This is a genomic window from Streptomyces sp. A1277 (assembly GCF_004795015.1).
Classification (GTDB): Bacteria; Actinomycetota; Actinomycetes; order Streptomycetales; family Streptomycetaceae; genus Streptomyces.
In genome coordinates, this window is record NZ_SSBI01000019.1 from 56,221 (window position 1) to 113,891 (window position 57,671).

The 57,671-nt window shown below is 70.9% G+C and carries 43 protein-coding genes and 3 pseudogenes (2 of these 46 only partly in view); 34 read left to right on the plus strand and 12 right to left on the minus strand.

The window, feature by feature from the left end:
• A protein-coding gene (locus E6R18_RS15215; protein WP_206308293.1) for an AAA family ATPase crosses the window boundary here: on the plus strand, nt 1-804 show its final stretch. The gene continues 2,337 nt to the left of window position 1, outside the view; the window shows 804 of its 3,141 coding nt (coding positions 2,338-3,141); its start codon lies off the left edge, out of view; it ends in the stop codon at nt 802-804.
• Between the two features lie 18 nt (nt 805-822).
• On the opposite strand, the gene E6R18_RS15220 is transcribed toward E6R18_RS15215, so the two are convergent.
• Together E6R18_RS15220 and E6R18_RS15225 are read right to left on the minus strand one after the other, a co-directional pair.
• Nucleotides 823-2,013, minus strand: coding sequence for a PQQ-dependent sugar dehydrogenase (locus E6R18_RS15220; protein WP_136317471.1), 1,191 nt, complete (start codon nt 2,011-2,013; stop codon nt 823-825).
• A gap of 183 nt (nt 2,014-2,196) precedes the next feature.
• Nucleotides 2,197-3,189 (minus strand): aldo/keto reductase, encoded by a 993-nt coding sequence (locus E6R18_RS15225; RefSeq protein WP_136317432.1) that lies wholly within the window; start codon nt 3,187-3,189, stop codon nt 2,197-2,199.
• 83 nt (nt 3,190-3,272) lie between these two features.
• Between E6R18_RS15225 and E6R18_RS15230 the strand changes: the two genes are divergently transcribed.
• The 7 genes from E6R18_RS15230 to E6R18_RS15260 all read left to right on the plus strand — a co-directional run bounded on the left by E6R18_RS15230 (nt 3,273) and on the right by E6R18_RS15260 (nt 13,659).
• A complete protein-coding gene (locus E6R18_RS15230) occupies nt 3,273-4,235 on the plus strand; it encodes a 2-hydroxyacid dehydrogenase (protein WP_136317433.1) in 963 nt (320 codons plus the stop codon).
• Nucleotides 4,236-4,513: 278 nt separating this feature from the next.
• Complete coding sequence (locus tag E6R18_RS15235; protein WP_136317472.1) at nt 4,514-7,354, plus strand: EAL domain-containing protein; 2,841 nt, start codon at nt 4,514-4,516, stop codon at nt 7,352-7,354.
• 215 nt (nt 7,355-7,569) lie between these two features.
• Nucleotides 7,570-9,426, plus strand: coding sequence for an acetolactate synthase large subunit (locus E6R18_RS15240; RefSeq protein WP_136317434.1), 1,857 nt, complete (start codon nt 7,570-7,572; stop codon nt 9,424-9,426).
• Between the two features lie 23 nt (nt 9,427-9,449).
• Nucleotides 9,450-9,977 (plus strand): acetolactate synthase small subunit, encoded by a 528-nt coding sequence (gene ilvN, locus E6R18_RS15245; RefSeq protein WP_018553223.1) that lies wholly within the window; start codon nt 9,450-9,452, stop codon nt 9,975-9,977.
• Nucleotides 9,978-10,094: 117 nt separating this feature from the next.
• The gene (ilvC, locus tag E6R18_RS15250) at nt 10,095-11,096 is read left to right on the plus strand and encodes a ketol-acid reductoisomerase (protein ID WP_018553224.1); all 1,002 of its coding nucleotides are present in this window, start codon (nt 10,095-10,097) and stop codon (nt 11,094-11,096) included.
• Between the two features lie 260 nt (nt 11,097-11,356).
• Nucleotides 11,357-12,949 carry a phosphoglycerate dehydrogenase gene (gene serA, locus E6R18_RS15255; RefSeq protein WP_136317435.1) on the plus strand — a complete coding sequence of 531 codons (1,593 nt, stop codon included), beginning with the start codon at nt 11,357-11,359 and terminating at the stop codon, nt 12,947-12,949.
• A gap of 98 nt (nt 12,950-13,047) precedes the next feature.
• The gene (locus tag E6R18_RS15260) at nt 13,048-13,659 is read left to right on the plus strand and encodes a TetR/AcrR family transcriptional regulator (protein ID WP_136317436.1); all 612 of its coding nucleotides are present in this window, start codon (nt 13,048-13,050) and stop codon (nt 13,657-13,659) included.
• 134 nt (nt 13,660-13,793) lie between these two features.
• Here E6R18_RS15260 and E6R18_RS15265 read toward each other — a convergent pair whose 3' ends face one another.
• Nucleotides 13,794-14,936 carry a helix-turn-helix domain-containing protein gene (locus E6R18_RS15265; protein WP_136317437.1) on the minus strand — a complete coding sequence of 381 codons (1,143 nt, stop codon included), beginning with the start codon at nt 14,934-14,936 and terminating at the stop codon, nt 13,794-13,796.
• Nucleotides 14,937-15,124: 188 nt separating this feature from the next.
• Between E6R18_RS15265 and E6R18_RS15270 the strand changes: the two genes are divergently transcribed.
• On the plus strand, nt 15,125-16,051 hold the full coding sequence (locus tag E6R18_RS15270; RefSeq protein ID WP_136317438.1) for a proline dehydrogenase family protein: 927 nt from the start codon (nt 15,125-15,127) through the stop codon (nt 16,049-16,051).
• 39 nt (nt 16,052-16,090) lie between these two features.
• Nucleotides 16,091-17,722, plus strand: a complete 1,632-nt coding sequence (pruA, locus tag E6R18_RS15275) for an L-glutamate gamma-semialdehyde dehydrogenase (protein WP_136317439.1) — start codon at nt 16,091-16,093, stop codon at nt 17,720-17,722.
• Between the two features lie 94 nt (nt 17,723-17,816).
• Here pruA and E6R18_RS15280 read toward each other — a convergent pair.
• Nucleotides 17,817-18,257: pseudogene (locus E6R18_RS15280) on the minus strand (NADP-dependent oxidoreductase); the annotation flags it as partial.
• Between E6R18_RS15280 and E6R18_RS15285 the strand changes: the two are divergent.
• Nucleotides 18,255-18,643, plus strand: a pseudogene (locus E6R18_RS15285) (LysR substrate-binding domain-containing protein); the annotation flags it as partial. The pseudogenes E6R18_RS15280 and E6R18_RS15285 sit on opposite strands and share 3 nt — an antisense overlap.
• A gap of 258 nt (nt 18,644-18,901) precedes the next feature.
• Nucleotides 18,902-19,033, plus strand: coding sequence for a hypothetical protein (locus tag E6R18_RS35260; protein ID WP_136203896.1), 132 nt, complete (start codon nt 18,902-18,904; stop codon nt 19,031-19,033).
• 75 nt (nt 19,034-19,108) lie between these two features.
• On the opposite strand, the pseudogene E6R18_RS15295 reads toward E6R18_RS35260, so the two are convergent.
• Nucleotides 19,109-19,518 (minus strand): annotated as a pseudogene (locus tag E6R18_RS15295) (fibronectin type III domain-containing protein); the annotation flags it as partial.
• A 130-nt stretch (nt 19,519-19,648) separates the two neighbouring features.
• Here E6R18_RS15295 and E6R18_RS15300 point away from each other — a divergent pair.
• The 13 genes from E6R18_RS15300 (at nt 19,649) to E6R18_RS15360 (ending at nt 39,313) form a co-directional block, all read left to right on the plus strand.
• Nucleotides 19,649-20,689, plus strand: coding sequence for a 3-isopropylmalate dehydrogenase (locus tag E6R18_RS15300; protein ID WP_136317440.1), 1,041 nt, complete (start codon nt 19,649-19,651; stop codon nt 20,687-20,689).
• A 241-nt stretch (nt 20,690-20,930) separates the two neighbouring features.
• The gene (locus tag E6R18_RS15305; RefSeq protein ID WP_136317441.1) at nt 20,931-22,019 is read left to right on the plus strand and encodes a branched-chain amino acid aminotransferase; all 1,089 of its coding nucleotides are present in this window, start codon (nt 20,931-20,933) and stop codon (nt 22,017-22,019) included.
• A gap of 423 nt (nt 22,020-22,442) precedes the next feature.
• Nucleotides 22,443-24,050, plus strand: coding sequence for a citramalate synthase (gene cimA / locus E6R18_RS15310; RefSeq protein ID WP_136317442.1), 1,608 nt, complete (start codon nt 22,443-22,445; stop codon nt 24,048-24,050).
• 355 nt (nt 24,051-24,405) lie between these two features.
• Nucleotides 24,406-25,380, plus strand: coding sequence for a LacI family DNA-binding transcriptional regulator (locus E6R18_RS15315; protein WP_136317443.1), 975 nt, complete (start codon nt 24,406-24,408; stop codon nt 25,378-25,380).
• A 115-nt stretch (nt 25,381-25,495) separates the two neighbouring features.
• Nucleotides 25,496-27,172, plus strand: a complete 1,677-nt coding sequence (locus E6R18_RS15320; protein ID WP_136317444.1) for an ABC transporter substrate-binding protein — start codon at nt 25,496-25,498, stop codon at nt 27,170-27,172.
• Between the two features lie 24 nt (nt 27,173-27,196).
• Entirely contained in the window at nt 27,197-28,258 is a 1,062-nt protein-coding gene (locus tag E6R18_RS15325; protein WP_136317445.1) for an ABC transporter ATP-binding protein, read from the plus strand.
• On the plus strand, nt 28,255-29,235 hold the full coding sequence (locus tag E6R18_RS15330; protein WP_136317446.1) for an ABC transporter permease: 981 nt from the start codon (nt 28,255-28,257) through the stop codon (nt 29,233-29,235). Before E6R18_RS15325 ends, E6R18_RS15330 begins: the two co-directional genes overlap by 4 nt.
• Before the next feature lie 4 nt (nt 29,236-29,239).
• The gene (locus tag E6R18_RS15335; RefSeq protein ID WP_136317447.1) at nt 29,240-30,220 is read left to right on the plus strand and encodes an ABC transporter permease; all 981 of its coding nucleotides are present in this window, start codon (nt 29,240-29,242) and stop codon (nt 30,218-30,220) included.
• Nucleotides 30,217-31,227, plus strand: coding sequence for an ABC transporter ATP-binding protein (locus E6R18_RS15340; protein ID WP_136317448.1), 1,011 nt, complete (start codon nt 30,217-30,219; stop codon nt 31,225-31,227). The genes E6R18_RS15335 and E6R18_RS15340 overlap by 4 nt, the downstream gene beginning before the upstream one ends.
• A 30-nt stretch (nt 31,228-31,257) precedes the next feature.
• Nucleotides 31,258-32,676 carry a GH1 family beta-glucosidase gene (locus tag E6R18_RS15345; protein WP_136317449.1) on the plus strand — a complete coding sequence of 473 codons (1,419 nt, stop codon included), beginning with the start codon at nt 31,258-31,260 and terminating at the stop codon, nt 32,674-32,676.
• Between the two features lie 55 nt (nt 32,677-32,731).
• Nucleotides 32,732-34,606 carry a discoidin domain-containing protein gene (locus E6R18_RS15350; protein WP_136317450.1) on the plus strand — a complete coding sequence of 625 codons (1,875 nt, stop codon included), beginning with the start codon at nt 32,732-32,734 and terminating at the stop codon, nt 34,604-34,606.
• Nucleotides 34,607-34,717: 111 nt separating this feature from the next.
• Nucleotides 34,718-37,795 (plus strand): glycoside hydrolase family 3 N-terminal domain-containing protein, encoded by a 3,078-nt coding sequence (locus tag E6R18_RS15355; RefSeq protein ID WP_136317451.1) that lies wholly within the window; start codon nt 34,718-34,720, stop codon nt 37,793-37,795.
• 93 nt (nt 37,796-37,888) lie between these two features.
• On the plus strand, nt 37,889-39,313 hold the full coding sequence (locus E6R18_RS15360; RefSeq protein ID WP_136317452.1) for a hypothetical protein: 1,425 nt from the start codon (nt 37,889-37,891) through the stop codon (nt 39,311-39,313).
• Between the two features lie 78 nt (nt 39,314-39,391).
• Here the strand turns inward: E6R18_RS15360 and E6R18_RS15365 are convergent, their stop codons facing one another.
• Nucleotides 39,392-40,990, minus strand: coding sequence for an adenosine deaminase (locus E6R18_RS15365; protein WP_206308291.1), 1,599 nt, complete (start codon nt 40,988-40,990; stop codon nt 39,392-39,394).
• Nucleotides 40,991-41,275: 285 nt separating this feature from the next.
• On the opposite strand from E6R18_RS15365, the gene E6R18_RS15370 reads away from it, so the two are divergent.
• Nucleotides 41,276-42,157: a GH25 family lysozyme gene (locus E6R18_RS15370; protein WP_206308292.1), complete on the plus strand. Its 882-nt coding sequence runs from the start codon at nt 41,276-41,278 to the stop codon at nt 42,155-42,157.
• A 153-nt stretch (nt 42,158-42,310) separates the two neighbouring features.
• On the plus strand, nt 42,311-43,438 hold the full coding sequence (locus tag E6R18_RS15375) for a glycoside hydrolase family 3 N-terminal domain-containing protein (RefSeq protein WP_136317454.1): 1,128 nt from the start codon (nt 42,311-42,313) through the stop codon (nt 43,436-43,438).
• Here the strand turns inward: E6R18_RS15375 and E6R18_RS15380 are convergent, their stop codons facing one another.
• Both E6R18_RS15380 and E6R18_RS15385 read right to left on the minus strand, forming a co-directional pair.
• Entirely contained in the window at nt 43,439-43,690 is a 252-nt protein-coding gene (locus tag E6R18_RS15380; protein ID WP_136317455.1) for a DUF397 domain-containing protein, read from the minus strand.
• Nucleotides 43,687-44,505, minus strand: a complete 819-nt coding sequence (locus E6R18_RS15385; RefSeq protein ID WP_136317456.1) for a helix-turn-helix transcriptional regulator — start codon at nt 44,503-44,505, stop codon at nt 43,687-43,689. Before E6R18_RS15385 ends, E6R18_RS15380 begins: the two co-directional genes overlap by 4 nt.
• A 111-nt stretch (nt 44,506-44,616) precedes the next feature.
• Between E6R18_RS15385 and E6R18_RS15390 the strand changes: the two genes are divergently transcribed.
• The 3 genes from E6R18_RS15390 to E6R18_RS15400 all read left to right on the plus strand — a co-directional run bounded on the left by E6R18_RS15390 (nt 44,617) and on the right by E6R18_RS15400 (nt 47,317).
• Complete coding sequence (locus E6R18_RS15390; RefSeq protein ID WP_136317457.1) at nt 44,617-45,084, plus strand: ATP-binding protein; 468 nt, start codon at nt 44,617-44,619, stop codon at nt 45,082-45,084.
• A 14-nt stretch (nt 45,085-45,098) separates the two neighbouring features.
• Nucleotides 45,099-46,673 (plus strand): FAD-dependent oxidoreductase, encoded by a 1,575-nt coding sequence (locus E6R18_RS15395; protein WP_136317458.1) that lies wholly within the window; start codon nt 45,099-45,101, stop codon nt 46,671-46,673.
• A gap of 86 nt (nt 46,674-46,759) precedes the next feature.
• Nucleotides 46,760-47,317 carry a DinB family protein gene (locus E6R18_RS15400; RefSeq protein ID WP_136317459.1) on the plus strand — a complete coding sequence of 186 codons (558 nt, stop codon included), beginning with the start codon at nt 46,760-46,762 and terminating at the stop codon, nt 47,315-47,317.
• Between the two features lie 101 nt (nt 47,318-47,418).
• On the opposite strand, the gene E6R18_RS15405 is transcribed toward E6R18_RS15400, so the two are convergent.
• Nucleotides 47,419-48,030 carry a YceI family protein gene (locus E6R18_RS15405; RefSeq protein ID WP_136317460.1) on the minus strand — a complete coding sequence of 204 codons (612 nt, stop codon included), beginning with the start codon at nt 48,028-48,030 and terminating at the stop codon, nt 47,419-47,421.
• A gap of 225 nt (nt 48,031-48,255) precedes the next feature.
• On the opposite strand from E6R18_RS15405, the gene E6R18_RS15410 reads away from it, so the two are divergent.
• Nucleotides 48,256-48,795 (plus strand): hypothetical protein, encoded by a 540-nt coding sequence (locus E6R18_RS15410; RefSeq protein ID WP_136317461.1) that lies wholly within the window; start codon nt 48,256-48,258, stop codon nt 48,793-48,795.
• 153 nt (nt 48,796-48,948) lie between these two features.
• Here E6R18_RS15410 and E6R18_RS15415 read toward each other — a convergent pair whose 3' ends face one another.
• Nucleotides 48,949-50,178: a glycoside hydrolase family 64 protein gene (locus E6R18_RS15415; protein WP_136317462.1), complete on the minus strand. Its 1,230-nt coding sequence runs from the start codon at nt 50,176-50,178 to the stop codon at nt 48,949-48,951.
• Between the two features lie 360 nt (nt 50,179-50,538).
• Between E6R18_RS15415 and E6R18_RS15420 the strand changes: the two genes are divergently transcribed.
• The 3 genes from E6R18_RS15420 (at nt 50,539) to E6R18_RS15430 (ending at nt 56,520) form a co-directional block, all read left to right on the plus strand.
• The gene (locus tag E6R18_RS15420; protein ID WP_136317463.1) at nt 50,539-54,411 is read left to right on the plus strand and encodes an endo-alpha-N-acetylgalactosaminidase family protein; all 3,873 of its coding nucleotides are present in this window, start codon (nt 50,539-50,541) and stop codon (nt 54,409-54,411) included.
• 251 nt (nt 54,412-54,662) lie between these two features.
• Complete coding sequence (locus E6R18_RS15425) at nt 54,663-56,246, plus strand: acyl-CoA carboxylase subunit beta (RefSeq protein WP_136317464.1); 1,584 nt, start codon at nt 54,663-54,665, stop codon at nt 56,244-56,246.
• Nucleotides 56,247-56,313: 67 nt separating this feature from the next.
• Entirely contained in the window at nt 56,314-56,520 is a 207-nt protein-coding gene (locus tag E6R18_RS15430) for an acyl-CoA carboxylase subunit epsilon (protein WP_136317465.1), read from the plus strand.
• Nucleotides 56,521-56,644: 124 nt separating this feature from the next.
• Here the strand turns inward: E6R18_RS15430 and E6R18_RS15435 are convergent, their stop codons facing one another.
• Both E6R18_RS15435 and E6R18_RS15440 read right to left on the minus strand, forming a co-directional pair.
• Entirely contained in the window at nt 56,645-57,226 is a 582-nt protein-coding gene (locus E6R18_RS15435) for an ATP/GTP-binding protein (RefSeq protein ID WP_014048542.1), read from the minus strand.
• On the minus strand, nt 57,207-57,671 hold the 3' portion of the coding sequence (locus E6R18_RS15440) for a DUF742 domain-containing protein (RefSeq protein WP_136317466.1). Its footprint extends 165 nt past the window's final position; only the last 465 of its 630 coding nucleotides appear in the window; its start codon lies beyond the right edge, outside the window; the stop codon is at nt 57,207-57,209. The genes E6R18_RS15435 and E6R18_RS15440 overlap by 20 nt, the downstream gene beginning before the upstream one ends.

Consider the following 57,671-nt stretch of genomic DNA (forward strand, 5'->3'; position numbering starts at 1 on the left):
GCCGCCGAGGGCTTTCCCACCGGGACCCAGCGGTACGCCTTCCCGATGCTGCACGTCGTCGCGGCGGCGGAGGCCGACGCCCGGGGGCTGCCCGCCACCGAACCGGACCGGCCCGCCATCCTCGACCTGGTCCGCACCCACCTCAAGGGGCTGCCGGCCCTCGTCCCGGTGTGGGCCGCCCACGTGCTCCTGATCGAGGCGGAGCTGGCCAGGGCCGAGGGGACCGACACCCCCGACCACTGGGCCGGCGCCGCCCGGGCCTTCACCCCGCTGCACCGCCCGTACGAGCTGGCGCAGATCCGCCACCGCTGGGCGGAGGCCCTGCTCGTCGCCTCAGGCGGCCGGGCCGCGGCCACCGGCCTGCTGCGCGAGGCCCACGGCACCGCCGTACGCCTCGGGGCCCGCCCGCTCACCGAGACCATCGAACTGCTGGCCGGCCGCGCCCGCATCACCCTCGCCGGCACCGGGGACGCGGCAGCCGAGGAGGTGCCCGCGGCGGTCGTCGTCCCGGACGAGGCCGGCGCCGGCGAGCCGTCCCCGGTCCGGGACCCCTCCGAGGAGCAGCTGCGGGCCGCGGCCGCCGCCGTGGAGTCCTTCGGCCTGACCCGGCGCGAGCAGGACGTGCACCGGCTGGTCGCGGCGGGCCTCACCAACCGCCGCATCGCCGAGGAGCTGTACATCTCGCCGAAGACCGCGAGCGTCCACGTCTCCAACATCCTGGCCAAGCTGGGCGTGACCGGCCGCGGCGAGGCGGCCGCCCTGGCCCACCGGCTGCGCCTGTACCCCGTGCCGGAGAATCCGTGAGACGGCCGCGGTGGGGCCTCACTCCACCTTGAGCAGCAGGATCTTGTCGTCGCCGGACTTCGGGGTGCCCCGGCCGTCCGTCTCGCTCGTGACGAGCCAGAGCTTGTCGCCGCCCGCCGCGAGAACCGTGCGCAGCCGCCCGTACTCGCCCTTCAGGAACGCCTGCGGGTCCGCCATGGGCTCCTTGGCCGCCCCGTCCTCACGGGACAGCGGAATCCGCCACAGCCGCTCGCCGCGCAGCCCGGCCATCCAGATCGAGCCCTTGGCGTAGGCGATGCCGCTCGGTGACGCCTCGGAGGTCTTCCACTGCGCGACCGGGTCGTGGAAGCCCTTCTTGTGCGCGGTGCCCTCGACGTCGGGCCAGCCGTAGTTGCCGCCCGGCTCGATCAGGTTCAGCTCGTCCCAGGTGTCCTGGCCGAACTCCGAGGCCCACAGCCGCTTGTCCGCGTCCCAGGCGAGGCCCTGCACGTTGCGGTGCCCGTACGAATACACCACGGAGTCCGCCTCCGGATTGCCGTGCAGCGGCTCGCCGTCGGGCGTCATCCGCAGGATCTTGCCGGCCAGGGACTTCTCGTCCTGGGCGCGCCCGTCGTCGCCCGTCTCGCCCGTGCCCGCGTACAGCATGTGGTCGGGACCGAACGCGATCCGGCCGCCGTTGTGGATCATGCCCTTGGGGATGCCGCGCAGGATGGTGTCCGGGGCGCCGAGCCGCTGGCCGGGCGTGGAGCCGTTCTCGTCGTAGAGCATGCGGGCGATGCGGTTGTCCGACGCGGTGGTGAAGTACGCGTACACCAGGTGGTCGGTGCCGAAGTCCGGCGAGACGGCGATGCCCAGCAGCCCGCCCTCGCCGGCCGGGGCCACGCCGGGGACGGTGCCGAGCAGGGTCTTCTTGCCGCTCTTCGCGTCGATCCGGGTGATCGTCCCCTTGTCCCGGGAACCCACCAGGAGGTCCCCGCCGGGCAGCTCCGCGAGGCCCCACGGAGACTTCAGCCCCTCGGTGAGCGTCGAGACCACCGACACCGAGCCCTTGGCGGGCGGCAGATCGACCGGGGGACGCGAGGCGGACGGCGACGGCGAGGCGGACTTCCCGGGCGAGGCCGAGGACGAGCCGGCCGGTGAACTCGCGCCCTGGCCCGCCGAACTCTCCACGCCCTCCTGCGAGGTGCACCCCGCCGCGAGCAGCAGGGCGCCGGCCGCCAGCACGGCCACCGCGCCCCGCCGCGCCCCGCGACCGCTCCCGCCGGGCCCCGTAGGCCCCACCGGGTCCTGCACTGATCCGAACACCGCACCGATCCCTTCGACGGCCGCTTGTACCTCGTTCTTACACTGCGGCCGCGCCCCAGGTTCCCAAGCCGGCGGACTTTCCCGCTCGGCGATCAGGGGTTCGCGCACTCAGTCCCAGGACTCGCGCGCCGCCGGCAGCCGGTCGATCTCCGCCAGGTCACGCGCCGTCAGCGACAGCCCGGCCGCCCCCGCGTTCTCCACGGCCCAGTGCGCCTGCTTGGTGCCCGGCACCGGGACCACCTGGGGCCCCTGGTGCAGCACCCAGGCCAGGGCCACCTGGGCGGGCGTCGCCCCGTGCCGCTCGGCTATCCGGCGCAGCCCCACCACCACCGGCTGGTTCGCGGCCATCATCTCGGCCGTGAAGCGGGGATGCCTGGCCCGCAGGTCCTCCGGCTCGAAACCCTGCCCCGGCGTCAGCGTCCCCGTCAGGTAGCCGTTGCCCAGGGGCATCGCGGCCAGGAAGCCCACACCCCGGGCGGCGCACCACGGCAGCAGCGACTCCAGCGCCTGCGGCGACCACACCGAGAGCTCCGCCTGCACCGCGCTCACCGGGAAGACCTGCTGCACCCGCTCCAGCTGCCGGATCGTTCCGTCATGCATCCGGGCACCCGGCCGCCGCGATGCCCGCGCCCCGACCGCGCACAGCCCCAGCGCCCTGACCTTGCCCGCGCCCACCAGCTCCGCCATCGCGCCCCAGGTCTCCTCGACGGGCACCTCGGGGTCGGCCCGGTGCAGCTGGTACAGGTCGATCACATCGGTCTGCAGCCGCCTGAGCGAGGCGTCGCAGGCCCGCCGCACATAGCCGGGCCTGCCGTTGGCCACGATGTGCTGGTCTCCCACGAGCAGCCCGCACTTGGTGGAGACGAACGCCTGCGCCCGGCGCCCCTTCAACGCCCGCCCCACCAGCAGCTCGTTGGTGAACGGGCCGTACATGTCGGCGGTGTCGAGCAGGTCGACGCCCGCGTCGAGCGCCGCGTGCACCGCCCGCAGCGCACGGTCGCCCCGCTGCCGCGAGGCGCTGTACGCCCAGCTCATCGGCATGCAGCCGAGACCGACCGCACCCACGGCGAGCGCCGCCGCACCCAGACTCCTGCGCTCCAACTCCCCGAACCCTCCCACCGCCTCGCACCGCACCCCCAAAACTAACCTCTGCGCCCCGCCGGGCTTCGCATAGCCTCCTGACCATGACTTCCACCACGCATTCCGCCCCCGCCCCCGCCGTCTGGATGCCGTTCGCGGCCGATGAGATCGAGGGGCTTCCCGAGGGGCTGACGTACCACTTCTGGGACGGCTCGCAGGAGTTCCCCGCCGACCCCGCCGACTGCGCCTACTACGTCGTCCCCTACATGAAGGGCCTGGAGGTCGCGGTCCGGCCGCTCGCGCGGATGAGCGGGGTGCAGGTCGTGCAGACCCTGTCGGCGGGCATCGACCACGTCGAGCCGGGTCTCGCCGGACTGCCCGCCGGGGTACGGCTGTGCAACGCCAAGGGCGTCCACGAGGCGTCCACCGCCGAGCTGACCCTCGCGCTGATCCTGGCCTCGCTGCGCGGCTTCCCCGGCTTCGTGCACGGCCAGGACGAGGAGGAGTGGCGGTCCGGCTTCTACCCGGCGCTCGCCGACAAGTCCGTGCTGATCGTGGGCTACGGATCGATCGGCTCGGCCATCGAGGACCGGCTCGCGCCGTTCGAGTGCGCGCGGGTCGCACGCGTCGCGCGCTCCGCACGGACAACCGCACGCGGACCCGTACACACGCTCGACGACCTGCCCGCACTGCTGCCCGAGGCCGACATCGTCGTTCTGTCCACCCCGCTGAACCCCTCCACGCAGGGGCTGGTGGACGCGAAGTTCCTCGCCGCGATGCGGGACGGGGCGCTCCTGGTCAACGTCGCCCGGGGCCCGGTCGTCAACACCGAGGCCCTGCTGTCCGAACTCGAGTCCGGCCGGCTGCACGCCGCCCTCGACGTCACCGACCCGGAACCGCTGCCGTCCGGCCACCCCCTCTGGCATGCTCCCCACGTCCTCATCACCCCGCACGTCGGCGGCAGCACCTCCGCGTTCCTGCCGCGCGCCAAGCGGCTGATCGCCGGACAGCTCACCCGGTTCGCCGCGGGCGAGCCGCTGGACAACGTCGTACGCACCACCGGCTGAGCACGCACCGAGCACGTCCGGCTCCGCTCCGTGGCCACAACACCGCAGGTCGTCACGGAGAGTAGAGGAACTATGTCGCTGAGTGACGAGTCTGGTGTATCGTCCCGAAAGGGGGGCCGCGCCGGGCAGGGGCGGCGCCGAGGAGCCAGCCACACGCGAGGGGGGCGACGGGCGATGGACGGCCGATGGGCGAACGATCCGACACGGCGGGGCCGGCGGCCGGCCGAGGGGCCGGTGTACCGGCGCCGCAGCCGGCCGGGCACCTCGGGGGCACCGCGGTGAGCGCCCCGGCGAGCACCCGCGGAGCGCTCCTCGCCGGGCAGTCCGGGGTGGCCCGCACATCCGCGCTGCTCCCGCAGCTCGTCCTCGGCCTGGTCTGCGGCGGATACGCGGTGGGCGCGGCCACCGGCTGGGGCTCGGCCCAGGTCGCCCTGTTCATGGGCGACTTCGGCCTCAGCGCCGCCGCCCTGACCGCCGCCGTCTCCTGCTTCCTGTTCGCCCGCGCCGCGGACAACCGGTTCCGGCCCGCCTGGCTGCTGTTCTCGCTCTCCTCGCTGATGGCCTCGGGCGGCAACGCCGTATGGGGCTGGTACGAGTTCGTGCGCGGGGCGCCGGTGCCCAGCCCCTCGCTCGCCGACCTCTTCTACCTCTGCTTCGCGCCGCCCGCCATCGTCGGCCTCCTCGTCCTCGCCAAGCGGCCCGTCACCAGGGCCGGCTGGGTCTGCCTGGCCCTCGACTCCTGGCTGATCGGCGGCTCGCTCCTCACGCTGTCCTGGAGCCTCGCCCTCGCCCACACCGCGCACGTCGCGGACGTGGAGGGCGACAGCGTGGCCCGCGCCGCCCTCTCGCTGGCCTACCCGCTCCTGGACATCGTGCTGGTCTCCATGGTGCTCGCGTTGCACTTCCGGCGCTCCAGCGTCAACCGCGCCGCGGTCAACACCGCCATCGCCGCGCTCGCCCTGACCGTCCTGTGCGACGCCCTGTTCACCTCGCCGCTGCTGCGCCAGACCTACCACTCCGGCCAGTTGCTCGACGCGGGCTGGTTCGCCGGCTCGCTGCTCCTGGCCTACGCCCCCTGGGGCGCCGCGCGCGAGGCGGGCAACGCTGTCCAGGACCAGGATGCCGGCGCGCGCCCCACCAGCCGTCCCATCGCCGGCTCGCTGGCCGCGCTGACCCCGTATCTCGCCGCCGCCGTCTGCACGCTGGGCATCCTGTACAACGTCATCGAGGGCCGCCGGGTCGACCGCGTCGTGGTCTTCACCGGGTGCACGGTGGTGCTCGCCCTCGTCGTCCGGCAGGGCATCATGCTCGTCGACAACATCGCCCTCACCCAGGAACTGGCCCAGAAGGAGAACCACTTCCGCTCCCTGGTCCAGGGCTCCAGCGACGTCATCATGATCGCCGACCCCAGCGGCATCCTGCGCTACGTCAGCCCCGCGGCGGCCGGCGTCTACGGGCGCGACGCCGACGAGCTGGTCGGCACCGAGCTCTCCTCGATCATCCACCCCGACGACCTGGGCCGGGTGGTCCACGAGGTGCGGCGGTTCCTGGCCGCCCCGCCGGCCGAGGAGCCCACCACCCGCATCGAGTGCCGCTTCCGCTCCGGCTCCGGCGACTGGCTGAACGTCGAGTCCACCGTCAACCGCCACCAGGGCGGCCTGATCCTCAACAGCCGGGACGTCACCGAACGGGTCCGCCTCCAGGCCCAGTTGCAGCACAACGCCGAGCACGACCCGCTCACCGACCTGCCCAACCGGGCGCTGTTCACCAGCCGGGTCCGCCAGGCGCTCGGCGGGCGCCGGGCCGGGGACGCGGGCACCGCCGTGCTCTTCATCGACCTGGACGGCTTCAAGGCGGCCAACGACCGGCTCGGCCACCAGGCGGGCGACGAACTCCTCATCCAGGCCGCCCGCCGCCTCCAGGACGCCGTCCGCGCCGGGGACACCGCGGCCCGCCTCGGCGGCGACGAGTTCGCCGCGCTCATCGTCGGCGACGGCAGCCGCGAACAGGACGCCCGCGAGTTCCAGGTCCACGAGATCGCCGACCGGCTGCGCCTCACGCTCTCCGAGCCCTACCGCATCGGGGCCGGCGAGGTCCGGGTCACCGCCTCCATCGGCGTCGCCTTCGCCGAGCCCGGCATCACCCCCAACGACCTCATGCGCAACGCGGACCTCGCCATGTACCGCGCCAAGGCGGGCGGCAAGAACCGCGTCGAGCTGTACGCCCCGCAGATGCAGGCCGACGTCGTACGCCGCTCCGAGCTTGCGACCCGGCTGCGCGGCGCCCTGCGCGACGGCGAGTTCGCGCTGCTCCACCAGCCCGTGGTGCACCTGGCCAGCGGCACCGTCGCCGCCGTCGCCGCCCAGGCCCGCTGGCGCTCCGCCCAGGGCATCCTGTTCACCCCCGCCGAGTTCCTGCGGATCGCCGAGGACAGCGACCGCACCGCCGAGCTGAGCCGCTGGATCCTCGAAGAGGCCGTCGAGCAGGCCGCCGACCGGGCCGGGGCCGGCCACCAGGTCTCCGTCGCCGTCCGCCTCCCGGCCCGCAGACTGCTCGACCGGGCGCTGCCCGCCGCCTCCGTCGAGGCGCTGCTCACGCGGTACGGCCTGCCGTCCGGGGCGCTCATGATCGAGGTCGCGGACAGCGACCCACGGGTCTCCTTCGAGGACCTGGAACAGCGCCTCGCCGCCCTGCGCCGCCTCGGCGTGCGGATCGCGCTCGACGGCTTCGGCAGCGGCTACGCCGCGATAAACGCCCTGCGCCGGCTCCCCATCGACGTGCTCAAACTGGACCGCGGCCTGGTCGAGGGCGTGGTCGAGTCCGCCCGGCTGCACAAGATCACCAGCGGGCTGCTGCGGATCGCCTGCGACCTCGGCATGCAGTCCGTGGCCGACGGCGTGGACGTGCCCGAACAGGTCCTCGCGCTGCGCGCCATGGGCTGTACGCACGGCCAGGGCATGGCCTTCTCCGGGCCGCTCGACGAATACCGGCTGCGCCGCACCCTGGCCCGCGGTACGTTCCCGGTCCCCGGCGGCGTGCCCGCGCAGCCTGCTCTGGCGGGCGGTTCGGTCCCGTCGCTCACCGGCTCACATGGTGAGACACCCGTCCCACCCACTTGACACTCCGCGTGCGTCGGAGAGAGGGTCAATGCCATGCGCACCCGAATTCTCGTACTTGGAAAGCGCGTCGGCTGAAGCAGAGTCCCTCCATGACACTCTGCAGACCGCACCGGCGCGCTCCCCTCGCTTGCCTCACGGCACGAGGGGTTTTTTGTTGCACCGAACCTCGCAAAACGCCGTAAAACACTCGCAGAAACCTCAGCTTCGAGAAGAGAATGCCGATGACCGAGCAGGCCACCGGGGCCCACCATCCCCAGCCGCGGGCCCGTAACGGCGGATCGCCCGCCGCCTCCGCCCCGCACCTCACGGGCGCGCAGTCCCTCATCCGTTCTCTTGAGGAAGTCGGGGCCGACACGGTATTCGGCCTCCCCGGCGGCTGCATCCTCCCGGCGTACGACCCGCTGATGGACTCCACCCGGGTCCGCCACATCCTGGTCCGCCACGAGCAGGGTGCGGGCCACGCGGCCACCGGCTACGCGCAGGCCACCGGCAAGGTCGGCGTCTGCATGGTCACCTCGGGTCCCGGCGCCACCAACCTCGTCACGCCGATCGCCGACGCGGCCATGGACTCCGTGCCCATGGTCGCGATCACCGGCCAGGTGGCCTCCGGTGCCATCGGTACGGACGCCTTCCAGGAAGCCGACATCTGCGGCATCACCATGCCGATCACGAAGCACAACTTCCTGGTCACCCGCGCCGAGGACATCGCGCACACGATCGCCGAGGCGTTCCACATCGCCTCCACCGGCCGCCCCGGCCCCGTCCTCGTCGACATCGCCAAGGACGCGCTGCAGTCGAAGACCGCCTTCAGCTGGCCGCCGGTCATGGACCTGCCCGGCTACCGCCCGGTCACCAAGCCGCACGCCAAGCAGATCCGCGAGGCCGCCAAGCTCATCACCCAGGCCAAGCGCCCGGTGCTGTACGTCGGCGGCGGCGTCATGAAGGCCGGGGCCACCGCCGAACTCAAGGTGCTGGCCGAGCTGACCGGAGCGCCCGTCACCACCACGCTGATGGCGCTCGGCTCCTTCCCCGACAGCCACCCGCAGCACGTGGGAATGCCCGGCATGCACGGTTCGGTCACCGCCGTCACCGCGCTGCAGAAGTCCGACCTGATCGTCGCGCTCGGCGCCCGGTTCGACGACCGCGTCACCGGCAAGCTGGACAGCTTCGCCCCGTACGCCAAGATCGTCCACGCGGACATCGACCCGGCGGAGATCGGCAAGAACCGCGCGGCCGACGTCCCGATCGTCGGTGACGCCCGCGAGGTCATCGCCGACCTCGTCCAGGCCGTCCAGGCCGAGCACACCGAGGGCAACACCGGCGACTACACCGCCTGGTGGAAGGACCTCAACCGCTGGCGCGAGACCTACCCGCTCGGCTACGACCTCCCCGAGGACGGCAGCCTCTCCCCGCAGCAGGTCATCCAGCGCATCGGCGAACTCGCCCCGCCGGACACCATCTTCGCCGCGGGCGTCGGCCAGCACCAGATGTGGGCCTCGCACTTCATCCAGTACGAGCAGCCCGCCACCTGGCTGAACTCCGGCGGCGCCGGCACGATGGGCTACGCGGTCCCCGCGGCGATGGGCGCCAAGGCCGGCATGCCCGACCGCACGGTCTGGGCGATCGACGGCGACGGCTGCTTCCAGATGACCAATCAGGAGCTCACCACCTGCGCCCTGAACAACATCCCGGTCAAGGTCGCCATCATCAACAACGGCGCGCTCGGGATGGTCCGCCAGTGGCAGACCCTCTTCTACAACCAGCGGTACTCCAACACCGTGCTGCACTCCGGCACCGACACGGACGGCAACGCGGCGAAGGGCACCCGGGTGCCGGACTTCGTCAAGCTCTCCGAGGCCATGGGCTGCTATGCGATCCGCTGCGAGGACCCGGCCGACCTGGACAAGGTCATCGCCGAGGCCAACGCGGTCAACGACCGCCCGGTCGTCGTCGACTTCATCGTCCACGAGGACGCCATGGTGTGGCCGATGGTCGCCGCCGGCACCTCCAACGACGAGGTCATGGCCGCCCGCGGCGTCCGCCCCGACTTCGGCGACAACGAAGACGACTGAGAGACAGAGAGAGACCGACTTCCATGTCCACCAAGCACACGCTCTCCGTCCTGGTCGAGAACAAGCCCGGTGTCCTGGCCCGGATCACCGCCCTGTTCTCCCGCCGCGGCTTCAACATCGACTCGCTCGCGGTCGGCACCACCGAACACCCCGACATCTCCCGCATCACCATCGTCGTGAATGTCGAGGACCTGCCCCTGGAGCAGGTGACCAAGCAGCTCAACAAGCTGGTCAACGTCCTGAAGATCGTCGAACTCGAGCCGTCCGCTGCGATCCAGCGCGAGCTCGTCCTGGTGAAGGTCCGCGCCGACAACGAGACCCGCTCCCAGATCGTCGAGATCGTCCAGCTGTTCCGCGCCAAGACCGTCGACGTCTCGCCCGAGGCCGTCACGATCGAGGCGACCGGCGGCGCCGACAAGCTGGAGGCGATGCTCAAGATGCTGGAGCAGTACGGCATCAAGGAGCTCGTCCAGTCCGGCACCATCGCCATAGGACGTGGCGCGCGCTCGATCACCGACCGGTCCCTGCGCGCCCTGGACCGCACGGCGTAAGCACGGCGCAACCATCAAGGGCCCGCCGCGCCGCTCGTATGGCGAGACCCGAAAACGTATCTGACGCACCCCGCCGTACGGTGGGACGCAACACCTGCACACCAAGGAGAAGACCCAGTGGCCGAGCTGTTCTACGACGACGATGCCGACCTGTCCATCATCCAGGGCCGCAAGGTCGCGGTCATCGGCTACGGCAGCCAGGGCCACGCCCACGCGCTGTCGCTGCGTGACTCGGGTGTCGACGTCCGTGTCGGTCTGCACGAGGGCTCCAAGTCCAAGGCCAAGGCCGAGGAGCAGGGCCTGCGCGTGGTGACCCCGTCCGAGGCCGCCGCCGAGGCCGACGTCATCATGATCCTCGTCCCGGACCCGATCCAGGCCCAGGTCTACGAGGAGTCCATCAAGGACAACCTCAAGGACGGCGACGCGCTGTTCTTCGGCCACGGCCTGAACATCCGCTTCGACTTCATCAAGCCGCCGGCGGGTGTCGACGTCTGCATGGTCGCCCCCAAGGGCCCGGGCCACCTGGTCCGCCGTCAGTACGAGGAGGGCCGCGGCGTCCCGTGCATCGTGGCCGTCGAGCAGGACGCATCGGGCAACGGCCTGGCGCTCGCCCTGTCGTACGCCAAGGGCATCGGCGGCACCCGCGCCGGGGTCATCAAGACGACCTTCACCGAGGAGACCGAGACCGACCTCTTCGGCGAGCAGGCCGTTCTCTGCGGTGGCACCGCCGCCCTGGTCAAGGCCGGTTTCGAGACCCTGACCGAGGCCGGTTACCAGCCGGAGATCGCGTACTTCGAGTGCCTGCACGAGCTGAAGCTCATCGTGGACCTCATGTACGAGGGCGGCCTGGAGAAGATGCGCTGGTCCATCTCGGAGACCGCCGAGTGGGGCGACTACGTCACCGGCCCGCGCATCATCACGGACGCCACCAAGGCCGAGATGAAGAAGGTGCTCGCCGAGATCCAGGACGGCACCTTCGCCAAGAACTGGATGGCCGAGTACCACAACGGCCTGCCCAAGTACAACGAGTACAAGAAGGCCGACGGCGACCACCTGCTGGAGACCACCGGCCGCGAGCTGCGCAAGCTCATGAGCTGGGTCAACGACGAGGACGCGTAACACCGGCGCTCCGGGGGCGGGTCCCGGCCCGCCCCCGGGGTCACTTCACCGCTGGAAGAGGCGGCGTCGTACGTGTGTACAAGTCGGCCGGCCTCGTGTGGGTGATCCTTTCCAAGGGCGCCGAAAGCGTCCCCGGGCATGACTACACTTCTCCACATACACGCGTCAGGCCCACAGTGTCGTGCGTCTTCCACGCGGCAAGCCCCTCCACGCCTGCGGCCGTCGGGACGGCCGTCCGCACTGGATCTGTGAGGACTCACGTGAGCTCGAAACCTGTCGTACTCATCGCTGAAGAGCTGTCGCCCGCCACGGTGGACGCCCTGGGCCCGGACTTCGAGATCCGGCACTGCAACGGCGCGGACCGCGCCGAGCTCCTCCCCGCGATCGCCGATGTCGACGCCATCCTGGTGCGCTCCGCCACCAAGGTCGACGCCGAGGCCATCGCCGCCGCGAAGAAGCTGAAGGTCGTCGCCCGTGCCGGCGTCGGCCTGGACAACGTCGACGTCTCCTCGGCCACCAAGGCCGGCGTGATGGTCGTGAACGCGCCGACCTCCAACATCGTCACCGCCGCCGAGCTGGCCTGCGGTCTGCTCGTGGCCACCGCGCGCCACATCCCGCAGGCCAACACCGCCCTGAAGAACGGCGAGTGGAAGCGCTCGAAGTACACCGGCGTCGAGCTGAGCGAGAAGACCCTCGGCGTCGTCGGCCTCGGCCGCATCGGCGTCCTGGTCGCCCAGCGCATGTCGGCCTTCGGCATGAAGATCGTCGCCTACGACCCCTACGTGCAGCCCGCGCGCGCCGCGCAGATGGGCGTCAAGCTCCTCTCGCTGGACGAACTGCTCGAGGTCTCCGACTTCATCACCGTGCACCTGCCCAAGACCCCGGAGACGCTCGGCCTGATCGGCGACGAGGCCCTGCACAAGGTGAAGCCCACCGTGCGCATCGTCAACGCCGCGCGCGGCGGCATCGTGGACGAGGAGGCGCTGGCCTCCGCGCTCAAGGAGGGCCGCGTCGCCGGCGCCGGTCTCGACGTGTACGCGAAGGAGCCCTGCACGGACTCCCCGCTGTTCCAGTTCGACCAGGTCGTCTGCACCCCGCACCTCGGCGCCTCCACCGACGAGGCCCAGGAGAAGGCGGGCATCGCGGTCGCCAAGTCCGTGCGCCTCGCGCTCGCCGGTGAGCTCGTGCCGGACGCGGTCAACGTCCAGGGCGGTGTCATCGCCGAGGACGTGCGCCCCGGGCTGCCGCTCGCCGAGAAGCTCGGCCGGATCTTCACGGCGCTCGCCGGTGAGGTCGCGGCCCGCCTCGACGTCGAGGTCTACGGCGAGATCACCCAGCACGACGTCAAGGTGCTCGAACTCTCCGCGCTCAAGGGCGTCTTCGAGGACGTCGTGGACGAGACCGTGTCCTACGTCAACGCCCCGCTGTTCGCGCAGGAGCGCGGCGTCGAGGTCCGCCTGACGACCAGCTCCGAGTCGCCCGACCACCGCAACGTGGTCACCGTCCGCGGCACGCTGGCCGACGGCCAGGAGGTCGCGGTCTCCGGCACGCTGGCCGGCCCCAAGCACCTCCAGAAGATCGTCGCCATCGGTGAGCACGACGTGGACCTGGCGCTCGCCGACCACATGGTCGTGCTGCGCTACGAGGACCGCCCCGGCGTCGTCGGCGCGGTCGGCAAGATCCTCGGCGAGGCCGGGCTGAACATCGCGGGCATGCAGGTCTCCCGCGCCGACGTGGGCGGCGAGGCGCTGGTCGTCCTCACCGTTGACGACGACGTCCCGCCGTCGGTGCTGGCCGAGATCTCCTCGGAGATCGGTGCGGCCTCGGCCCGCTCGGTGAACCTCACCGACTGAGACATCCCGCCGCCGGCTCCCGTGTCCGGCAGGTGACCGTGCCCGGCATTTAGACGCGCGTCTTACACAAACGTCTGCATGCCGGGTACGCTGCTGTCATGGGACATCGTGAGGATCTGCTCGAAGGCGCGAAGCGCTGCCTGCTGGAGAAGGGGTACTCGCGCACGACGGCGCGCGACATCGTGGCCGCGTCGGGGACGAACCTCGCCTCCATCGGCTACCACTACGGCTCCAAGGAGGCCCTGCTGAACCTCGCCTTCGTCAAGGTGACGGAGGAGTGGGGCGAGATGCTGACCAAGGGCGGCGAGGAGGACGCGGCCGAGGCGGAGCCCGAGGTGCCGGCCGCGCCGCTCGACCAGTTCCGCGAGACCTGGGAGCGGGTCATCGGGAGCTACGAGCAGACCCGCGCCGTCTGGCAGCTCCAGATGGAGGTCATCTCCCGCATCGACTCCGACCCCGAACTGCAGAAGGCCCTCGCCGTTCCGCAGCGCGCGGGCCGTGACGGGCTCGCCGAGAACATGCTCGGCATCGACCCCGAGGCCGAGCCCGAGAAGGCCCGGGTGGCCGGCCTCTTCTGTCAGGCGCTGCTCGCCGGTGTCATGGTCCAGTGGCTGATGGACACCGATTCGGCGCCCTCCGCGCAGGACCTGACGGACGGGCTGAAGGCGGTCCTGGAAGGGCGGACGCCCGGGCACGAGGGCTCGCGCTGACTGCCGGGCGGACGCCCGGGCACGAGGGCTCGCGCTGACCACCGGGGCGGACGCCCGCGCGCGAGGGCTCGCGCTGACTGCCGGGCGGACGCCCGCGCGCGAGGGCTCACGCTGACTGCCGGGGCGCCGGCGGCTCAGAGCCGGGCCGCCTTCAGGGCCATGTGGAGCAGCAGCCGGTCCTCGCCGTCGTTCAGGTCGAGGCCGGTGAGCTGCTGGACGCGGGAGAGGCGGTAGTACAGCGTCTGGCGGTGGATGCCCAGCTCGGCGGCGGTCCGCGACGCCTGGCCCGCGCAGTCCAGGAACATCTCGGCGGTGCGGGCGAGGTCCCGGTGCGGCGGGGTGAGCAGCGGGCGCGCCACGTGGTCCGGCGGTGTGTCCGGGGCGAGCGCGGTCAGCGTCCGGTACGGGCCGATGGCCGACCACTCGGAGACCGGGCCGTACCGGCTCTCCGCCGCCGCGGCGCGGGCCGCCGCCGACGCCTCGTGCCAGGCGTCGGCCAGCTCCGCGAGACCGCGGCGCGGGACGGCGATCCCGGCGGTGGCGGCCGTCCCCGCGTCGGCGCGCAGCCGGTCGGCGGCGGTGAGCGCCGGGTCCAGCACGTCGGGGGAGCGCAGCCGGATCAGGGCGGCCAGTGCGGGAGGCCCGGACCGGCCCGGGGGCGGGGCGCCGGTCAGCGCCGCCGCCGAGGGGACCGTGCGCACCGCGGGCGCCCCGTCCGGCCACGGGGTCACGCACACCACGGTGTGCAACCCCTCCGCGTCCGGGCCGAGCGCCTCGCCCAGCGCGGCCACCGCCATGTCCCGCTGCCAGCCGCGCCCGGCGCCGAGGACCGCGCCGAACTCGCGGGACAGATCGGTGCCCGCCCGCTCCTCGTCGGCGAGCAGCGCGCCGATCCGGGCCGCCACCTCCATGGCCGCGTCGAGCTGCCGGTCGGTCGGCCCGGGGTCGGCGTCCAGCAGCCATACGTAACCGAGCACGACGCCCCGATGGCGTACCGGCAGGCAGATGCGGTCCCGGTTGACGCCGGCCTCGGGGGCGGCGGGGATGCGGACGGGGCCGGTGGCGCGGGTGATGCCGTAGTTCTCGAACCAGGCGCGGACCGCCGGGGTGGAGCGGCGGGTCAGGATCGACCGGGTGCGGACCGGGTCCATGGCCGTGGTGTCGTCGCTGTCGTGGGCCCCGAAGGCGACCAGGCCGAAGTCCCGGTTCTCCAGCGTCGCCGGGACGCCGAGCAGCGCCGAGATCTCGTCCACCAGCTCCTGGTAATCGCCCTTCACCCGCCCATTCTCGCACCCCTTCAGACATATGTCTGAGATCCAGTCCACGGATGCGTGACAGCTGTCGATGGCCGAGGATCGGAGCAATCCTTAGATTTCACGGTGGTTCTCCGTGCTGTACCGCTTGTGCCCCGTACCGGGCATATGTGGTGGTGCGGTCTTGTTCGTACTTTCCGTGGAGGTGCCCCGTGCTGGGTCCCGTGATTCTCGCCGCGTCCCGCAGCGACAAGATGCGCCGGTTCGTCTCGGCCGCGCCCGGCACCAAGCAGGTCGTGGACCGCTTCATCGCCGGTGAGACGGTCGACCAGGTCGTCACGGTGATCCAGGACGCCGCAGGCAAGGGCCTGGAGCTCACCCTCGACGTCGTCGGCGAGGACATCACCACCCCCGAGCAGGCCGCCGCCGCGCGCGACGCCTACCTGGAGCTGACCGGCCGGCTGAAGGACCTCGGTCTGGGGGCCCGGGCGGAGATGTCCGTCAAGCTCTCGATGTTCGGCCTGTCGCTGGAGGACGGCCACGAGCTGGCCCTCGCCAACGTGCGCCCGGTGGTCGAGGCCGCCGCCGCGATCGGCACCACGGTCACGCTGGACGCCGAGGACCACACCACCCTGGACTCGATGTTCGCCATCCACGAGGAGCTGCGGAAGGACCACCCGGAGACCGGGTGCGTCATCCAGGCGTACCTGTTCCGCACCGAGGAGGACGCCCGCCGCCTCGCCGCCGCCGGCAGCCGCGTGCGGATCGTGAAGGGCGCCTACAAGGAGCCCGCCTCCGTCGCGTACCAGGACAAGGCCGAGATCGACAAGGCGTACGTCCGCATCCTGCGGACCCTGATGGAGGGCGAGGGCTACCCGATGATCGGGTCCCACGACCCCCGCCTGATCGCCATCGCCCAGGAACTGGGCCGCAAGGCCGGCCGCAAGCTGGACGAGTACGAGTTCCAGATGCTGTACGGCATCCGCAGCGACGAGCAGATCCGGCTCGCGGCCGAGGGCCACCGCATGCGTGTCTACACCGCGTACGGCACCGACTGGTACGGCTACTTCATGCGCCGCCTCGCGGAGAAGCCGGCCAACCTGCTGTTCTTCGGCCGCTCCATCCTCACCCAGGGCTGAGCCCCTTCCATCCCGCTACCTGAAGGAGCAAAGGAACCCATGGACGCTGTGACCCAGGTCCCCGCGCCGGTCAACGAGCCGGTCCACTCCTACGCCCCGGGCTCCCCGGAGCGCGCCCGGCTGGAGGCGAAGCTCAAGGAGCTCAGCCAGAACCCGGTCGACCTTCCGATGACCATCGGCGGCGAGAAGCGGATGGGTGGCGGGGAGCGCGTCGACGTCGTGCAGCCCCACAACCACAAGGCCGTCATCGGCACCTTCGCCGGCGCCACCGAGCAGGACGCCCGGGACGCGATCGACGCCGCCCTGGCCGCCGCCCCGGCCTGGCGCGCGATGTCCTTCGACGACCGCGCCGCCATCATCCTGCGCGCCGCCGAGCTGCTGTCCGGCCCCTGGCGCGAGACGCTGGCCGCGTCCACGATGCTCGGCCAGGGCAAGACCGCCCAGCAGGCCGAGATCGACTGCCCCTGCGAGCTCGTCGACTTCTGGCGCTTCAACGTGCACTACGCGCGCCAGATCCTCGCCGAGCAGCCCCCGGCGAACTCCCCGGGCGTGTGGAACCGCATGGACCACCGCCCGCTGGAAGGCTTCGTCTACGCGATCACCCCGTTCAACTTCTCGGCCATCGCGGCCAACCTGCCGACCGCGCCCGCCCTCATGGGCAACGTCGTGGTGTGGAAGCCGTCCCCGACACAGACGCACGCCGCCGTGCTGCTGATGCGGCTCCTGGAGGAGGCCGGCCTGCCCAAGGGCGTCATCAACCTGGTGACGGGCGACGGCATCGCCGTCTCCGAGGTGGCCCTCAACCACCGCGACCTGGCCGGCATCCACTTCACCGGCTCGACCCCGACCTTCCAGCACCTGTGGAAGACGGTCGGCAACAACATCGCCAACTACCGCACCTACCCGCGGCTCGTCGGCGAGACCGGCGGCAAGGACTTCGTCGTCGCCCACCCCTCGGCCGACCACGCGATCCTGAAGACCGCGCTGACCCGCGGCTCCTTCGAGTACCAGGGCCAGAAGTGCTCGGCGACCTCGCGCGCCTACATCCCGGCCTCCATCTGGAACTCCGGCTTCAAGGAGGCGTTCGCGGCCGAGGTCGACTCCATCACCATGGGCGACGTCACCGACCTGTCGCACTTCATGGGCGCCGTCATCGACGACCGCTCGTTCGCGAAGAACAAGGCCGCCATCGACCGCGCCGCCGCCGACCCGGCGTGCACGATCATCGCGGGCGGCACCTACGACGACTCGGTGGGCTACTTCGTCCGCCCGACCGTCATCGAGTGCACCGACCCCGAGAACGAGGTCTTCACGACCGAGTACTTCGGCCCGATCCTCGCCGTCCACGTCTACGAGGACGAGAAGTACGACGCGATGCTGGAGCAGATGGAGTCGGTCTCCGACTACGCCCTGACCGGTTCCGTCATCGCGAACGACCGCGCGGCGGCCGCGTACACGATGGAGAAGCTGCGGTACGCCGCGGGCAACTTCTACATCAACGACAAGTCGACCGGTGCCGTGGTCGGCCAGCAGCCCTTCGGCGGCGGCCGCGCCTCCGGTACGAACGACAAGGCGGGCGCCCCGCAGAACCTCCAGCGCTGGACCCTCACCCGGGCCATCAAGGAGACCCTGGTCCCGCCGACCGAGTACACCTACCCCCACCAGGGCTGACGCCCTTCGGGGCGCCGCAACCCCGGCGCCCCGCCCCGATTCCCGCCCCCGTCCGGTTCCCCTGCCGGACGGGGGCGGTTTCCATGGGCGTCCCTCAGCCCCAGCCGTGCACGGCCACGGCCCGGGTCCACCCGGCCGCACGGATCAGCATCTTGCCGGTGTTCTCGCCGCGCAGCATGCCCAGGAAGCCGTCCACGGTCCGTTCGAAGCCGTCCACGACCGTGACGTCCGGCGTGATCCGGCCGGTGCGCAGCTGCGGTACGAGCAGCTCCTCCAACCCGCCCTGCGCGTCCTGGTGGTTGCGCACCAGGACGCCTTCGAGGCGCAGGCTCTTGCCCACCACGTCGAACAGGTCGCGCGGGGCCGGCGGCGGGCGGTGCGCCGCGTGGTACTGGGCGATGGCGCCGACCCAGGCGATCCGGCCGAACTCGCGCATCGCCGCGATCGTGCCCTCCAGGTGGTCCCCGCCGACGTTGTCCACGACGGCGTCGATCCCGTCCGGTGCCGCCTTCGCCAGCAGCTCGCCGACCGGCCCGACGAGCTGGTCGGGGGAGTGCTGCGGGAGGAGGAGTACGCCCTCGTGCACCCGGCCGGCCATCCGGCGCCCCGGACGCTCCCGCTGCTGGACTGGGCGGAGAACTGCACCTCGTACACCCGCGACTGGTGGGCGGCGCAGGACTGGATCCCCCGGGCGACCGTGGAGGCCGAGGACGACGGAGCGGTGCTCTCGATGGTGTCCGCCGGTCTCGGTATGGCGATCATGCCCGGACTGTCCCTCCATGGAGCACCGGCCTCGGTCGAGATCACCGCACTCGGACCGGAGCGCCCGACCCGCTCCGTGGGCTACGTCACCACCCTGAGCTGGCACGATCCCCCGCCGTGCGGGCCCTCATCCGGGAGCTGAGAGTGAGCGGCGGGTGAACGGACGTAAACCTCCGTCTCAGATAGTAGGAAGTCCGAGTAATTGTGGAGACAGACCGGCCCGGCTGTTCTAGCTTTGTAGAAGCCGAACGTCTCGCTAGATCAAGCGACTGGCGGTCGTGAGCGCGCGCCCTTGAGCAGGCAACCCCTGCGGCGCCTGCTCCCCGCCCCTTCCGGCGCCTCGAAATCACTGATCTCGACATCACCTTCACGCTGTTCGATCTCGAAATCCGCGCGATCTCAAGGAGTCGATCCACCATGGCCGAGACCACTGTCCGCCGCCGTGTCCGTCACGCCCACCGCCCGGCCGAGTCGGAGCGGAAGGCTGCCGCCGCCGCCCTTCAGCGCGCCCTCGACCGCAGGGACAACGGCGGCTCCACCGGTCACTGAACCGGCCCCCGCCGGCCGCACCCAGCCGCCCGCACTCAGCCGGCCCCGTTCAGCCTCCCGCACCCAGCCGGCCCCGTTCAGCCGCGGCGTCGTCAGGTGGCGCACCTCGGCGTCGATCTTCCGGCTCAGCGCCCACGGCTTGAGCCCGATGCGGTGTAGGGGCGGCGCACCGCGAAGGGGACCTGCCAGGAGACCGCCATCTGCGTCTTCGGGTAATCGGCGCCGTACGCCAGGTGCCGGCCGAACGGGGCGACCAGCGAGCCGTCGACCGGGGTGGTGCTGGGCGAGGTGAGCACGGTGGGCGCCGCGTACGCGGAGGAGGAGGCGAGCGAGGTGCCGGTCCCGGTCCCGACGACGGCCGCGGTCGCCGCACCGGTGCGCAGCACCCCGCGGCGGGTCAGCCGGGTGCGCAGGTAGTCGTGCTGCTCGGCCATGCTCATGCGTTCGGCGAGCTTCTCGGGGATACCGAAACGGGGGATGTCCATGGGCGACAACCTCCACCGGCCGGCTGTCGCGATCCCGTCGAATAGGTGAACGGTGCACGTACAACTGCCCATGTGTCCGTATGGTGGACGTGACGTGTCATGGGGTGGGACGGGCAGTAAGGTGCCGGACATGTCTCGCAGCATCAATCTCGCAGTGATCCCCGGTGACGGTATCGGCCAGGAGGTCGTGGCCCAGGGCCTCAAGGTCCTCAACGCTGTTCTCCCGCAGGATGTGAAGCTGGAGACCAAGGAGTACGACCTCGGCGCCCGGCGCTGGCACCGTACCGGTGAAACCCTCCCCGACGCGGAGCTCGACGCCCTCAAGGGCCACGACGCCATCCTGCTCGGCGCGATCGGTGATCCGTCCGTGCCCTCCGGCGTCCTGGAGCGCGGGCTGCTGCTGAAGCTGCGCTTCGCCTTCGACCACTTCATCAACCTGCGGCCGTCGAAGCTCTTCCCGAACACCGGGACCCCGCTGGCCGGCCGTCCGGACATCGACTTCGTCGTCGTCCGCGAGGGCACCGAGGGCCCGTACACCGGCAACGGCGGCTCGCTGCGCACCGGCACGGAGCACGAGGTCGCCACCGAGGTCAGCCTGAACACCGCCTTCGGGGTCGAGCGCGTCGTCCGCGACGCCTTCGAGCGCGCCGCCGCCCGCCCGCGCAAGAAGCTGACGCTGGTCCACAAGAACAACGTCCTCGTGTACGCGGGCCACCTGTGGAAGAACACCTTCGACAAGGTGGCGGCCGAGTACCCGCAGGTCACCACCGACTACCTGCACGTCGACGCCGCGACGATCTTCTTCGTCACGCAGCCGGAGCGCTTCGACGTCATCGTCACCGACAACCTCTTCGGCGACATCCTCACCGACCTCGCCGCGGCCGTCTCCGGCGGCATCGGCCTGGCCGCCTCCGGCAACATCAATCCGACGGGTGCCTTCCCGTCGATGTTCGAGCCGGTCCACGGCTCCGCCCCCGACATCGCGGGGCAGGGCAAGGCCGACCCGACCGCCACGATCCTCTCCGTCGCCCTCCTGCTGCGCCACCTCGGCTACGAGGCCGAGGCCGTGCGCATCGAGGACGCCGTCTCCGCAGACCTCGCGGAGCGCGACGGGTCCGCTCGCAGCACCGACGAGATCGGCGACGCGCTCGCGGTACGCGTAGCGGGCTGATCCGACGACTCCACCACGAAGCCGCCGGGTCGCAGACGCACCCGGCGGCTTCTCCTGCGCGGCCCCGGGGGCGACCATCGAACCCCCGGACCGCATTCGCGCCATTTCCTGCAAGGGCCCCGTCGGGCGATAATCGAACGGGACCGTGGCCCGCAGTGAAGCTCGGACGTCCTAGCACCTGTCTGGCACAGGGGGCGCGGACGCGGTCCTCCACACACGAAACGGTGAAGGACACGCACTCATGACGACGCCCACGATCGAGCTCAAGCCCTCCTCGAACCCGCTGTCCGACGCGGAGCGCGAGGCGTACATGGCCAACCCCGGATTCGGCCGGTACTTCACCGACCACATGGTGACGATCAAGTGGACCGAGGGCCGCGGCTGGCACGACGCCCAGCTCACCCCCTACGCGCCGCTGTCGCTCGACCCCGCCAACATGACGCTGCACTACGGCCAGGAGATCTTCGAGGGCCTCAAGGCGTACCGCCGGCCCGACGGCTCGGTCGCCACCTTCCGCCCCGAGGCCAACGCCGAGCGCTTCCGGTCCTCCGCGCGCCGGGTCGCCATGCCCGAGCTGCCCGTCGAGACCTTCGTCGCGGCCTGCGACGCGCTGGTCCGCCAGGACGAGGCATGGGTCCCGCCGCACGGCGGCGAGGAGTCCCTCTACCTGCGCCCCTTCATGATCGCGACCGAGGTCGGCCTCGGGGTGCGCCCGGCCAACGAGTACCTCTTCGTCGTCATCGCCTCGCCCGCCGGCGCCTACTTCCCCGGCGGCGTGAAGCCGGTCTCCATCTGGCTGTCCGAGGACCGGGTGCGCGCCGTCCCCGGCGGCATGGGCGACGCCAAGACCGGCGGCAACTACGCCGCGTCCCTCCTCGCCCAGGCCGAGGCCGCCGCCAAGGGCTGCGACCAGGTCGCCTACCTCGACGCCGTCGAGCACAAGTGGGTCGAGGAGCTGGGCGGGATGAACCTCTACTTCGTCTACGGCGACAAGATCGTCACCCCGGCCCTGACCGGCTCGCTGCTCGCGGGCATCACCCGTGACTCGCTCCTCAAGGTCGCCGCCGACCTCGGCTACGAGCCCGAGGAGAGCCGCGTCTCCATCGACCAGTGGCGCGAGGACACGGCCGCCGGCACCCTCACCGAGGTCTTCGCCTGCGGTACCGCCGCCGTCATCACCCCCGTCGGCACCGTGAAGAGCGCGGGCGCCGAGTGGACCCAGGGCGACGGCACCCCCGGCCCGGTCACCCTCAAGCTGCGCGAGCGGCTGCTCGACATCCAGCGCGGCGTCGTCGAGGACACCCACGGCTGGATGCACCCGCTCGCGTAAGCGCCGTTCGTACGCCGCCCGGAGGCGCGCGAAGGCCGTTCGGGGACGCCCACCAGGGGGTCAAGGCTGACGACGCCGCCCGGAGGTGCGCGAAGGCCGTGCCCGGTGTCTCGCCGGGCACGGCCTTCGCGCCCGCATCCTGAGACGGGGCGGGGCACGGAGGCGGTCCTGTGCCAGACTGCTCCCGTGTCCTCGTTCGTCATGATTATTGGCAACAGGCGCGCCGGTCCGCAGTGACCGTCCCGTACCACCACGTACGGCACGGCCACCGTGCCCCAGACCCGCGCGCAGACCTCTCGCACCCGCGAGGGGTTTTTTGTTTTCCGGCCCTCACCTCGGCCGGGACGCGAGGCGCGCGGGATGATGGGGGCAAGTGGAGCCAGACCGTCCGGATCCACTCACCCGACAGGAGTCAGACCAGCAATGACCACCGAGGCCAAGGCCACCGACGACAGCTTCCATGTCTTCGACACCACGCTGCGCGACGGTTCACAGCGTGAAGGCATCAACCTGACGGTCGCCGACAAACTGACCATCGCCCGCCACCTGGACGACTTCGGCGTCGGCTTCATCGAGGGCGGCTGGCCGGGCGCCAACCCCCGCGACACCGAGTTCTTCGCCCGCGCGCGCCAGGAGATCGAGTTCAAGAACGCCGAGCTGGTCGCCTTCGGCGCCACCCGCAGGGCGGGCGGCTCGGCGGCCCAGGACCCCCAGGTCAAGGCGCTCCTGGAGTCGGGTGCCCCGGTGATCACGCTGGTCGCCAAGTCCCACGACCGCCATGTGGAGCTGGCCCTGCGCACCACCCTGGAGGAGAACCTGGAGATGGTCCGCGACACCGTCTCCCACCTCCGCGAGCAGGGCCGCCGGGTCTTCGTGGACTGCGAGCACTTCTTCGACGGCTACCGCGCCAACCCCGAGTACGCCAAGGCCGTCGTCAAGGCCGCCGCCGAGGCCGGCGCGGACGTCGTCATCCTCTGCGACACCAACGGCGGGATGCTCCCGGCCCAGGTCCAGGCCGTCGTCGCCACCGTCCTCGCCGACACCGGCGCCCGGCTCGGCATCCACGCCCAGGACGACACCGGCTGCGCCGTCGCCAACACCCTGGCCGCCGTGGACGCGGGCGCCACCCACGTCCAGTGCACCGCCAACGGCTACGGCGAGCGGGTCGGCAACGCCAACCTCTTCCCCGTCGTCGCCGCACTGGAACTCAAGTACGGCAAGAGAGTGCTGCCCGAGGGCGCGCTCGCCGACATGACCCGCGTCTCGCACGCCATCGCCGAGGTCGTCAACCTCACCCCCTCCACCCACCAGCCCTACGTCGGTGTCTCCGCCTTCGCGCACAAGGCCGGGCTGCACGCCTCCGCGATCAAGGTGGACCCGGACCTCTACCAGCACATCGACCCCGCCCTGGTCGGCAACACCATGCGGATGCTGGTCTCCGACATGGCCGGACGGGCCTCCATCGAGCTCAAGAGCGACGAGCTGGGCATCGACCTCGGCGGCGACCGCGAGCTGGTCGGCCGGGTCGTGGAGCGGGTCAAGGAGCGCGAACTCAAGGGCTACACCTACGAGGCGGCCGACGCCTCCTTCGAACTCCTGCTGCGCGCCGAGGCCGAGGGCCGGGTGCGGCGCTACTTCCGTACCGAGTCCTGGCGCGCCATCGTCGAGGACCGCCCCGACGGCATCCACGCCAACGAGGCGACCGTGAAGCTCTGGGCCAAGGGCGAGCGCATCGTCGCCACCGCCGAGGGCAACGGCCCGGTCAACGCGCTTGACCGGTCGCTGCGGGTGGCCCTGGAGCGGATCTACCCGCAGCTCGCCAAGCTGGAGCTGGTGGACTACAAGGTCCGCATCCTGGAGGGCCGCACCGGCACCGACTCCACCACCCGCGTCCTGATCACCACCGGTGACGGCACCGCCGAGTGGTCGACCGTCGGGGTCGGGGAGAACATCATCGCCGCGTCCTGGCAGGCGCTGGAGGACGCGTACACCTACGGCCTGCTGCGCGCCGGCGTCGAGCCCACCGACTGACACGGCGGCACGGCACAACCACCCGACGCACCGCCCCCGTTCGCCCGCCGGTCCCCGGTGGAGCGAGCGGGGGCGCGCGCGTTTCGAGACCCCGTACGGGGTGAGAGTGAACTGCCTTCGCAGGCTCACGTCAAGAGCCTGTGCGTTCAGGAGTTGAACGAAAAGCTCTTCCCGTCCCCGTTATCAGATGGGTACGGACCAATGTCGACGTGAAGTATTGACGGTCGTGTTCCAGCGGGGTTAACTCACGCCACCAACGCCGGTACCGGTTCCGGAACCGGTTGCGGTACCGGTTCCGTCACCGGCCGTTCTCTGTCCCGTTGTGCGCTCTGTCCCGTTGTGTCCTGGAGGCTCGATGCGTGTCACCATCGCTGATGTCGCCCGCGAGGCCGGCGTCAGCAAGACGACCGTGTCCCGGGTGATCAACACCAAGGGCGAGGTGGACGGTTCGACGGCCGCCCGTGTTCGTGAAGTGATCGCACAGCTCGGTTACGTGCCCAGCTCGGGCGCCGTCGGCCTGGCCCGCGGCAGCAGCCGTACGGTCGGCATGCTGGTGCCCTCGCTGACCTGGCCCTGGATGGGCGAGGTGCTGCAAGGCGTCGTCGACACCGTCGAGGCCGCCGACTACGGGCTGCTGCTGTTCACCTGCAACCGCGGGGCCGAGTCCGTCCAGCGCTTCACCAGCCAGGTGTCGGCGCGGGCCTTCGACGGACTGGTCGTGGTGGAACCCGAGAACACCCTCGGCCACCTCACCGAACTGCACCGCGACGGCCTCCCGATCGTGCTGATCGACGATCGCGGCCACCACCCCGAATTCCCCTCCGTCGTGACCACCAATCACGAAGGAGGCGCGTCGGCCGCCCGTCATCTGCGGGACGCCGGCCGCACCAGGCCCGTCGTGATCACGGGCCCCGAGGACTTCGGCTGCGTACGCGACCGGCTGGCGGGATTCCTCTCGGTCCTGCCCACCGGCCTCGTCGTCCGCGGGGACTTCACCGAACGCAGCGGCCGACTGGCCGTGGAGGAACTCCTCGCATCCGGCACGGAGTTCGACTCGGTCTTCGCGCACAACGACATCACCGCGGCAGGCGTGCTGCGGGCGCTGCGCGCCGCGGGACGGACCGTGCCCGGTGACATCGCGGTGGTCGGCTTCGACGACATCCCGATGGCCGAGCACACCGAACCGCCCCTGACCACCGTGCGCCAGCCCACCCGGCAGATGGGTGAGACGGCCGCACGGATGCTGCTCTCCCACCTCGGCGGCACGCCCGTACCCGACGCCCCGGTCGTGCTGCCCACCGAACTGGTCGTGCGCCACTCGGCGCCCTAGCGGACAGGGCACCCCCAGGCCCGCACCGCACCGCACCCGTTACGCCCGCACTCGGCGCGCCGAGCGCTGCCCGTTTCCGGATCTCCCAGACCCGCCAGTCCCTCCTGGAGTCGTTATGTCCGCACGCCGTCACACGCTCAGAGCCGCCGCGCTCGCCACCGCGGTGGTCGCACTCGCCGCAGGCTGTTCCTCGGCCAACTCGAACCACAACAAGAACGGCGGCAGCGCCGCGTCGGGCGTCCTGACCCTGGGCAAGCCGGACGGACCGCAGACGAACAACAGCAACCCCTTCCTCAGCACCTCGGCCGGCGCCACCCTCGGCTACCGCTACATGATCTACGAGCCGCTGGCGATGACGAGCCAGATCCGGCCGGCCGACAAGGCCGACCCGTGGCTGGCGACCGAGTGGAAGTGGGACCTCAACTACACCAAGGTCACCTTCACCCTCGACGACCGGGCCAAGTGGGCCGACGGCAAGCCGCTGACCGCCGAGGACGTGGCGTTCACCTTCGACCTGCTGAAGAAGCACCCGGCGCTCAACGGCAACGGCATCGCCTTCAGCGGGATCAAGGTCAAGGACAAGAAGGTCATCCTGACCTTCGACGAGTCGCAGTACGTCAACCAGAACAAGATCATCCAGCAGTTCATCGTGCCCAAGCACATCTGGGAGGGCGTCAAGGACCCGGAGACCTGGCCCAACCGCACCCCCGTCGGCTCGGGCCCGTACAAGCTGAAGACCTTCACCCCGCAGACCACCACGCTGACCGCCACGCCCACCTACTGGAAGGGCGCGACGAAGGTCAAGGAGCTGCGCTACAGCACGTACAACGACAACAGCGCCGCCACCACCGCGCTGGCCAGCGGCAAGCTGGAGTGGTCGTTCGTCTTCATGCCGGACTACAAGAAGCTGTTCATCGCCAAGGACCCGGACAACCACAAGCTGTGGTTCCCCTCCGGGCTCGGCATCCACGGCCTGTGGTTCAACACCGCCCGCAAGCCGTTCGACAACCCGGCGCTGCGCAAGGCCATGGCGATGGTCGTGGACCGCAACGCGATCTACACCCAGGCCGAGGCGACGCTCTACCCGGAGATCACCAACCCCACCGGCATCCCGCTGCCCGCCGGTGAGTCGTTCATCGCCCCCGAGTACAAGAAGGCCACCACCAAGCCGGACGTCGAGGGTGCCAAGGAGGTCCTGGAGAAGGCCGGCTTCACGCTCAGCGGCGGTGTGCTCAAGGACCCGAGCGGCAAGCCGGTGAAGCTGACGTTCACCGACCCGGCCGGCTGGAACGACTACATCACCGGCCTCGCGATCATCAAGGACAACATCAAGAAGATCGGCATCGAGGCCAAGGTCAAGACGCAGACCGCCGAGGCATGGGGCACGGACGTCGCCAACGGCAACTTCGACGCCACCCTGCACTGGACCAACAGCGGCGCCACCCCGTACGACATGTACCAGAACATCATGGACGGCGCGCTGCTCCAGCCCATCGGCAAGGCATCCCAGCTCGGCAACTTCGGCCGCTTCAAGAACACCGAGGCGACCGAGGCGCTGAAGGACTTCGCCCAGGCCACCACGGACACCGCCCGCACCTCGGCGATGAACACCCTCCAGAAGATCATGGTCGAGGAGGCGCCGATGATCCCGACCGCGGCCGCGCCCATCGGGGCGGAGTACTCCACCAAGAACTGGGTGGGCTGGCCCACCGAGGACGACCCGTACGCCGACCCGCAGCACACCCAGCCCTCGTCGCTGGAAGTCGTGCTGAAGCTCAAGCCCTCCAAGTAGGACCAGGGATTCCAGGTACCGGCCATGTCTGAACAGCCAGAGAACAACCACGTCGTGCTCGAAGCACGCGGAGTCACCAAGCACTTCGCCGTGCGGCGCACCGGCCGCGATCTCCTCGCGGGCAAGCGCCGTACCGTCCACGCCGTCGACGACGTCTCGCTGCAACTGCGGCGCGGCACCGTCACGGCACTGGTGGGGGAGTCGGGCTCCGGGAAGTCCACCGTCGCCAGACTGCTCGCCCAGCTGTATCCGCTCACCTCGGGCGAGATCCACCTGGGCGGGCAGCCGGTGAAGGCCGGACGTGGCCGGTCCTTCCGCAGTTACGTACGCCGGGTCCAGCTCATCTTCCAGGACCCGTTCGCCTCGCTGAACCCGGTGCACACCGTGCGCTACCACCTGACCCGGTCGCTCAAGATCCACGGCCGGGCGGGCAGCGGCGAGGCGGAACTGGAAAAGAACCTGACCGCTCTGCTGAACCGCGTCCAGCTGACTCCTCCTCATCAGTATCTGGACAAGTTCCCGCACGAGCTGTCGGGAGGTCAGCGCCAGCGCGTGGCCATCGCCCGCGCGCTCGGCGCCGACCCCCAGGTCCTCCTGGCCGACGAGCCGGTCTCGATGCTGGACGTCTCCATCCGGCTCGGGGTGCTCAACCTGCTCAAGGACCTCAAGGACCGCCTCCGCCTCGCGATCCTCTACATCACCCACGACATCGCCTCCGCCCGCTACTTCGCGGACACCACGCTGGTGATGTACGCGGGCCGGATCGTCGAGGGCGGTGACAGCGAGACCGTCACCCAGCGCCCCGCACACCCCTACACCCAGCTGCTCATCGCCTCGGCGCCCGACCCGGACCGGGTGGTCGCCGAGGAGCAGCAGGAGGAGACCGGCAGCGGCGAGCCCCCCTCGCTCATCGAGCCGCCGGCCGGCTGCCGCTTCCACCCCCGCTGCCCCAAGGCGATGGAGCGCTGCCGCACCGAGCTGCCGCCGCGCTTCGACCTCGCCGACGGCCAGTGGGCCGCCTGCTGGCTGTACGAGGGCACCGGCACCGCCCGCACCGACGACCACGAGAAGGAGGCTGCGAAGTGAAGTACCTGCTCCAACGGCTCGCCTTCTACCTGGTCACCGCCTGGGCCGCCATCACGATCAACTTCCTCATCCCGCGGCTGATGCCCGGCGACCCCGTCCAGTCCCTCATCGCCCGCTACCAGGGCCAGCTGGACACGAGCGCCATCGCCTCGCTGAAGGCCCTGTTCGGCCTCGACAAGAAGCAGTCGATCTGGGAGCAGTACACCGACTACTGGTCGCACCTGCTCCACGGCGACCTCGGCATGTCGTTCACCTTCTTCCCGACCCCGGTCAGCGAGGTCATCAGCCAGGCGCTGCCCTGGACGCTCGCGCTCGTCGGCATCACCACCCTGATCAGCTTCTTCCTCGGCACCGGCATCGGGGTCTTCACCGGCTGGCGGCGCGGCTCCTGGATGGACGGCCTGCTGCCCGTCACCACGTTCATCTCCGCCATCCCGTACTTCTGGCTCGGGCTCATCGCGATCTCGCTGTTCGCCGTGAAGTGGCCGCTCTTCCCCTTCGAGGGCGGGTACGACAACTCCCTGGTCCCGGCCTTCGACTGGCCGTTCATCTCCAGCGCGCTCTACCACGGCGTGCTGCCGGGCGTGACGATCGTCCTCAGCGCGGTGGCCGGCTGGATCCTCGGCATGCGCAACATGATGGTGACCGTCTCCAGCGAGGACTACGTCATGGTCGCCCAGGCCAAGGGCCTCTCCGAGCGCCGGGTGATGTTCGGATACGCGGCACGCAACGCGATCCTGCCCAACGTCTCCGGCTTCGCCCTCTCGCTCGGCCTCATCGTCGGCGGCACGCTCCTGGTGGAGATGGTCTTCAACTACCCGGGCATCGGCTTCCAGCTCCTCCAGGGCGTGGGCGCCAAGGACTACCCCCTCATGCAGGGCATCTTCCTGATCATCACGCTCTCCGTCCTCGTGGCGAACCTCCTCGCCGACGTCCTCTACATGGTCCTCGACCCCCGTACCCGAAGGGAGGCGTAGGGCTATGGCCGTCACCGCCACCGAGGTCGCCGTACTCGACGCCGCCGAAACCCCGGCAGCGAACAAACGCAGGTTCCGCTTCCTGCGCGGCCGCAAGACCGTCGTCGGACTGTGCATCCTGTTCTTCTTCGTACTGCTCGCGGTCATCGGTCCGTGGATCGCCCCGTACGACCCCGACGCGATGAGCCAGGAGCTGCTTCAGCCGCCCTCCGGTTCGCACTGGTTCGGCACCACGCAGACCGGTCAGGACGTGCTCTCGCAGATCCTCGTCGGCACCCGGGGCGTCCTGGTCGTCGGCTTCATCGCGGGCATCCTCGCCACCGCCCTGTCCGTGCTGATCGGGGTCACCGCCGGCTTCCTCGGCGGCGTGGCCGACGAGGCGCTGTCGCTGCTGTCGAACGTCTTCCTGGTCATCCCCGGACTCCCGCTGATCATCATCATCGCCAGCTTCGTCTCCGACACCGGCGACCTGCTGATCGCGTTCGTCATCGCCCTCACCTCCTGGGCCTGGGGCGCCCGCGTCCTGCGCGCCCAGACGCTGTCGCTGCGCCGCCGCGACTACGTGGAGGCGGCCCGCGCCACCGGCGAGCCGACCTGGCGCATCATCATCTTCGAGGTGATGCCCAACCTGACCGCGGTCATCGCCTCCGGCTTCGTCGGCACGGTCATCTTCGCGATCCTCTCCGAGATCACCCTCGCCTTCATCGGCGTCGCCGACATCTCCAACTGGAACTGGGGGACCGTCCTGTTCTGGGCGCAGTCCAACCAGGCACTCGCCCAGGGCGCCTGGTGGTGGTTCGTCCCGGCCGGGCTCTGCATCGCCCTGCTCGGCATGTCCCTCGCGCTCATCAACTTCGGCATCGACGAGTTCGTCAACCCGCGGCTGCGCACCGAGACCGGCGGCTCCCGCAAGATCCGGATGCGCGTCGGCTTCACCCCGGTGGCCCGGACCGGCACCACCCCGCATAAGGAGACCCGCTCATGAGCGAGCCCGTCCTCACCATCAGCGGCCTCAACGTCGACTACGGGACCGGCACCGACGCCGTGCACGCCCTGCGCGACGTCGACCTCACCCTGCACCGCGGCGAGGTCCTCGGCCTCGCCGGCGAGTCGGGCTCCGGCAAGTCCACCCTGGCCTACGCGGTCACCCGGCTGCTCTCCCCGCCCGGGGTGATCACCGGCGGCGACGTCCACTACCACCAGCGCGACGGCTCCGCCCTGGACCTGCTGGCCCTGTCGGCGGCCGAGCTGCGCGCCTTCCGCTGGCAGGAGCTGTCGATCGTCTTCCAGGGCGCGATGAACTCCCTCAACCCGGTGCACACGGTCCACAGCCAGCTCACCGACGTCCTCCAGGCCCACCGCCCGGACATGAGGAAGAACAAGCGCACCGACCGGGCCAAGGAACTGCTGAACCTGGTCGGGATATCCGCCGACCGGCTCGGCGCCTACCCGCACCAGCTCTCCGGCGGCATGCGCCAGCGCGTGATGATCGCGATGGCGCTCGCCCTGGAACCCGAGATCGTCATCATGGACGAACCCACCACCGCGCTCGACGTCGTCATGCAGCGCCAGATCCTGCGCCAGCTGGTCAGGCTCCGCGAGGAACTGGGCTTCTCGGTCGTCTTCATCACCCACGACATCTCGCTGCTGATCGAGTTCTCCGACCGGATCGCGATCATGTACGGCGGCCGGATCGTGGAGCAGGCCGGCGCCTCCGAGATCTACCGCGACCCCCGCCACCCCTACAGCGCCGGGCTGCTGCACTCCTTCCCCGCCCTGCACGGCCCCCGCCGCGAACTCAGCGGCATCCCCGGCTCGCCCCCGCACCTGTCGGCGATGCCGGCCGGCTGCGCCTTCCACCCCCGCTGCGCCAAGAAGGTCGATGGCTGCGACACCCATGTCCCGGTGCTCGCGACGCCGGACGCGGACGGCTCCCGCTCGGTGGCCTGCTGGCTCCACCACGAGGCCCCGGCGGCCGCCGCCCGTTCGTAGCGTTTCTGAGCCACACACCACAGGAGAACCATGAACCTCGTCACCCCCCAGGCATACGCCCGCGAGATCGCCGCCCAGGCCGTATCCGGCCTGCCCGCCGACTTCCGCTGGGGCGTCGCCACAGCCGCGTACCAGATCGAGGGAGCGGCGGCCGAGGACGGCAGGACGCCGTCCATCTGGGACACGTACTGCAGGGTGCCGGGCATGGTCGTCCGCGGCGAGAACGGTGACGTGGCCTGCGACCACTACCACCGGATGCCCGAGGACGTGCGGCTCATCGCGGACCTCGGCGTCGACACGTACCGCTTCTCGCTGGCCTGGCCGCGCATCCAGCCGGGCGGCCGGGGCCCCGCCAATCCGAAGGGCCTGGACTTCTACAAGCGTCTGGTGGACGAGCTGGAGGCCAAGGGCATCACCCCCTGGGTCACGCTCTACCACTGGGACCTGCCGCAGGAGCTGGAGGACGCGGGCGGCTGGCCGGTCCGCGACACCGCCTACCGCTTCGCCGAGTACGCCGCCCTTGCCTACGAAGCGCTGGGCGACCGGGTCAAGCACTGGACGACGCTGAACGAGCCCTGGTGCTCGGCGATGCTCGGCTACGCCTACGGCAACCAGGCGCCCGGCCGGCAGAACTTCGGCGAGGCGATCCACGCCGTCCACCACCTGCTCCTCGGCCACGGCCTCGCCTCGCAGCACCTGCGCGAGCAGGCCGCCGCGCGCGGCAACGAGCTGGAGCTCGGCCTCACCCTCAACCTGGGCACCGCCACCCCCGAGACCGACAGCCACGAGGACGCCGAGGCATGCCGCCGCGCCGACGGACTCGGCGCCCGGATCTACCTGGATCCGGTCGCCAAGGGTGCCTACCCCGAGGACATCGTCACCGACCTCGCCGCCCAGGGCATCGAACTCCCCGTCCAGGACGGCGACCTGGCCGTCATCTCCACCCCGCTGGACGTCCTCGGCGTCAACTTCTACCGGGGCACGCTCTTCTCCGGCGTGACCGAGGAGGGCGCGACCACGGACGCCGAGGGACTGCCCGTCACCCGGGCCGTGGAGCGCGACCTGCCGCGCACCGCCATGGACTGGGAGATCACCCCCACCGCCCTCACCGACCTGCTCGTCCGTCTGGAGAACGACTACGGCCTCCCGACGGTCATCACCGAGAACGGTGCCGCCTTCGACGACACCGTCTCCGAGGACGGCGAGATCCACGATGCCGACCGCACCACCTATCTCGCCGACCACATCGCCGCCGTCGCCGCCGCCCGCACCCGGGGCGCCGACGTCCGGGGGTACTTCGCCTGGTCGCTGATGGACAACTTCGAGTGGTCCTACGGCTACGACAAGCGATTCGGCATCGTCCGCGTCGACTACGACACGCAGGTGCGGACGCTCAAGGACAGCGCCAAGTGGTACCGCGACACCATCCGCCTCACCCGCAACGCGTAGCCGCGCCCGCGCGCGTGGCCGCGCCACCCTCACGGATACGAACGGGAGCCCCACCGTGCCCTCTCGTACGACTCTGGCAGCCACCACCGCCGCTCTGATCGCCCTCGCCGCCCCCATGGCCTTCGCCGCCCCGGCCCCCCGGCCGGCGGCGGCCCAGGCCGCGGCCTGGGACACCGACCGGGCGGCCGCCGCCCACACCGCCGACCCCGGATCGGTCACCGCGTCCGGCAGCGAGAACGACGCCACCGGGCCGGGGGCCGCCGCTGACGGCGACGGAGCCACCCGCTGGTCCAGCGACTTCGCCGACGACGCCTGGATACGGGTCGACCTCGGCTCCGTCATCCGGATCAGCCGGGTCACCCTGGACTGGGAAGCCGCCTACGGCAAGAAGTACGTCCTGGAGGTGTCCAGGAACGGCACCGACTGGACCACCTTCTACACCGAGGACGACGGCACCGGCGGCAGCGTCACCGCGCACACCTACCCGCAGGAGGTCACCGGCCGCTACGTCCGGATGCGCGGCATCCAGCGCGCCACCCCCTGGGGCTACTCCCTGTACTCCTTCAAGGTGTACGGCGGTGAGCAGGCCCCCGCCTCCACGACCCGCACCAACCTCGCCCTGAACCACCCCGCGTACGGCGACCTCTACCAGCACGCCGGCAACTCACCGGCCTTCGTGACCGACGGCGGCTGGCCGGCCGACCTGAAGGCCGACCAGTCGCGCTGGTCCAGCGACTGGAACGCCAACCGCTGGGTCGGCGTCGACCTCGGAGCCACCTCCACGATCGACACCGTCGACCTGTACTGGGAGGCCGCCTACGCGGTCGACTACCGCATCCAGGTCTCCGACGACAACCGCACCTGGCGCACCGTCTACCAGCCCTCGGCCGCCGAAGCCGCCGCCCGCCGCGCCGACGTGAAGGCCCCCGGCGACGCGGTCGGCCGCCACGACACCGTCACCCTGCCCACCCCGGCGACCGGCCGCTACGTCCGGATGCTCGGCGTCGAGCGCCGCTCGTTCTACAACCCGGCGCCCTCGACCGCCCAGTTCGGCTACTCCCTCTACGAGTTCCAGGTCTGGGGCACCGGAGGCAGCGCGAACGCCGCCTACCCGGCCCTGCCCAAGGACCCCGGCGGCGCGTACAGCACCACGTTCTTCGACGACTTCAACGGCTCGGGCCTGGACCGCTCCAAGTGGCGGGTCGTGCGCACCGGCACGGAGATGGGCCCGGTCAACGGCGAGTCGCAGGCATACGTCGACTCGCCGGAGAACATCCGCACCGAGAACGGCGCCCTCGTCCTTCAGTCGAAGTACTGCAAGGGCTGCACCCCGACGCCCAACGGCACCTTCGACTTCACCTCCGGCCGCATCGACACCAACACCAAGTTCGACTTCACCTACGGCAAGGTCAGCGCCCGTATGAAGCTGCCGGTCGGCGACGGCTTCTGGCCCGCCTTCTGGCTGCTCGGCAGCAACGTGGACGACCCGGACGTCTCCTGGCCCGGCTCGGGCGAGACGGACATCATGGAGAACATCGGCTACGGCGACTGGACCAGCTCCGCCCTGCACGGCCCCGGCTACTCGGCCGACGGCAACATCGGCGCGCAGCAGACCTATCCGAACGGCGGCCGCGCCGACGAGTGGCACACCTACGGCGTCGAGTGGACGCCCGAAGGCATGACGTTCACCGTCGACGACCGGGTCGTGCAGACGACCTCCCGCCAGAAGACGGAGTCCACCCGCGGCCAGTGGGTCTTCGACCACAACCAGTACGTGATCCTCAACCTGGCCCTCGGCGGCGCCTACCCCGGCGGATGGAACCAGGTCAGTCAGCCCTACTGGGGTCTCCCGCAGTCCAGCGTCGACCGCATCGCGCAGGGCGGTATCAAGGCGGAGATCGACTGGGTGCGGGTCGAGCAGAAGAAGTAGCCGCACCGACCCCTCGCGTCACGCCACCCCCCGGCCCAACCGAACCCCCGCGCGCGGCACGGCACCCGCACCCGCTGTGCCGCGCGCGGCCACCGTACGAAGGAGCCGCACATGCCACCCCGCACCCGTCACCGGGCGAGACCCACGACCGCCGCACTGGCCGCCGCCGCCGTCCTGGCCGGCCTGCTCGCCGGCGCCGTCCCCAGCGCGGCCGCCCCGGCCGCCGACGAACCGGCGCCCGTCGCCGTCGACCGGTTCGAGGGCGAGGTGCCCTTCGCCCAGCAGCCGGCCGAGGGCATCTTCACCTGGGGCGGCGACGCCGACGACCCGCCCGCCCTGGCGCTGAAGGACCGGACGGACGCCCCCGAGGGCGCCAAGGTCCTCGAAGGCAGCTACGACATCAGCGGCTACGGCGGCTTCAGCCACGACTACGCCGCCGACCAGCCCGCCCACGACTGGTCCGCCCACAAGGGCATCCGCTTCTGGTGGTACGGCCAGAACACCGCCCCCCTGCCGCCCGGTTCGGGCAAGCGGATCGCCTTCGAGATCAAGGACGGCGGCGCCAACGGCGAGGCGTCCGAGCTGTGGACGACCTCCTTCACCGACGACTGGGAGGGCTGGCACCAGGTCGAGATCCCGTTCGCCGACTTCACCTACCGGGGTGACTACCAGCCAGTCGGCGGCATCGACCAGGTCCTCGGCCTCGACGAGATGTGGGGCTACGCCCTCACCCTGCCGACCGGCGCCCCCGGCAAGTTCGCCATGGACGGCGTGGAGCTGTACGGCAAGGCCGACGCGGCCCTGAAGGCGAGCGTCGTCACCGACGCGGCGGTGCTCCCGGTCAAGCAGGGCGCGACCGCCACCCTCGGCCTCACGGTCGCCACGACCGGCTCCGCCCCGCTGGAGGAGCCCGTCACCGTCGCCTACGAGACCACGGGCGGCACCGCGAAGGCGGGTACCGACTTCACCCCGGTCAGCGGTACCTACACCTTCCCCGCGGGCACCGCATCCGGCACCACGCACAAGGTCTCCGTCGCCACGAAGAAGGTGGCCGGCGCCGCCTCCGCGAAGACGGTCCCGCTCCAGCTGACCGTCACCGGCGCCAAGGCGCCCAAGGAGAACCCGCAGGTCGTCATCGACGCCCACGGGCTGCCCTACCAGAACGCGAAGCTGCCGGTGAAGCAGCGGGTCGCCGACCTGCTCGCCCGGATGTCGCCCGCCGAGAAGGCCGGCCAGATGACCCAGGCCGAGCGCAACGCGCTCGCCTCGCAGGGCGACATCGCCACCTACGACCTCGGCTCGCTGCTCTCCGGCGGCGGCTCGGTCCCCACGCCCAACACCCCCGAGGCGTGGGCGAAGATGGTCGACGGCTACCAGCTGCGCGCCCAGGCCACCCGCTTCCAGATCCCGCTGATCTACGGCGTGGACGCGGTGCACGGCCACAACAACCTGGTCGGCGCCACGATCATGCCGCACAACATCGGCCTCGGCGCCACGCGCGACCCGAAGACCGCCGAGAAGACCGGCGCCGTCACCGCGAGCGAGGTGCGCGCCACCGGCGTCCCGTGGGACTTCGCGCCCTGCCTCTGCGTCTCGCGCGACGAGCGCTGGGGCCGTACCTACGAGTCCTACGGTGAGGACCCGGCCCTCGTGGAGTCCCTGGAGACCGTCATCCAGGGCATGCAGGGCGCCGCGTCCGGCAAGGACCTCGCCCGCAACGACAAGGTGCTGGCCACCGCCAAGCACTTCGTCGGCGACGGCGGCACGGAGTACGGCTCATCGACCACCGGTTCGTACCCGATCGACCAGGGCGTCACCAAGGTCACCCGGCAGGAGCTGGAGGCCGTCCACCTGGCGCCCTTCACGGAGTCGGTGAAGCGCGGGGTCGGCACGGTCATGCCGTCGTACTCCTCGCTCGACATCATCGGGGACGACGAGGGCCCGGTGAAGATGCACGCCAACGCCGCGATGATCAACGGCGTCCTCAAGGACCGGATGGGCTTCGAGGGCTTCGTCATCAGCGACTACCAGGCGATCGACCAGATCCCCGGCGACTACGCGAGCGACGTGCGGACCTCGATCAACGCCGGGCTCGACATGATCATGGTCCCGACGGCGTACAAGGACTTCACCAAGACGCTCCAGGACGAGGTCACCGCCGGCCGCATCCCGCAGGCCCGGATCGATGACGCGGTCTCCCGCATCCTGACCCAGAAGTTCAAGCTGGGCCTGTTCGAGAAGCCGTACGCGGACACCTCCGACCTGAAGAAGATCGGTTCGGCCGAGCACCGGGCCGTGGCCCGCGACGCCGCCGCCAAGTCCCAGGTGCTGCTGAAGAACGACGGCGGTGTGCTGCCGCTGAAGTCCTCGCAGAAGGTGTACGTGGCCGGCTCCAACGCCGACGACATCGGCAACCAGGCCGGCGGCTGGACGGTCAGCTGGCAGGGCTCCTCCGGCGACATCACCCCGGGCACGACGATCCTGTCGGCCATGAAGAAGGACGCCGCGTCCGTCACGTACTCCAAGGACGCGTCCGCCGACACGGCCGGCTACGACGTCGGTGTGGTGGTCGTCGGTGAGACCCCGTACGCGGAGGGCGTCGGAGACGTCGGCAACGGGCACGACCTGGAGCTGTCCGCCGCCGACAAGGCGGCGGTCGACAAGGTCTGCGCCGCGATGAAGTGCGCGGTCCTGATCGTCTCGGGCCGCCCCCAGCTCATCGGGGACAGGCTCGGCGACATCGACGCGCTGGTGGCCTCCTGGCTGCCGGGCACCGAGGGCGACGGCGTGGCCGACGTGCTCTTCGGCAAGCGGGCCTTCACCGGGCAGCTGCCGGTGACCTGGCCGAAGTCCACATCCCAGCTGCCGATCAACGTGGGCGACGCGGCGTACGACCCGCAGTTCCCGTACGGCTGGGGGCTCACCACGCTGACCAAGCCCCCGGCGGGCGGCGAGCTCACGCTCACCGCGCTCGGGCTGGCCGCCCAGGTCGCCGAGAAGACCGGCCTCGGCCGCACGGACGTGGGCCGCGTCATCGTCGGCCAGGCCCGGCTGCTGGTCCAGCAGAAGATCGGCGGGAAGCTGACCGAGAAGGTGTCCAAGCCGTTCGCGGACGCCGACCACCTGCTGCTCACCGGTGATCTGACCGGTGCGGTGGCGAAGCTCAGGACGGCCTACCGGGCCGCCTGACGGACGCGGGGCGGGCGGGCGGCACGGGAGGCCGCCCGCCCGCTCCGTCTTTCCGCCCGCCCGTTTCGCACGCGTGTGCGTTAGCTTGGGAGTATGCGGAACCGGTCGTTCCCCACCTCTGCGGTCCCGGCCCTCCTGGCGGGACTCCTGATGGCGCTGTCCGCCCTCGCCCTGTTCCTGGCCCCCGCCGCCCCGGCCGCGACCGGCGCCTCCACCGTGGACGACGTCGCCCAGGCCCTGCGCAAGGGGCCCGTCTACGTCGACCCGGCCGCGTCCGACCAGCTCTCCCGGGGCCAGGCCGCCGCGCTCAGCAAGAAGATCAAGGACGCGGACAAGCCGGTCTTCGTGGCCGTGCTGCCCAGGAGCGCCGCCTTCCCCGAGGACAGCGTCCTGCGCACCCTGCGCACCGACACCGGGATCACCGGCGTCTACGCGATACGCCTCGGCGACGGCTTCAACGCGGGCGCCGACCCGCAGGTGATGTCCCGGAGCGCGGTCATCAACCTCACCGCCGCCGTGAAGACGCCCGGCGCGGACACCGACGCCGCGACCCAGCTGAACGCCTTCGTGGACCGGGCCGTCGAACAGGCCCGCGGCCACGCGCCCGGCTCCTGGGGCGGCGGCGGCTCCTCGGCCGGGCGGGGCTCGACCGCCGTCGGCCTGGCCGTGGCCGGGGGCGTGGTGGTCCTCGGCGGGGCCGCCGCGTACACGGTCGTACGCCGGGGCCGCAGGCGCAGGGAGACCGAGGAGCGGGCCGCGCTCGACAAGCTGCGGGTGGTCGTGGACGAGGACATCACGGCGTACGGCGAGACTTTGGAACGGCTCGACTTCCACCCGGCGGAGGCCGGTGCCGACGACGCGATGCGCGCCGACTACGAGCGCGCCCTCGACTCCTACGAGAGCGCCAAGTCCCGTATGGCGCACGCCGGTCACCCCTCGGACGTGCGCGGGGTGACCCAGGCCCTGGAGGACGGGCGCTACTCGCTGGCCGTGCTGGACGCCCGCCGCTCGGGCCACGAGATCCCGGCCCGCCGCCCGCCCTGCTTCTTCGACCCGCGCCACGGCCCCTCGGTCGCCGACGTCCGCTGGGCCCCGGCCCGCGGTACGGCCCGCGAGGTGCCGGTGTGCGCCGCCGACGAGGTGCGGCTGCGCGACGGCGAGGACCCGATGAGCCGCACCGTCGAGGTGGGCGACGGCACCCGCCGCCCCTACTGGGAGGCGGGCCCGGCCTACGGCCCCTGGGCGGGCGGCTACTTCGGCGGCGGCCTGCTCCCCGGCCTCCTGGTGGGCACCATGCTCGGCTCGATGCTCGCCACCCCGGCCTACGCGGCGGACTACGGGGGCGGCGACTTCGGCGGGGGCGACTTCTCCGGCGGTGACTTCTCCGGCTCGGACTTCGACTCGTCCGGCTTCGGCGGCGGCGGGTTCGGGGACGGCGGAGGCTTCGGTGACGGCGGAGGTTTCGGTGACGGGGGCGGCTTCGGCGGCGGCGGCGGTGACTTCGGGGGCGGCTTCTGACGCCCCCGCGCAGGCCGTGAGCAAGGGGTGCGGGACCACATTCCCGCACCCCTTACTGTGCGCAACGAGCAGGCCGGCTCAGCCGCGACCGCCGTGGGCGCGCTCGAAGGAGGCGAAGGCCACCTCCTGGCGCCACTCGGTCGCCGCCTTCGGGTTCGCTGCCAGGTACTGGGCGCAGCGCGCGCTCGGGCGGCCGTCACCGGGGCGGTCGGCCCGGCAGGCGGGCACCGGCCGGTAGCCGGAGGGCGCGGAACCGGCGGCCCACAGGGAGCGGCCGTCGCGGAAGGCGTACTCCAGCGAGGCGCGGGCCAGGTCCTTCAGCTCGGTGTACGACAGGCCGTACGTCTTCGCGGCGTACTGGTACTCGTGGCTGATGTCGATCCGCGAGACCCCCGGGTCGTCGGTGGACAGCACGATCGGGACGCCGTAGCGGCGGTACGCGTTGAACGGGTGGTCGTCGCCCGCGATGCCGAGGATCTGCTTGTTGCTGGAGAACGGCACCTCGACGGCGACGTGCCGCCGGGCCATCGTCCGGGCCAGCTGCCGCCAGTCGTCCTCGTGGACCAGGTCCACACCGTGCCCGATGCGCTCGGCCCCGGCGACCCGCACCGCCTCGTTGATGTGGAAGGTCAGGTCCTCCGGCTTGACCAGGCCGGGCGCCAGCTCACCGGCGTGCAGGGTGAGGTGGGCGCCCGGGTACTGCCCGCGCAGGTACTTCAGCATCCGCATCTGGAGGCTGTAGTCGCGCAGCGAGGTCTCGCCGTCCTCCGGCTGTACGAGGTTGACGGCGACGAACCTCGGGTCGCGCTCGGCCAGCCGCATGCCGACCGCGATCTGCGTGAACACGCGGGCCGGGCTGCTGCCCCGGGAGACCTGGGAGATCCACCGGACGGGCAGCCGGCAGGCGGGGGCGGGGTGCGGGGTGTCGCAGTGCGCGGTCTGTCGGAACTGGGCGTCGGAGTCGTCGGCCTCCTCGACCCCCTCGTCCACCACCCGGTCGAGCTGTCCGCCGGCCAGGAGCTTGCGGTGGAGCGCGGCCGGGTCGGCGTCGTAACCCACCGTGTCGGCCAGCTTCTTGGCGCTGTCCGAGGCCGGGCTGACCATCGTCTCCAGATAGAACTGGTTCTGCTTGACGGCGGTGTCGGCGACGTTGGCCAGCATCTTGCCCCGGTCGTACCAGGTCGCCATGGAGAACTTGCCGAAGGTGTCGAAGAAGTGGTCGTGGCCGGACTGGTCGGCCGGGAAGTCCTGCATCGACCACGCCCGGACGATCTGCTGCCGGAACGCGCTGTCCGTCCGCGCGTCGGCGGCGGGCCGGGTGCCCGGGCCGCACGGCGGGGCCACCGCCGTCATCGTCGCGTCGATGCACAGGTCGTGGTCGGTCGCGAGCTTGATCAGGTACTCGGTCGTGACCGCGCCCGACAGGTGGTTGTGCAGGTCACCGCCCTTGGGCAGGTCCTTGAAGAAGGCCCGCAGCCGCGCGGGCCGGTTCTGCGCGTCCCTGAGGTAGGCGGCGGTCGCGCGCTCGGCCGGGGTCACCACGCGGGGCGAGGAGTCCGGTAGCGGCGCGGCGGTCGCCGGGATCGCCGGGAGCAGGGTCAGGACGGCGAGTGCGCCGCCGAATCCGGCCAGCAGGGTGGACTTGGGACGGCGTGCCGTCCGATGGGTAATGATCACCGCCGAATGATCGCTTCCGGTGAGAGCATTTCCCATCGAATCCCGCATACCACCGGAAACGTCCACTCGATCGAGTGCGCGGACCTACCCGTCAGTTCGGAAAACTTCCGTCGAGTGCCGGTCGTTTGTACAGCTCATCAAGGCGGAGAGAGGTGTAGACCACTAATGGCAACGGAAAACTATTTACCGCCCACCCGGTTCTGTGGCTCACTATGTCGTGTTCGCGACAACAACGCGCGTAGACCGTCGCCGGACAGCCTGTCCCCCCACAAGCAGGAGGCCGCCGTGTTCCCCCGCAGCATTTCCCTCAAGCCCACCCAGAAGAGACTCACCGTGGCCGGTGTCATCGGCACGAGCGCCGTGCTGCTGCTCGGTCTGCTGTCCGGCGGCACCGCGTCGGCGGCGCCCGCGCCGGCCAATCCCGTGCCGTACGGCCAGGGCTACATGGGCGTCGGTTACATCCAGGACGCCAAGGACTTCAAGCCGGACACCCGGCAGCTGCACCTTGCCCCCCGCGCCGACGCCAACCTCAAGGCGAACCCCGAGGGCATCGACGTCTCCGGCTGGCAGGGCGGCATCAACTGGAGCTCGGTGCGCGGCGCGGGCATCGAGTTCGCCTGGATGAAGGCGACCGAGGGTCTGACGTACAAGGACTCGACGTTCAGTGCCAACTACCTGAACGCCTACAACGCCGGTGTGATCCGGGGCGCGTACCACTACGCGCGGCCCGACGTCTCCGGCGGTGCGGCCCAGGCGGACTTCTTCGCCAGCAACGGCGGCGCCTGGTCCCGCGACAACCTCACGCTCCCCGGCGTGCTCGACATCGAGGGCACCTGCTACGGCTACTCCCAGGCCGGCATGCAGCAGTGGATTCTCGACTTCTACAACAAGTACAAGGCCCGTACAGGCCGTGACGTCGTGATCTACACCAGCCCGAGCTGGTGGAACACCTGCACCGGCGGCTGGAGCGGCATGTCCGCCCGCAGCCCCCTGTGGGTCGCGAACTGGACCACCGGCACCCCCAGCATCCCGTCGGGCTTCCCCTTCTATACGGTCTGGCAGTACACCTCCACCGGCGCGGTGAACGGTGTCTCCGGCAACGTCGACCGGGACCGCTTCAGCGGTGACCGCTCCCGCCTGCTGGCCCTGGCCAACAACACACCGTGACGGCGGACACCGCACCACACCGCCCCCTCCCCGGGCGTGGCCTCTGAATGAGGGGTACGAGGGCCGGAGTGGCCGCAACCGGCCGCTCCGGCCCTCGTCCGTCCTCCCCGAGCCCCGCCCGGCTCCACGAGACCGTTCACGAAGGAGCACGACATGACATCCCCCCTCAGCAGGCGCGGTGCCCTGATCGCCGGGGCGGCGGCCCTGGCCGCCGGACTGGGACCGGCGGCCTCCGAGGCCGCCGCACGCGCGCCCGAGGTCGCGCGCCCCCGCTTCTCCGCCCTGTCCCCGCAGCAGCGCGCCGGACAGTGCGTCATCCACTCCTACCCCGGGCTCACACCCCCCGCCTCCCTGATGAACGCCATCAAGGAGGGCCGCACGGCCGGGGTGATCTTCTTCGGCGAGAACATCCAGAACCTGAGCCAGATCGAGAGCGTCATCAAGTCGATGAACGCGGCCCACGCCTCGTCCCCCGTGAAGGCCCCGCTGCTCCTGATGACCGACCAGGAGGGCGGCATGATCCGCCGCCTGCCCGGGGAGCCCGTCATGTCCGCCAAGGACGTCGGCGCCTCCGCCGACCCGCGCCAGTGGGCCGACTTCACCGGCAGCGGCGCGGGCATGAACCTCGCGGGCATCGGCATGAACGTCAACCTCGCGCCGGTCCTCGACGTCTACCGCGCGGACGGCGACTTCACGGACCAGTACAAGCGGTCCTACAGCAAGTCGGCCGCCGCGGTGGCCAGTTGCGGCAAGACCTTCATCACCGCCCAGCAGGCCGTCGGTGTCGCCGCCACCGCCAAGCACTTCCCGGGCCTCGGCCCCGCCACCGCGAGCCAGAACACCGACCTGCGCCCCGTCACCATCACCACGTCCGCGGCCACCCTGCGCAGCGTGGACGAGGCTCCGTACAAGGACGCCATAGCCGCCGGCACGAAGCTCGTCATGCTGTCCTGGGCCATCTACACCGCGCTGGACCCCAGCCGTCCCGCCGGTCTGTCCCCGACCGTCGTCGGCGAGCTGCGCAACCGCCTCGGCTACACCGGTGTCACCATCACCGACGCGCTGGAGGCGGGCGCCCTGACGCCCTTCGGAACCACCTCGCAGGTCGCCGTGAAGGCCGCCGCCGCGGGCATGGACCTGCTGCTCTGCTCCTCGCGCAGCGTCTCCCAGGGCGACGCTGCGGTGACCGCCCTGAGCGACGCGCTCGGGACCGGCGCGCTGGACGCGGCGGCGTTCGAAGCCGCCGCCGCACGCGTCAACGCCCTGCGCGCGGGCCTGTAGCTAGACGTTCGCCCGGAGGAACGCGGTCCAGGCGTGCGGCGGGACGGTGAGGACCGGCCCGTCGCTCACCTTGGAGTCCCGCACGTGCACGGCGGCGGGGTGCGCGGCGACCTCTACGCAGTTGCCGCCCTGGTCGCTGCTGTAACTGGACTTGCGCCAGTCGTACGCGACTTCGATGCAGTCGCCGCCCTGGCTACCGCTGTAGCTGGACTTGAACCAGTTGAGGCCGGTGCGGTGTGCTGCGCGAGTCATCTCTCTCCAAGCAGGTGTTCCAGTAGGCGAATGCTCTCCTCGGGTGAGAGCGCCTGCGAACGCAGCATCGCATATTTCAACTGGAGCAGGCTGACCTCGTCTGGGTCATCGTGGAGAAAGCTGACGCGCTGCCCTTCGACGTACGCGAGGTGGTCGTGATCCGGGGTCTCCAGCAGCACCATGGGCCCGGTGAGCCCCGCGTGCTTGGGCGTCTTCATCGGCATGATCTGGAGCCCCAGGAAGGGTAGATCCGCACACTTGCGGAGGTGCGCGATCTGATTCCGCAGCACTGCGGGGTCCCCGATCTCGCTCCGCAGAATGCTCTCCTCCAGGATGAAGTGGAGCATGGGGCGCGGTTTGCGTACGAGGAGCCGCTGTCGATCCAGGCGCGCGGCAACCCACTCCTCCTGCTCGTCCTCCTCGATGGGTGGGTAGTGGCAGGAGAAGATGAAGCGCGCGTACTCCTCCGTCTGCAGGAGTCCGGGGATCACCTGGGTCTCGTACGACTGCAGGGCCACCGCGGCCTGCTCGTACTCCACGAAGTCCTGGACGAACGCCGGGAACCGCTCCTTCTCCGGCACCTTCTCCACGGCGACCTTCAAGGCCCCCTTGGTTTCCAGTAGTTCGTCCAACATGATGGCGAAGTCCAGCTGGAGCGGCCGCCGCCCCTGCTCGATCGACGCGATCGTGTCCTCGCTGACACGGCACCGCTCCGCGAGCGTCGCCTGTGTCATCCGGGCCGCCCTGCGGAACATGGCCAGTTGGGCGCCGATCACGTGCCAGGACGTGACGCGCTTCCTCTTCGCTTGCTGCATGCAGTCCCTCTCCCCGTTCGTGCCTCTCAATGACCCGTCAGCCGTCGTACATCGACTCCGTACGACCTGACTCCCTGCATAACCGTAGTGACGGTATGTGACCTTCGCCTCATGAACGAAACAACTCAACTCCCCGACTTCCGCGAGGCTTTCTACCGCCGCGAGCGCAGGTCGGTGCCGCTCGTACGGAAGTTCGTACGGGAGGTGCTGGTCGACTGGGCGTGCGAGGAGCACAAGGTGTGCGCGGACGACGTGCTGCTCTGCGTGAGCGAACTCGCGACCAACGCGCTCGTGCACGGCGTGCCGCCGGGGCGCGGGTTCCGGCTGTTCCTGTACTGGGAGAAGGCCGAGGGCCGGCTCCGGGTCGAGATGCACGACAGCGGGGACGGTGAGGTGCCGGAGGCCGTGCCGTGCCCCGAGCCGACCGCCGAGGGCGGGCGCGGGCTGATGCTGGTGGCGGCGCTCGCCGAGGCGTGGGGGGTCGGGGAGCGGAATCCGGGGAAGATCGTGTGGTGCGAGTTTGCCGCCCCGGCAAGGATGTTTGCCGAGGCGACGGGCGGGGCGCACCATCTCCGGTAGATGGAGGTGTGCGCATGAGCGACATGACGCAGATGTACGACGTGGTGGTCATCGGCGGCGGGGCCGCGGGTCTGAGCGGGGCACTGGCCCTGGCGCGGGCCCGCCGGTCGGTGCTGGTGATCGACGCGGGCAGGCCGCGCAACGCCCCCGCGTCCCACGTGCACAACTACCTGGGCCGCGAGGGCACGCCGCCCGCGGAGCTCCTGGCGGTCGGCCGGGACGAGGTGACCGGCTACGGGGCCGAGATCGTGGAGGGCGAGGTCACGGTGGTCGAGAGGCTGCCGGAGGGGGCCGGGTTCCGGGTCGTACGGGGGGACGGGACGGCCGTGACGGCGCGCCGGCTGCTCGTCACGACCGGTCTGGTGGACGAGCTGCCGCCGATCCCGGGCCTGGCCGAGCGGTGGGGCCACGAGGTGCTGCACTGCCCGTACTGCCACGGCTGGGAGGTCAGGGACTCGGCGATCGGCATCGTGGCTTCGAGTCCCATGGCCGTGCACCAGGCGCTGCTGTGGCGGCAGTGGAGCGACGACATCACGCTCTTCCTGCACCAGGGGCCGGAGCCCGGCGAGGAGGAGTACGAGCAGCTGGCCGCGCGCGGCATCGCGATCGTGGACGGCGAGGTGGCCGGTGTGGAGGTGAGCGGCGGCCGGCTGACCGGGGTGCGGCTGGCGGGCGGCCGGGTGGTGGCGCGGGACGCGGTGGTCGTACAGCCGCGGTTCACGGCGCGTTCCGGCGTACTCGAAAGCCTCGGGCTGCGGCCGGCCCCGCTGGAGATGGGCGGGCACACCCTCGGGGCGTACATCGAGGCCGACCCGACGGGGGCCACGGACGTGCCCGGGGTGTGGGTGGCCGGCAATGTGGCGAGCCTGATGGAGCAGGTCATCGGCTCGGCGGCGGCCGGGCTGAAGGCGGGCAGCGCCATCAACGGGGACCTCGTCACCGAGGACACCCGGCGCGCGGTCGAGGCGCGCGACGCGCCCTCGGACGCGGAGCTGTGGGACAACCGCTACCGCGAGAGCCACCGCATCTGGAGCGGCAAGCCCAACAGCGTGCTCGTCCGCGAGACCGAGGAGCTGAAGCCGGGCCGGGCGCTGGACCTCGGGTGCGGGGAGGGGGCCGACGCGGTCTGGCTGGCGCGGCAGGGCTGGCAGGTCACCGCGACGGACATCTCGCGCGTCGCACTGGCACGGGCCGCCGAGCACGCGGCCGAGGCGGAGGTCTCCGAGCAGATCGACTGGCAGTTCCACGACCTGGGGGCCACGTTCCCCGAGGGCGCGTACGACCTCGTCTCGGCGCAGTTCCTGCACTCCATGGGCGACCTGCCGCGTGAGCGGATTCTGCGCCGGGCGGCGCGGGCGGTCGCGCCCGGGGGCGTACTCCTGATCGTCGGGCACGCGGGCTTCCCGCCGTGGGACCACCACCACGCGCAGATGCAGCTCCCGACCACCGACGAGGTGCTGGCCTCGCTCGAACTGCCGGAGGGGGAGTGGGAGGTGCTGCTCAGCGCGGAGCACGAGCGGGTCCAGAACGACCCGGACGGCAACCCCGTCACCCGTACGGACAACGCGCTGAAGGTCCGGCGCCGCTGACCTGAAGCCGTATAGGGCGTGGACTGTCCTATACGGCTTCTAGTGTCGTTCGTGCAGGCGGAACAGGAACGACGAAGGGCAGATCCATGAGCGACACCGCGACGGACACCAACACGACGGCCACCACGTCCGGCCTGGACGCCGAGCGCGCGGACCTGCTGGAGGCACTGGCCAAGCAGCGGCACTTCCTGCGGTTCACCGCCCGCGACCTGACGGACGAGCAGGCCGGGCAGCGGACCACGGCGAGCGAGCTGTGTGTGGGCGGGCTCATCAAGCACGTCACGAACACCGAACGGAGCTGGGCCGACTTCATGGTGGAAGGGGCCGCGAACATGCCCGACTTCACCGCGATGACGGAGGCCGACTTCGCGAAGCGGGCCGAATCATTCGCGATGCAGCCGGGGGAGACCCTGGCGGGCGTGCTGGACGCGTACGCCGAGGTGGCCCGCCGTACCGACGAACTGATCGCCTCGCTGCCCGACCTGGGCGTCACGCACGCGCTGCCGAAGGCCCCGTGGTTCGACGGGGACGCGCGGTGGTCGGCCCGCCGGGCGGTGATGCACGTGCTGGCCGAGACCGCGCAGCACGCAGGGCACGCCGACATCATCCGCGAGGCGCTGGACGGCGCCCAGAGCATGGCCTGACCGGCGCCCGCACCCACCCCCGGCACGCCGAGCGCCCGCCGTCCTCCCCGGAAACGGGAGCGGGCGGCGGGCGCGCTCGGCCGGGGGAGACCCCGGGAAGATCAGGCGGCGGCCTTGATCGCGGAGATGTCGAAGTTCAGCTTCACCTTGTCGCTGACCATCACGCCGCCGGTCTCCAGCGCCGCGTTCCAGGTCAGGCCCCAGTCGGAGCGCAGGATCTCGGCGCTGCCCTCGAAGCCGACGCGCTCGTTGCCGTAGACGTCGGTGGCGGAGCCGTTGAACTCCAGGTCGATGGAGAGCGGGCGGCTCACGTCCTTGATGGTGAGGTCGCCGGTGACGCGGTACTTGTCGCCGCCGAGCTGTTCGGCGGACGTCGAGCGGAACGTCATCAGGGGGAACTTCTCGGCGTCGAAGAAGTCGCCGCTGACCAGGTGGGCGTCGCGGTCGGCGATGCCCGTGTCCACGCTGGCGATCTTCACGTCGATCGAGGCGGCCGAGGCGGCCGGGTCGGAGCCGTTCAGCTTCAGGGAGCCCTCGTGCTCGCCGAAGGAGCCGCGCACGTTGGTGACCATGGCGTGACGCACGGTGAAGCCGATGCTGCTGTGCGCCGGGTCGATCGTGTAGTCACCCGTGAGGGCGGCCAGGGCGGGGTCGACGTCGGTCGTGGTCACAGCGGTCGCGGTGTCGTTGTTCTTGCGGTTGAACAGAGCCATGGCTCCTCCTCGGGGACGGGGTCGAGCCGAGGCCCGACGTGTTGTTTAACCTTCAACGACATTCACTGTAGACCCATCTTGTTCAAAGTTCAACATCTCCGGTCGGGACTGTTGCGGCCCTCGCCGTCTGTTCGCGCGGCCGTTACGGAAGGCCCTCTGGTGACGCGCGTAGAACTCGGGCACCATCTTCCTGTCAGGATTGTCATGCACAGGAGGAGACCCCCCATGGTGTTCCGCGCGCCCCACGTGTCCCGGATGACGCTGCGCCCCGTCCTCACCGCCCTCGCCCTCGTCCTCGGCGTCCTCTTCGCCCCCGGCATCGGCGTCGTCAGCGGTACGACGGACGCCTTCGCCGTCACCAAGCTCACCCACAGCCAGGCGACTTCGCGCTTCAGCTCGTCCGGCGTGACCTGGTCGTCCTCGGGCGGCTGTTCCAACCGCAACGTCTCCACCTGCACCTCGTTCGACCAGCTCAACCTGCCGACCGCCCAGGGCGCCCAGACCCTCAAGAGCGCCACGGGCTGCGCCCTGAACATCACCGGGGGCACCGAGACCGGGCACGCCGGCGGCACGTACTCGCACTGGAACGGCTACAAGCTCGACCTCGGCAAGACCACCTGCCTCACCAACTACATCAAGAGCGCCTTCAGCTACATCGGCCTGCGCGGTGACGGGGCGCCCCAGTACAAGTCCGCCTCCGGCAACGTCTACGCCGACGAGGGCAACCACTGGGACGTGACGTACTACAACTGCGGCGGCTGCTGAGCCGGGTGACGAGGGAGCCGGGCGCGGCGTTCGAGGCGCGCGGTCCGACCGGGGTCGCGCACCTGGCCCGCGGCCTGAGCGGACACCCCTGTGGACAAGCGTGTGCCCCCGTCCCGCCCGGACGGGGGCACACGCGGTCTTGGAGCGGTGGCGTCAGGAGCCGACGCTCACCGTGAACCGCCGCGGGTTGCCGTCGTTCGCGGCGCCCGAGACGTCCGGCTCGCCGTCCGGGCGCACGTCGTCGTACGGGAAGGCGTACCCGATCGGGCTGTTGGCGTGGACGATCCGCGACCAGTGGTTGGTCACCGCGCCCTGGTAGTAGTCGGCCACCGAGGTGCCGTTCGGCTGGTCGGGGTGGCTGAGCATGATCGAGCGGTTGAAGCCGGCCGCGAGCCGGGCCAGCAGCGCCTTCTTGTCGTCGTTGTCCGCCGGGTTGTTGGTGAAGGGCCCGTGGTTGCAGGTGAAGATGTCCTTGGAGACGGGCTTGGAGAAGGTGTGCCCGCCGTCGAAGGTCAGGGTGTCGCCGCTGACCCGCCCGGCGCGGACGCCGCGCCCGCCCTGGAGGTCGATGCGCAGGTCGGTCGAGCGGTACTTCTCCCAGACCTCGTCGATCTGCGCGGTGAACAGGTCGCGGAACGGCATCTGGTCCGGGCGGTCGAAGTAGGGCGCCATCAGGTTCTGCGGCGAGACGACCCGCAGCACGCTGCCGTCCGAGCCGCGCGTCACCAGCTGGTCCCAGGGCTGGCCGTCGGCCGCCGCCTGGGCGATCAGGCCGTCCGCGATGCGCTGCACGGCACCGTCCGGGAGCGGGGCCACGGTGTGCGTGGAGTCGCCCTCCAGGGTCAGCCCGATCGGCAGGGCCGTCACCAGGTCGACGTAGCTGATGTTGGCGTACAGCTGCTGCGGGTTGAACGTGAACTCGCAGAACGACCAGGTGCGTCCGTAGTTCGGGTCCGTGGAGGTGGCGAAGGCCGGCTCGACCAGGGCCGGGCCCGGGTTCAGGTAGAAGTCCAGGGTGTCGTCGCGGACGAAGTAGACGCGCGCGCCGTACATCTGGGGCAGGGTCAGCACGACGGGCCCGGCGCCCGCCCCGTTCAGCGGGATGGCGCAGTCCACCGGCAGCGGGGTCTGCGGGGCGGCGGGGGAGTCCGGGTGGTAGACGCTCCCGTCGGCGCGCAGCAGGACCCAGCGGTCGGTGCCCTGCTCGTGGCCGGTGACGTAGGCGTTGACGCGGCCGGGCAGCGAGCGGTTCTCCAGGGCCAGTTCGCAGGTGGCCGCGGACGCGGACGCGCTCGGACTCAGGGCGCTTCCCCACAGGGGGTAGGTGAGCGCGGTGGCGGTGGCGGCGGCGCCGCCCGTGAGGAACTTCCGGCGCGAAATCATGAGGCGACTCCGGGGGTACGTGGGGGGTGCGTGGGGGCGCGGACGGGTGAACCGTGCGGGGAGGTGGAACGGGGGCGTCCGCGGTGCGCACCACTTTCGCGACGCGCGGCGCGGGCGTCAAGACTTGTGACTGAGAGCGCTCTCAAAAAGAAGAACTCTTCACAACTCGACGCTGTTCGGCGCCACTTGGCGGGCTCGTGCGCGGGGCTTCGCGTAACGCGTGATCAGGAACTGAACGCGGTGCCCGGGATGTTCCGTATCCGCCCCACTTGGACTAACGCGGGGCGGTTGTTGGACTGGAGAAGCCCTCGGGGCCGTACGTCGTTGACGGTGCGCGGAGCCGACGACTACGCAATGCACATGTCACCAAGATTCACTCCGGTGGGCGCCGCAGCCGCCGCTTCAGCCGCCGTCCTGGCCCTGGTGGGGACCGCGCTCCCCGCCGTCGCCGCCACCCCCACGCCCGCCGCGGCCGGCAGCGCCGTCCCCGCGGGCAGCCCCGTCCTCTCCTCCGCGCAGCTCGCGGTCGCCGTCGCCGCCGACTTCCCGCGCGTCCTCACGTACACCGACCGCGCCTCCGGCAAGCAGCTGACCGGCAGCACCCGGCCGGTCACCGCCGTCACCCTGAACGGGACCGCGCACCCGGTGAAGCTCAAGGGCGCCCCGAAGACCACCAGGTCGGCCGCCCGCTACACGCTCGCCTTCACCGACCTGCCCGGTGTCGAGATCGACGCCACGCTGTCGGTGTCCGGGCGCACCACCACCTTCAAGGTGACCGCCGTCCGCGACACCGCCGCCTTCCGGGTCTCCACGATCGACATACCCGGCCACGACCTGGTCTCCGTCGCCAGCACCGACGCCGGGGCCGCGACCGCCTTCACCCGGCTGGACACCGACTCCACGAAGACCGCCGACGTCTTCGCGGACGTCACCAAGGACACCCCGGCCGACTCCGCGCCCTCCGGGGCCACCTACGCGATCCTCAACACCGGCTCGCTGGCCGCCGCCGTCGAGTCCAACTCCTCCTACGACAAGCCCTCCGGGGCCACCGGCGGCGACGACGCCCGCTTCTGGCACCAGGCCCGCAAGGAGGACGACGGCTCCACCCGGGTCGCCGTCTGGTCCGGGCAGTGGACCTACCGGGGCGAGGGGGCGCCGAAGCCGGAGAGCGGTGAGAACCTGCCCTGGGCCAAGGTCGTCGTCACGCCCGACGCCAACGGCGACAGGACCGTCGACTGGCAGGACGGCGCCGTGGCGTTCCGCTCGATCGGCGTGGTCGCGCCGGGCAGCGAGGACACCGCGGACCGGGTGGTCACGCACATCCCGTTCAACTTCGCCAGCCAGGCCACCCACCCCTTCCTGCGCACCCTGGACGACGTCAAGCGGATCTCCCTGTCCACGGACGGCCTCGGCCAGCTCGCCCTGCTCAAGGGGTACGCCTCCGAGGGCCACGACTCCGCCCACCCCGACTACGGCGGCGACTACAACAAGCGCGCCGGCGGGCTGAAGGACCTCAACGCCCTGCTGAAGGACGGCAAGAAGTGGGGCGCGACCTTCGGCGTCCACGTCAACGCCACGGAGGCGTACCCGGAGGCGAAGGCGTTCGACGAACAGCTCGTCGACAAGACGAAGCCGGGCTGGAACTGGCTGGGCCAGAGCTACTACATCGACCAGCGCCGCGACATCAACAGCGGCGACCTCGCCAAGCGCTTCCAGCAACTGCGCGACGAGACCGGCTCCAACCTCTCCATGCTGTACATCGACGTGTACTACACGCACGGCTGGATCGCCGACAAGACCGTCCAGGCCCTCCAGAAGCAGGGCTGGAACGTCTCCAGCGAGTGGGCCGACAAGTTCGAGCGGGCCTCGCTCTGGTCGCACTGGGCCAATGACCTCGACTACGGCGGCGCCACCAACAAGGGCCTCAACTCGAAGATCATCCGGTTCATCCGCAACGGCGAGAAGGACGTCTGGAACAACGACCCGGTCCTCGGCCAGAGCGCCATCGCCGAGTTCGAGGGCTGGACCGGCGAGACCGACTGGAACACCTTCTACGACAACATCTGGCAGCGCAATCTGCCCGCCAAGTACCTCCAGCAGCAGCAGATCACCCGCTGGGACGGCAACGACGTCACCCTCACCGGCGGGATCAGCGGCACGGTCGAGGACGGGAAGCGGACCTTCTACGACCACGGCCGCAAGGTGCTCAGCGGCACCGACTACCTCCTCCCGTGGGACGGCGGCAAGAAGCTGTACCACTACAGCCAGGAGGGCGGTACGAGCAGCTGGGCGGTGCCGTCGAAGGGCACGTACACCGTCTACGAGCTCACCGACAACGGCCGCGTCAAGACCGGCACCGTCCGCCCGGTCAACGGGAAGATCACGCTGAAGGCCGAGGCCGGGCAGCCGTACGTCCTCTACCCGCACCAGGCCCCCAAGGCCGCCGGCCCCAAGTGGGGCGAGGACACGCTCGTCGCCGACCCCGGCTTCAACGACGACCGGCTCGGCGACTGGTCCAGGACCGGCACCGCCGTCCGCGACACCGACACCCAGGGCCGCAACAGCGCGAAGCTCTCCGGCACCGGCACCGCCGCGCTCTCCCAGCGCATCGACGGACTGAAGCCCGGCGCCCGCTACACCGCGTCCGCCCTCATCGAGGTCGAACCCGGCAAGAGCAGGCACACCACCATCTCGGCCGGCGGGAAGTCCGTCGCCGTGGACCGCTCCACCGCCAAGGACTACGTCGCCGCTTCCGACTGGCACGGCACGTACTTCCAGCGCGCCGAGGTCAACTTCACCGCCCCCGCCAACGGCCGCACCACCCTGCGCATCGAGGCCGCGAAGGGCAGCGCGGCGACCGTCCGCGCCGACGACGTACGCATCGTCGCCAATGCGCCCACGACCAAGAAGAACACCGTCGTGCACGAGGACTTCGAGGACGTCGACCAGGGCTGGGGCCCCTTCCTCAAGGGCGACGCGGGCGGCTCCACCGACCCCCGCACCGTCATCTCCCAGCTGCACGCCCCGTACACCCAGGCAGGCTGGAACGGGAAGCTCATCGACGACGTGCTCAGCGGCAAGGAGTCGCTGAAGGTCCACGAGGAGAACACCGGGCTCGTCTACCGCACCGCCCCCTGGACCGTGCCGATGACCGAAGGACACCGCTACAAGGTCGAGTACGACTACCAGTCCAGCCACGCCGGGGCCTACGAGTGGGTCGACGGCTACGACCGGATCACCGCCGACGGCAAGCCCGCCTCGGTCGAGACCCGGACCACCGCCATCGGCGCCCAGCACACCACCGGCCGCTTCTCCGAGACCGTCACGGCGGGCTGCGGTGACACCTGGACCGGTCTGCGCAAGCGCGGCGACGCCCCCGAGGGCGCCGACTTCGTCCTCGACGGCTTCACCGTCACCGACCTCGGCAAGGCCCCCGCCGACGAGCAGGCCGCCTGCGGCACGCTCACGGTCGCGGCCGCCGCCGAGACCCTGGAACCGGGCACCGCCAACACCGTCGAAGCGAGCTTCACCAACCACGAGTCCACCGCCGCCACCGGCGTCTCGGTGAACCTGACCCTCCCCGAGGGCTGGGCGGCCGAGCCCGCCGGCGCCGTCACCTTCGACTCGGTCGCGCCCGGTGCCAAGGTGACCGCGAGCTGGCAGGTCACCCCGCCGGTGGACGCGGAGTACCGCACGTACGCCCTGGCCTCCGAGGCGTCGTACACGACCGGCGACGGGCAGCGGAAGCTCGGCGCGCAGACCTCCGTACGCACCCTGCCGCCGCCGCCCACCACGGACAGCTGGGCCAGCGACCTGGACTGGACGGCCTCCTCCAACGGCTGGGGGCCGGTCGAGCGCGACCTGTCCAACGGCGAGACCGGCACCGGTGACGGCACCGCGCTCACCATCGGCGGCACGGTCTACGAGAAGGGCCTCGGCAGCCACGCCCCGGCCACCATCCGCTACTACCTCGGCGGCCGGTGCACCTCCTTCACCGCCGAAGTGGGCGTGGACGACGTGCAGAAGACCGCCGGGAGCGTGCAGTTCTCCGTGAAGGCGGACGGCACCGAGAAGGTGAAGTCGCCGGTGCTCAGGGCGGCCGACGCCGCCTGGTCGCTCACGGCCGACGTCACCGGCGCCAAGTACGTCGAGCTGATCGCCGGCGACGGCGGCGACGGCAACGGCAACGACCACGCCGACTGGGGCAGCGCCCGCTTCCACTGCGGAAGCTGAACCACTCGGGCACAGGGGGGCGGGGGCCGCGCAGGCCCCGCCCCCTGTGCCGTCACCACCCTCCTGGCTCACCGGTGTGTGCGGCAGACCACAGCGAGACCTTTGTGGGACCTCCACAAACGATGGCGGGTACCGGCTGGTACTTCGCCTGCATGGCTCCGGGCTTATGTCAGGCTCCACCAGTAAACCGGGCAGGAGACTGTACGGAGTCGACGGCGGGGTTTTCTTGGCAGGGTTCGTAGGGTCGATACATGACCGTTGTGGACGAAACCCAGGGCGAGCCGAGCGACACCCGCGGCCGCGTGGCCGAACTGCTGGCGCTGCGCGAGCAGGCCCGGCGCGGACCCAGTGACCGGGCGACCGAGGCGCAGCACGCCAAGGGCAAGCTGACGGCCCGCGAGCGCATCGAGCTGCTGGTGGACCCGGGGTCGTTCCATGAGGTGGAGCAGTTGCGGCGGCACCGGGCGACGGGTTTCGGTCTGGAGGCGAAGAAGCCGTACACGGACGGTGTGATCACCGGCTGGGGCACGGTGGAGGGCCGGACGGTCTTCGTGTACGCGCACGATTTCCGGATCTTCGGCGGGGCGCTGGGCGAGGCCCACGCCACGAAGATCCACAAGATCATGGACATGGCCATCTCGGCCGGTGCGCCGCTGGTCTCCCTGAACGACGGCGCGGGGGCCCGTATCCAGGAGGGCGTCTCGGCGCTCGCCGGGTACGGCGGGATCTTCCAGCGCAACACCAGGGCGTCCGGGGTGATCCCGCAGATCAGTGTGATGCTCGGCCCGTGTGCGGGCGGTGCGGCCTACAGCCCGGCCCTGACCGACTTCGTGTTCATGGTCCGTGAGACCTCGCAGATGTTCATCACCGGTCCGGACGTCGTCAAGGCGGTCACCGGCGAGGAGATCACCCAGAACGGCCTGGGCGGCGCCGATGTGCACGCGGAGACCTCGGGCGTCGCGCACTTCGCGTACGACGACGAGGAGACCTGCATCGCCGAGGTCCGCTACCTCATCGGCATGCTGCCCTCCAACAACCGGGAGAACCCGCCCACCGCGGCGAGCGACGACCCCGCCGACCGGCGCGGCGACGCCCTCCTGGACCTGGTCCCGGCCGACGGCAACCGCCCGTACGACATGCACAAGGTGATCGAGGAGCTCGTCGACGACGGCGACTACCTGGAGATCCACGAGCGCTGGGCCCGCAACATCATCTGCGCGCTGGCCCGGATGGACGGCCAGGTCGTCGGCATCGTCGCCAACCAGCCCCAGGCGCTCGCCGGTGTGCTGGACATCGAAGCCTCCGAGAAGGCCGCACGGTTCGTCCAGATGTGCGATGCCTTCAACATCCCGCTGGTCACGCTGATCGATGTGCCGGGATTTCTGCCCGGCGTCGATCAGGAGCACGGTGGGATCATCCGGCACGGCGCGAAGCTGCTCTACGCCTACTGCAACGCCACCGTGCCCAGGATCTCGCTGATCCTGCGCAAGGCATACGGCGGCGCCTACATCGTCATGGACAGCCAGTCCATCGGTGCGGACCTCACCTACGCCTGGCCCACCAACGAGATCGCCGTCATGGGCGCCGAAGGCGCCGCCAACGTCATCTTCCGCCGCCAGATCGCCGAAGCCGAGGACCCCGAGGCCATGCGCACCCGCATGGTCAAGGAGTACAAGACCGAGCTGATGCACCCGTACTACGCCGCCGAGCGCGGCCTCGTCGACGACGTCATCGACCCGGCCGAGACCCGCGAGGTCCTGATCGCCTCGCTCGCGATGCTCCGCTCCAAGCACGCCGACCTGCCGGCCCGCAAGCACGGCAACCCCCCGCAGTAGTCCGAGGCCCCCGCAGCACCCCTGCGAGCCCCGCGAAGAACTGCCGAGAAGACGGAGAGACACACCCATGAGCCCTGCCACCGCCGAGTCCGTGCTGCGCGTCGAGAAGGGTCTCGCCGACCCCGAGGAGCTGGCCGCCATCACCGCGGTCCTGCTCGCCCGCGCCGCCGCCCAGCCCGCCGAGAGCCCCGCCCGGCGGGGCCGCGACACGGCCGGCTGGCGCCGCCTGGAGCGCACCCCCGGCTTCCGGGCGCCCCACAGCTGGCAGGGCTGACCCCGGGCGGGCCATATCGAGCCCGTCCGGCGATTGAGGACAAGCAAGGCCGCCAGGCCGAGCGGCACACGCACGAGGGTCCCGCACTCACAGGAGTGCGGGACCCTCGTGCGTACGGCAGCACCTACCGCAGGCGCGCCATCAGCGCATGCTCGACCAGCGTGATCAACGCGCTCTTCGCGTCCGCCCGGTGCCGCGCGTCCGTCGTCAGGATCGGGGTGTCGGGGCCGATCTGGAGTGCTTCGCGGACCTCGTCGGGGGTGTAGGGCTGGTGTCCGTCGAAGCCGTTGAGGGCGATGACGAAGGGGAGCCCGCTGTTCTCGAAGTAGTCGACGGCCGGGAAGCAGTCGGCGAGCCGGCGGGTGTCCACCAGGACCACCGCGCCGATGGCGCCGCGCACGAGGTCGTCCCACATGAACCAGAAGCGGTCCTGGCCCGGCGTACCGAAGAGGTACAGGATCAGGTCCTGGTCCAGCGTGATGCGGCCGAAGTCCATCGCCACCGTCGTGGTGGTCTTGTCCCCCGTGTGCGTCAGGTCGTCGATGCCCGCGGACGCGGACGTCATCACGGCTTCGGTGCGCAGCGGATTGATCTCCGAAACGGCACCGACAAACGTGGTCTTACCCACGCCGAAGCCCCCTGCCACCACGATCTTCGCCGAGGTAGTGGAGCGGGCCGCTCCGCCGCTAGAGCTTGCGAAGTCCACTGAGCACCCTTTCGAGCAGTGTCACATCTGGCTGGCCGCCGGCGGACTCGTCGCCGCCGGGCTGGTGGATAGCGACGAGTCCGGCCTCTGCCAGGTCGGCTACGAGGATCCGGGCCACGCCGAGGGGGATCGAGAGGAGGGCCGAGATCTCGGCCACCGACTTGATCTCGAAGCACAGCCGGCAGATCCGCTGGTGCTCGGGCAACTGCCCTTGCAGCCGGGACGGATCAGCCGTGGTACTGACCAACGCCTCAATGGCGAGTTGGTAGCGCGGTCGGGTCCGGCCACCTGTCATGGCGTACGGACGGACCAGCGGATTGTGCGCCGCCGGAGCCGGCTCGGGAGCCCGCCGCGGCTGCACGGGCTGGATGCGGGGCGGCTGCTGGGGACCGTCCAGCCGGTGCGGACGCTGCGGGCGTCCGGGCTGGTGGGGCTCCTGCTGCGG

Coding starts and splice junctions, on each gene's coding strand:
- E6R18_RS15230 (WP_136317433.1), top strand. CDS start 3,273: ATGACTTCCACCACGCATTCCGCCCCCGCCCCCGCCGTCTGGATGCCG.
- E6R18_RS15240 (WP_136317434.1), top strand. CDS start 7,570: ATGCCGATGACCGAGCAGGCCACCGGGGCCCACCATCCCCAGCCGCGG.
- ilvN (WP_018553223.1), top strand. CDS start 9,450: ATGTCCACCAAGCACACGCTCTCCGTCCTGGTCGAGAACAAGCCCGGT.
- E6R18_RS15260 (WP_136317436.1), top strand. CDS start 13,048: ATGGGACATCGTGAGGATCTGCTCGAAGGCGCGAAGCGCTGCCTGCTG.
- pruA (WP_136317439.1), top strand. CDS start 16,091: ATGGACGCTGTGACCCAGGTCCCCGCGCCGGTCAACGAGCCGGTCCAC.
- E6R18_RS35260 (WP_136203896.1), top strand. CDS start 18,902: ATGGCCGAGACCACTGTCCGCCGCCGTGTCCGTCACGCCCACCGCCCG.
- E6R18_RS15300 (WP_136317440.1), top strand. CDS start 19,649: ATGTCTCGCAGCATCAATCTCGCAGTGATCCCCGGTGACGGTATCGGC.
- E6R18_RS15305 (WP_136317441.1), top strand. CDS start 20,931: ATGACGACGCCCACGATCGAGCTCAAGCCCTCCTCGAACCCGCTGTCC.
- cimA (WP_136317442.1), top strand. CDS start 22,443: ATGACCACCGAGGCCAAGGCCACCGACGACAGCTTCCATGTCTTCGAC.
- E6R18_RS15315 (WP_136317443.1), top strand. CDS start 24,406: ATGCGTGTCACCATCGCTGATGTCGCCCGCGAGGCCGGCGTCAGCAAG.
- E6R18_RS15320 (WP_136317444.1), top strand. CDS start 25,496: ATGTCCGCACGCCGTCACACGCTCAGAGCCGCCGCGCTCGCCACCGCG.
- E6R18_RS15325 (WP_136317445.1), top strand. CDS start 27,197: ATGTCTGAACAGCCAGAGAACAACCACGTCGTGCTCGAAGCACGCGGA.
- E6R18_RS15335 (WP_136317447.1), top strand. CDS start 29,240: ATGGCCGTCACCGCCACCGAGGTCGCCGTACTCGACGCCGCCGAAACC.
- E6R18_RS15340 (WP_136317448.1), top strand. CDS start 30,217: ATGAGCGAGCCCGTCCTCACCATCAGCGGCCTCAACGTCGACTACGGG.
- E6R18_RS15345 (WP_136317449.1), top strand. CDS start 31,258: ATGAACCTCGTCACCCCCCAGGCATACGCCCGCGAGATCGCCGCCCAG.
- E6R18_RS15355 (WP_136317451.1), top strand. CDS start 34,718: ATGCCACCCCGCACCCGTCACCGGGCGAGACCCACGACCGCCGCACTG.
- E6R18_RS15360 (WP_136317452.1), top strand. CDS start 37,889: ATGCGGAACCGGTCGTTCCCCACCTCTGCGGTCCCGGCCCTCCTGGCG.
- E6R18_RS15375 (WP_136317454.1), top strand. CDS start 42,311: ATGACATCCCCCCTCAGCAGGCGCGGTGCCCTGATCGCCGGGGCGGCG.
- E6R18_RS15380 (WP_136317455.1), bottom strand. CDS start 43,690: ATGACTCGCGCAGCACACCGCACCGGCCTCAACTGGTTCAAGTCCAGC.
- E6R18_RS15385 (WP_136317456.1), bottom strand. CDS start 44,505: ATGCAGCAAGCGAAGAGGAAGCGCGTCACGTCCTGGCACGTGATCGGC.
- E6R18_RS15390 (WP_136317457.1), top strand. CDS start 44,617: ATGAACGAAACAACTCAACTCCCCGACTTCCGCGAGGCTTTCTACCGC.
- E6R18_RS15395 (WP_136317458.1), top strand. CDS start 45,099: ATGAGCGACATGACGCAGATGTACGACGTGGTGGTCATCGGCGGCGGG.
- E6R18_RS15400 (WP_136317459.1), top strand. CDS start 46,760: ATGAGCGACACCGCGACGGACACCAACACGACGGCCACCACGTCCGGC.
- E6R18_RS15405 (WP_136317460.1), bottom strand. CDS start 48,030: ATGGCTCTGTTCAACCGCAAGAACAACGACACCGCGACCGCTGTGACC.
- E6R18_RS15410 (WP_136317461.1), top strand. CDS start 48,256: ATGGTGTTCCGCGCGCCCCACGTGTCCCGGATGACGCTGCGCCCCGTC.
- E6R18_RS15415 (WP_136317462.1), bottom strand. CDS start 50,178: ATGATTTCGCGCCGGAAGTTCCTCACGGGCGGCGCCGCCGCCACCGCC.
- E6R18_RS15420 (WP_136317463.1), top strand. CDS start 50,539: ATGTCACCAAGATTCACTCCGGTGGGCGCCGCAGCCGCCGCTTCAGCC.
- E6R18_RS15425 (WP_136317464.1), top strand. CDS start 54,663: ATGACCGTTGTGGACGAAACCCAGGGCGAGCCGAGCGACACCCGCGGC.
- E6R18_RS15430 (WP_136317465.1), top strand. CDS start 56,314: ATGAGCCCTGCCACCGCCGAGTCCGTGCTGCGCGTCGAGAAGGGTCTC.